Genomic DNA, 52573 nt, shown 5'->3' on the forward strand with positions numbered 1-52573 from the left:
TCGGCGGCCCACGCAGGGAGAACGAGGAACAACCGAAGATCACGCCCCTGTGGCGAGCTTCTGAGTGTGACGCCCCGTGCCTTTCTGTGTGCCGGGGCGTTTGTCGTCTCTCGGGTCATCCCGACCTCGGTCCTCTGCCTTGAACCCTGACCAAACTCAACTCGAGTGATGAGGAAGGAGGCGAAGTATGGCCAAGTCCGACAAGGTTTCTGCAGTTGCAGAGATCGCCGAGCAGTTCGAGGGCGCCACGGCTGCAGTCGTCACGGAGTACCGTGGCCTGTCCGTCAGCCAGATCACCGCACTGCGTCGTTCCCTCGGTGAGGGTGCAACCTACTCCGTCGCCAAGAACACCCTGGTGAAGCGTGCCGCCGAGAAGGCGGGCGTGGAAGGGCTCGACGAGCTGTTCACCGGTCCGACCGCGATCGCCTTCATCGAAGGCGAGCCGGTGGTGGCCGCGAAGGCGATCAAGACGTTCGCCAAGGACAACAAGGCTCTCGTCATCAAGGGCGGGTTCATGGACGGCCGTGCGCTGTCCGTGGCCGAGATCGAACAGATCGCCGACCTTGAGACCCGTGAGGTCCTGTTGGCCAAGCTCGCCGGTGCCATGAAGGGCAACTTGGCAAAGGCTGCCGGCCTGTTCAACCAGCCGGCATCGCAGGTGGCGCGCCTCGCCGCGGCCCTGCAGGAGAAGCAGCAGCAAGAAGCCGGCGAGTAATACCCCACTCGCCACTGCAAGAACCATTCCCGCTCCGCGGGAGACACACCCCATCCCGGTCGGGATGACTTACCCCCGAACCGGGGACAGACAGGAAGGACGCCACCATGGCGAAGCTCACCGCTGACGAGCTCATCGATCAGTTCAAGGAACTGACCCTGCTGGAGCTCAGCGATTTCGTGAAGAAGTTCGAAGAGGTCTTCGAGGTCACCGCGGCTGCTCCGGTCGCCGTTGCGGCTGCCGGTGCTCCGGCTGCCGGCGGTGCCGCCGAGGCTGCTGCCGAGCAGGACGAGTTCGACGTCGTCCTCGAGGCTGCCGGCGACAAGAAGATCCAGGTCATCAAGGTCGTGCGCGAGGTTGTCTCGGGCCTGGGCCTGAAGGAAGCCAAGGACCTCGTCGAGGGTGCTCCGAAGGCGATCCTGGAGAAGGTCGACAAGGACGCCGCCGAGGCTGCCAAGGCCAAGCTCGAAGAGGCCGGCGCCAAGGTCTCCGTCAAGTGATTCCCGGCGCTTCGGCGCCTGTGGGTCACCGCGCTTACGCGCGTGCCTGACACATACCCGCGAAACCCGGGACAGCGAGTCTGTCCCGGGTTTCGTGCTGTCTGAGGACGCCGTCGGCGTCGAACTGAGCGCCGTCGGTGAGTAGGCGGGCGCCGTCAACGACGAACAGGGCGCCGTCAACGACGGGGTGAGCGCCGTCGGTGAGTAGGCGGGCGCCGTCAACGACGAACAGGGCGCCGTCAACGACGACCAGGGCGCCGTCAACGACGAACAGGGCGCTGTCAACGACGGGGTGAGCGCTGTCAACGACGAACAGGGCGCTGTCAACGTCGTGGCGGGCGCTGTCAACGACAACGGCCTGACGCGGCCGAGGGAACCGGCGAACCGGCGTCGCACCCTCGCCGACTAGTATTTCCGCGCGTGACTGCAGTGCTGCCCCGTCGGGCGTTCACGGCCATCAACATCATCGGGGCCGTCGTCCTGTTCCTCGGGGTGTGCCGGGTGTTCGGACAGCCGTGGCTGGTGCATCTGGGACCCACCAAGTTCTGGGGACCGCCGGTCGATCTGCAGATCTATCGGTACGGCGGCCAGTTCCTCTTCCACGGGCAGCACCTGTACGACGGGCCGATGCCGCAGGCCAACGATTCCATCCTGCCGTTCACCTATCCGCCGTTCGCGGCGCTGGCCTTCGTGCCGATGAGTTGGCTGCCGGTGCGGGTGCTGTCGGTGATCTTCCTCGTCATCGGGTGCCTGTTGACGTTCTGGCTGATCCGGGTGCTGCTGCGCCGCGTCGGGTGCGGTGACCTCCCGATCGGCTGGACGCTGCTGCTGACGGGTATCGCCTACGAGCTCGAGCCGGTTCGGATCACGCTGGATCTGGGACAGATCAACCTGATCCTGGCCGGCCTCGTCATCGCCGACACCCTGTGGGATCGGCGACCCGCCTGGGCCGAGCCCTACCGCGGACTCCTCGTCGGCATCGCCGCGGCGATCAAGATGACCCCCGCGGTCGTCATCATCTACTTCATCGCGCGTCGGCAGTGGCGGGCCGCGATCAACGTCGGGGTGGGATTCGTCGTCGCGACCGGCATCGCGTGGGCGATCGTCCCGTCGGATTCGCTGAAGTACTGGACGTCGACGGTGTTCGACCCGGACCGCATCGGCGGGCTGGCCTTCGTCTACAACCAGGGCATCGCCGGCGTGCTGGCCCGGATGGGGATGTCGGACAGCCAACGTTCGCACTGGTGGCTGCCGCTGTGTGCGATCGCGGGGCTCTACTGTCTGGTGCTCGCGTGGCATCTGGCCAAGCGCCGCGAGTACGAACTGTGTTTCCTGGCCGCCTGGGCGGTGGCGTTGCTGGCCACCCCGGCCGCCTGGATTCACCACTGGGTGCTGACCAGCGTGTACATCCTGGTGTTCCTCGTCGTCGGCGTACGGGCCTTGCGAGCGCTGCGGGAGCCGCAGAACGACGAGCCGCTACCCGATGCCCCGCCGACCATTGCCGGGGTCTCGTCGAAAACCGTCGCGTGGGTGTTCATCACGCTCGGCGTGCTGGGTCTGGTGGCGCAACTGCCCGGCCCGTCGTTGTTCCTGCCGAGCGCACAGCTCAACGAACTGCGCTGGGGATGGTGGGAGAACATCTACGGCAACTCGTCGTTGATCTGGCTGCTCCTCGTTCTGGTGATCTCCTGGTGGCTGCCGTTCGCCCGGGTCCGGGAGATCTGGGAGGGATCGGGCACGAGAGAGGCGCGGCTCACGTCGCCGCCACAGATGGAACCGGGCCCACTTTCCGGATCCGATTCGATCCGCTAATGTCATCGCCCGAGGGATAAGTTACCGAGAGGTAGATTCCCTCACGTTCCGCGCTGGAGAGGGTTCGACAACAGTGTGGTGGGTCGTGAACTGTCAGTCCGTTAGAGTGACCCCAACCACAAATGTCGCCGGCGAGTGTCACTTCGCACGAAGTGTCACTGGGGGCAGTGATCGTCTGGAGGAATGCAGTGGGTGTTGAGGTCAGTGTCGAGGGACTCACTAAGTCGTTCGGTTCTCAGAACATTTGGCGTGATGTGACGTTGACCTTGCCGGAAGGCGAGGTCAGTGCGTTGCTGGGGCCGTCGGGTACCGGTAAGTCGGTGTTTCTGAAGACGTTGATCGGTCTGCTGCATCCCGAGCAGGGGTCGGTGATCATCGACGGCACCGACATCACCCAGTGTTCGGCCAAAGAGCTGTATGAGATCCGCAAGCTGTTCGGTGTGCTGTTCCAGGACGGTGCGCTGTTCGGTTCGATGAGCCTGTTCGACAACATCGCGTTCCCGCTTCGTGAGCACACGAAGAAGAAGGAGAACGAGGTCCGCGACATCGTGATGGAGAAGATCGACCTGGTCGGTCTGGCCGGTGCCGAGGACAAGCTGCCCGGTGAGATCTCTGGTGGTATGCGCAAGCGTGCCGGCCTGGCCCGCGCGCTGGTGCTGGACCCGCAGATCATCCTGTGCGACGAGCCGGACTCGGGTCTGGACCCGGTGCGTACCGCCTACATCTCGCAGTTGCTGATCGACATCAACTCCCAGATCGACGCGACGATCCTGATCGTGACGCACAACATCAACATCGCCCGCACCATCCCGGACAACATCGGCATGCTCTTCCGTAAGGAGCTGGTGATGTTCGGTCCGCGTGAGCAGTTGCTCACCTCGGACCAGCCGGTGGTCAAGCAGTTCCTTTCCGGTGACCGCTTCGGTCCGATCGGCATGTCCGAGGAGAAGGACGAGGCGGTCCAGAAGCAGGAAGAGGCCATGCAGGCGGCCGGTATCGGCGGCGGCGGTACCAAGGACGACTTCTCCGAGATCATCCCGCAGGTGCAGCCCAATCCCGGTATGCCCGAACGCAAGGCGGTGGCCCGTCATCGTGAGCGGGTGCTCGAACTGCTGCCGTCGCTGCCGGAGAACGCCCAACGCGCGATCCGCGAATCGATGGCCAAGGAGGACGATGTCCGCGCCGCCAACGACGCCCACGCCCGCGAACAGGGACAGGGACAGGGCGCCGCGCAGGGTTCCGGCGGCGAATGGACGCCCGCGGCCGGCGGTGTCGCCGTCGCCGACGCCCCGACCGACGTTTATCAGCGCGAGGAACAGAACTTCGCACAGCAATACCCCGGTGACGAGACCGACACCTACGACTTCGGCGGCAACGACGCTCCCACCCAGCAGTGGGACGTGCCGCCAGCGGAGCAGGCGACCCAACAGGTCGACACCACCAAGACGCCGAAACACGGCGGCGGGCGGAGTTAACAGAGAATGGCCAATGCCACCACGCGTGGCGCGGACAAGATCGCCGCAGCCGGAACGAGTGCTCTGGCCCAGACGGGCAACATCGTTCAGCTGTTCGTGGATGTCGCGCGCCAGACCTTCGTCCGGCCCTTCCAGTTCCGGGAATTCATCCAGCAGGCCTGGTTCATCGCCAGCGTGACGATCCTGCCGACGGCGCTCATCGCGATCCCGTTCGGCGCGATCGTGTCGCTGCAGACCGGGTCGTTGATCAAGCAGCTCGGCGCCGAGTCGTACACCGGCGCCGCCAGCGTGCTCGTGGTGATCCAGCAGGGATCGCCGCTGGTGACCTCACTGCTGGTGGCCGGTGCGGCCGGGTCGGCGGTTGCCGCCGACCTGGGCTCGCGAACCATCCGTGAGGAGATCGACGCGATGGAGGTGCTGGGCATCAACCCGATCCAGCGCCTGGTGGTGCCGCGGGTGCTGGCCATGGTGCTGGTGGCGATCCTGCTCAACGGTCTGGTCGCGGTCGTCGGCATCGGCGGTGGCTACTTCTTCAACGTCGTCGTCCAGGGTGGTACGCCCGGCGCCTACCTCGCTTCGTTCGGTGCGTTGGCGCAGCTCGCCGACCTGTGGATCTCGACGGTCAAGGCCGCGATCTTCGGTGTCATCGCCGGTGTCATCGCCGCCTACAAGGGACTCAACCCGAAGGGTGGTCCGAAGGGCGTCGGTGACGCGGTCAACCAGAGCGTCGTCATCACGTTCCTGCTGCTGTTCCTCGCCAACCTGATCATCACGGCGGTCTACCTGCAGATCGTCCCGCCGAAGGGGAGCTAGCAGTGGCCAACAGCGGCGTGACCATCGCCAAGAGCCGCCCGGAGTACTATCTCTACGAGGCCAAGAAGATCGCGGGTAAACCGCTGAAGATCCTCGACGGCGCCGGCGACCAGATGTCCTTCTACGGCCGCACCCTGGTGTGGATCCCGCGAACGCTGGTGCATTACACCCGTGAGGTGCTGCGGCTGCTGGCCGAGGTGGCCTTCGGCTCCGGTGGACTCGCCGTCATCGGCGGCACCGTCGGCGTGATGGTGCTGATGTCGGGGTTCACCGGCGTCGTCGTCGGCCTGCAGGGCTATGCGGCCCTCGACCAGATCGGGTCGCAGGCACTCACCGGATTCCTCTCGGCGTACGTCAACACCCGCGAGGTGGCGCCGCTGGTGGCGGCCCTGGCGTTGTCGGCGACGGTCGGCTGCGGTTTCACCGCGCAGCTCGGCGCCATGCGCATCTCCGAGGAGATCGACGCGCTGGAATCGATGGCGGTGCCGTCGATCCCGTTCCTGGTGTCGAGCCGGGTGATCGCCGGGTTCATCGCCGTCATCCCGCTCTATGTGCTGGGCCTGCTGTCGGCGTATCTGGCCTCCCGCGTCATCACGACGGTGTTCAACGGGCAGTCCGGTGGCTCCTATGACCACTACTTCAATCTGTTCCTACCGCCCGCGGACGTGCTGTGGTCCTTCGGTAAGGTCCTGATCTTCGCGTTCGTGATCATCCTGGTGCACTGCTACTACGGCTACTACGCCAGCGGTGGCCCCGCCGGTGTGGGTGTGGCCGTCGGACACGCCGTGCGTGCCGCACTGGTGTTGATCGCGGTGCTCGACTTCTTCCTCGGTCTGGCGATCTGGGGAACCACGACGACCGTCAGAGTGGGGGGTTAGCCGAGATGGCGACGCTGCGCCGCCGTCTTCTCGGCATCGCATTCCTGGTCGTGGTCGCACTGTTCTTCACGGTGACGATCATGAAGTTCAACAAGACGTTCACCGACTTCACCACGGTGACCCTCAAGACCGACGCGGTCGGCAACGCACTGCCGGCCAACGCCGACGTCAAGGCACGTGGCGTGGTCGTCGGCGAGGTGCGTTCGGTCGACCCCGCTGCCGACGGCAGCGTCAACGTGGAGCTGGGCCTGAACCCGGACATGGCCGATCAGATCCCGGCCACCACCACCGCGCGCATCCTGCCCAAGACGCTGTTCGGTGAGCGGTATGTGGACCTGCAGGTGCCGACGACGACCGGCGGTCCGACGCTGACCAACGGCGACACGATCGAGACCGACTCCTCCGGCAACGCCAAGGAACTGCAGGATCTGTTCGACAAACTGTTGCCGGTGCTCGACGCGATCCCGCCGCAGGACCTCAACGTCACCCTGACCTCGCTGTCGCAGGCGCTCGCGGGGCGTGGCGAGAAGCTCGGCGCCACCGTCGAAGACCTCAACACCGTGTTCGCCGGGATCAACCGGAATCTCCCGGCGCTGGAGGGCACGATCCAGGGACTCGCATCCTTCTCGCAGACCTACTCCGAGGCGTTACCCGACGTCATCGACGCGCTCGACAGTTTCCGGACCACGTCGAACACCATCGTCGAACGCCAGGGTGACCTGCGTACGTTGATCGCCACCCTCGGCGTCGCCGCCACCGACACCACCGGCTGGCTGCAGCGCAACGGCAACAACGTGGTGGACCTCTTCGTCGACTCGGAGCAGTTGCTGACCGGCCTGGCCAAGCAGTCACCGACGTTCGTCTGCACATTCCACAACTTCGCGACGCTGGTCCCGGAGTCCCGCAAGATCGTCGGTGCCGACACCGACAATCCGGGTGTGCGTGTGAACCTGCAGTTCGTGAATCCGCGTGGCCGATATCTGCCCAACCAGGACGAGCCGCGGTTCTTCGACACCGATCCGCCCGCGGTCTGCTACGAACCGGCGACCAATGGCCGTCCGTTCCCGCAGTACCCCGGCGGCGGACTGGCCGACGGCTCCTACCAGCCGCCGTCCCGGAATGCGGGTCCCCGTAACGTGCCGACGCTGCCGCAACCGCAGTTCACCACCACCCCGGTGGGCGTCATCCATCAGTCGGCCTTCGACGACCCGGATTTCCGTACCCAGCTCAAGCTCATCTACGGCAGCGCCACCGGCACCCGTCCGGCGGACGTGCCGACCTGGGTCGCTATGCTCGGTGGCTCGGCGCTGGCCGGTGCGGAGGTGCACATCCAGTGAAGTCTCTCGTGGGACCGCTGATCAAACTGATCACCTTCGCGGTCGTCACCGTCGTCGCCACCAGCCTGCTGGCGCTGACCATCGCCAATGCCGGCGGTGACGGCGACAGCAAGTACAACGCCGTCTTCACCGACGCCGCCCTGCTCAACAAGGGCGACGACGTGCGCATCGCCGGTGTGCGCGTCGGCCAGGTCACCGATGTGGCGGTGTACGACCAGAACAAGGCCATGGTCAAGTTCAACGTCAACCGCTCGTTGCCGGCCGGAACCCAGCTCTACATCCGGTACCGCAACCTCACCGGTCTGCGGTATCTGGCGCTCGAGCGCGGAGCCGGCGACGCCGATGACACGGTGTCGCCCGGATTCACCTTCGGTACCGACCCGCAGGTCCGCGACACGCATCCGGCGGTGAACCTCACCGAACTGTTCAACGGGTTCAAGCCGTTGTTCCGGCAGCTCTCGGCGGAGGACGTGAACACCCTGTCCGACGAGATCATCAAGATCTTCCAGGGCGAGAGCGGCAACATCTCCAGCCTCATCTCGTCCACCTCGTCGCTGACCAATTCGCTGGCCGACCGCGACAAGGTGATCGGTGATCTGATCGTCAACCTCACCAAGGTGCTCGACACGGTGAACAAGAACGACGAGAACTTCACCTCGCTGCTCGACAACACCGAGCAGCTGGTGACAGGCCTTGCGGCGCAACGTGGTTCGGTGGGATCGGCCATCGCGTCGGTGTCCAACCTGACGACGGTGACCGCGTCGATCCTGTCGCAGTCGCGACCGGCCATCCAGGGTGACATCGCCGGACTGAAATCGCTGGCCGATCAGATCAACGCCCGCAGCGACGACGTCAACCAGTTGCTCACCAACCTGCCGGTGAAGCTGCAGAAGATCGGGCGCGCGGCCACCTTCGGATCGTGGTTCCAGTTCTATCTGTGCGGCATCGACGTGGTGGCCGGCAACGGCAAGTCGACCCTGCTCACGCAGCCGGTGGTACCGCTGCCCGACATCAACCATGTGCTCTACACCAGCGCGGCGACCCGTTGCTGGAAAGACGGACAGCCCGGGGGGTGATGAGAGATGACCGAGCATGACAACACCGCGGCAGACGGCTCCCAGGGGGCCGAGTCCGCGCCGGCACCGAAGCAGAACACGCATCCGCATCGTCGATTCGGGGGTCATCGCAGCCCCGTGTCGATCGGCGGGATCGGTATCGCGATCCTGCTCATGGTGGCGATCTCGGCGTTCTATCTGACGTCGTTGCCGCTGGTCGGTCAGGCCGCCATCTACACGGCAAAGTTCACCGAGGCCGCCGGGCTCAAATCCGGCAACGAGGTGCGGGTGGCCGGCGTGAAGGTCGGCGAGGTCACCGACGTGGCCCTCGACGGCAACCGCGTCGACGTCCGCTTCCGCGTGTCCAACACCTGGATCGGCAACCAGACGCAGGCGTCCATCCAGATCAAGACGGTGCTCGGGCAGAAGTACCTCGCGCTCAACCCGCGCGGCAGCGAGCTCGCCGATCCGGGTGTGCCGTTGACCGACACGGTCAGCCCGTATGACGTCATCGAGGCGTTCTCCGATGCGACCACCCAGATCGAGGATCTCGACACCGATCAGTTGGCGACGTCGATGTCGACGCTGTCGGAGGCCTTCTCCGGCACCGCCGGCGACATGGGGCCGGCACTCGACGGCATCTCGCGGCTGTCCAACACCATCGCCAGCCGCGATCAGCAGGTGCAGAAGTTGCTCGCCGCGACCAAGGACACCTCCAAGATCCTCGCCGACCGCAACGAGACCTTCGTCAGGCTCATCGCCGGCGCCGGTCAGTTGCTCGACGAACTGAACAACCGGCAGAAGAACATCTCCGCGCTGCTGGCCAGTACGACGAGTCTGTCGACGGCACTGACCGGCATCGTGCGTGACAACGAGCAGCAGATCGGCCCGGCACTCGATGCGCTCAAGGGCGTCAACGAACTGCTGACCAAGCAGAACGCGAACCTGCGGGCGGCGATCACCAACATGGCGCCGTTCTACCGGCTCTACGCCAACGTGCTCGGCAACGGCCGCTGGTTCGAGTCGGTGGTCACCAACCTGCTGCCGCCGGCATTGCCGCAGCAGAACACGACGCGACTGCCCAACAAGCAGGTGCTGCAGAACAACGGTGGAACGGAGGCAACCGGATGATGTCGGCCGCTCCCGATCTCACCACCACGGCCGGACCCGGTCGCTGGTTCACCCCACGTCACATCGTCTACATCATCTTCGGCGTGATCATCGCGATGATCGTCGCCGGAGTGCTGTGGTGGCTGTTCTCGGCCATCGGCACCACCAAGGTCACCGCGACCTTCGCGCGGTCGGTCGGCATCTACGAGGGTTCCGATGTCCGGGTCCTCGGCGTGGCCGTCGGCAAGGTCGACTCCGTCGAACCGGACGGCGACAACGTGAAGGTGACGATGACTGTCGACCGCGGCGTCGACCTGCCCGCCGACGTGAAGGCCGTGCAGATCATCCCGTCGGTGGTCGCCGACCGGTATGTGCAGCTCACCCCCGCCTACTCGGGCGGCCCGAAGGCCGGCAACGACATCACGCTCTCGCGGGATCAGACGATGGTCCCCGTCGAGATCGACCAGGTGTATGCCAGCGTCCAGAAGCTGTCGGAGGCACTCGGCCCGGACGGCGCGAACTCCGACGGCGCGGTCACCGAGGTGATCCGCACCGGCGCGGCGAACCTCGACGGCAACGGCGACAAGCTCGGCTCTGCCATCGAGAACCTGTCCAAGGCGAGCACCACGCTGTCGGATTCCAGCGGCGACCTGTTCGACACGATCACGAATCTGAACACCTTCGTCGGGGCGTTGCGGGAGAACGACGCGCAGGTGCGTCAGTTCAACTCTCAGATGGCCGACTTCAACAGCTTCCTGGCCGGCGAACGTCAACAACTCGCGACCGCCCTGAACAAGCTGTCCTACGCCCTCGGTGACGTGGCGACGTTCGTGCAGGACAACCGGGAGCAGATCGGTCAGACGCTGAAGGATCTGCAGCCGACCACACAGGCCCTGCTCGATACGAAGACTTCGCTGAAGGAGGTGCTGACGGTGCTGCCGCTGACGATCAACAACCTGATCAACGCCTACGACGCCGAGTCCGGCACGCTCGCCATGCGATTGACGATCCCGGATCTGCAGAATCTGCTCGCCCCGCAGTGCAAGTTCCTCGACCTGGGGCAGCTGTTGCCGGGTAACCCGGCGGCGACGCAGTTCAGTGACACTCTTGCCCCGTTGATCAACCAGTGCGTCAACATCGCCGACCAGATCAACGACAACGTGCTCACCCCGATCCTGCCGGTGCTGCCGTTCGGGATCATGAGCAATGGCAAGCTGCAGCAGTACCCGGTGCCGGGCACGGTTCCCGGTACGCCCGATCGCAATCTCAATCCGGGGCCGGCCTCGACCTCGACAGCCCCGACGCCTGCGACCTCGACCGCTCCGAGCACCCGGAACGGGGGGAACTGAGATGGCGAGTGTGCAATCGATTCGGAAACCCCTGCGATTCAGGGGTATCCGTGCCCGGATGGTGTGGACGTTCACCGCGCTCACCATGGTGGTGCTGGTGGCCGGATGTGGCAGCAACGGGATCCAGTCGATCCCGCTGCCCGGCGGCGTCGACGTGGGTGACAATCCGCGCACCTACACGATTCAGTTCAGCGACATCCTGGATCTGGTGCCGCAGTCGGCGGTGAAACAGAACGGCATCGCCGTCGGCCGCGTCACGAGCATCGAGGTGCCCGACAATCAGTGGTATGCGCTGGTCACCGTCAAGGTGAAGAACGAGGTCGACCTGTCCGATGAGGCGCGGGCCGCGGTGCAGCAGACCTCGCTGCTCGGTGAGAAGTTCGTGTCGCTCGAGGATCCGGCGCAGGACACCTCGGCGCCGCGTCAGGGTTCGGATCAGCCGATCCCGCTGGACCGCACCCGCACCGCCACCGACATCGAGCAGGTGCTCGGCGCGCTGTCGATGCTGCTCAACGGTGGCGGCCTCAATCAGCTGCAACCGATCGTCACCGAACTGAACAAGGCGTTCGAGGGCCGGACCAATCAGTGGAGGGGTCTGCTGGACAACGCGTCGACGCTGATCGCCTCCCTGAACCGGCAACGCGACGACATCATCACCGCGATCGACGGACTCGACAAGTTGTCGTCACGGGCCGCGGCGCAGACCGACCAGATCGACCGGATCCTCAAGGAACTCCCGGCCGGTGTGGCGGTGCTCGAGGAGCAGCGTCCGCAGTTCGTGGATCTGCTCACCAAGCTCGACAAGCTCGGCGAGGTCGGCACCGATGTGCTCGGCCGCGCGCGTGAGGAGATCGTCACCGACCTCAAGGCGTTACGTCCGGTGCTGACCGAATTGTCCAAGGCCGCACCGGATCTGATCACCGCGGCACCGCTGATGCTGACGCATCCGTTCCCGGATTCGTTGCTGCCCGCGGTGCACGGCGATTCGACCAACCTGTTCATGACGCTGGATCTGCGCACGCTCAACCAACTCGAGGCGCTCGGCGTCGGCCAGGGCAACCCGGTCTACTCGCCGCCGAAGCGTCACCAGGTGCCGGTCAACAGCGCCAACCCGTACTACAACGGCAACGGTCCGCGGTATGGGTGGCCGACGATCACGTTGCTGCCCCCGTCGAGCAATTCCCGGCCCGGGCCGAACACACCGCCGTCGGGTGGCACCTATCCGGCCACCTACGCCCCGGTGCCGGCCCAGGGGCAGGGCATTCTCGACAAGACACTGGCGTCGATGGGGGTGAGTTCATGATCAGCAGACTTGTAAAGATTCAGTTGATCGCCTTCACCGTCGTCGGCATCCTCGCGATCGTCTATGTCGGTGCCAAGTACGCACGCCTGGACAAGCTCGTCGGCGTGGGCACCTACACGGTGACCGCCGAGATGAAGCAGTCCGGTGGCATCTTCACCAACGCCGAGGTCACCTACATGGGTATCCCGGCCGGTCGGGTCGGTGCGATGACACTGACGCAGACCGGCGTGAACGTCACCCTCGAGATGGATTCCGACGGCCCGGACATCCCGGCGTCGGCGGTTGCGGTGGTGGCCGAACGGTCGGCGATCGGTGAGCAGTTCATCGATCTGCAGCCGTCCGGTTCGGCGTCGGGTCCGTACCTGCAGGACGGGTCGACGATCGAGCCGGACAAGGTGTCGATCCCGGCGCCGCTGGAAGATGTGGTGGCCTCGGCGGTCAACTTCACCGACTCGATTCCGGTGGACGATCTGCACACCGTCATCGTCGAACTCGGCAAGGCGTTCAACGGGCAGAGCGACAACCTGACGCGGTTGGTCGACTCGTTGAACACCCTGGCCAAGGCGGGTGCGGACAATCTCAGTGACACCATCTCGCTGATCCAGAGTTCCGATGTGGTGCTGTCCACCCAGGCGGCGCAGTCCGACGAGATCCTGACGTGGTCACGCAACCTGAACCTGGTCACCGCGACGCTGGCGTCGGCGGATCCGGATGTCCGCCGGCTGCTCACCAATGGCATCGCGTCGGCGACGCAGCTCTCGGAGTTGATCCAGCGCAACGGCAACGATCTGGGCAAGGTTGTCGGGGATCTGGCCGGGGTGGCCCGCGAGATCCAGCCGGCCACCTTCATGACGTCGGGGACCTTCGCGATGCTCTCGGCATTGTCGGCGGGCAGCCACACCCCGGCACCGGGTGATGGTCAGATCCACTTCGGCGTCGTGCTGGAGACCAACAACCCGCCGGCGTGCACCAAGGGTTATGAGAGCACGAACGAGATGATCAAGAAGATCAAGGAGAAGGACCCCACCTTCGACATCCGCTACGACGACTTCCCGTTCAACACGAACGCGTCGTGTGACGTGCCGTTCGGCAATCCGACCGGTGTGCGCAGCGCGCAGCGCGTCGAGTACGCGAATCCGGACACCGTCCAGCCGTGGGACTCCACGCCGAAGAAGGATCCGGACAAGCTGAACCTCAATCCGCTGGCCACCCAGCTCGCCTATCTGTTGGGTGTGCGTCCGGTGAAGCCGGGTGGATTCGGCTACGGCGTGGGCGGGTGACGCGGCGGCAGGGGAGCGGTTGGCGTGATTGGCAACCTCTCAGGTCCGATCGTTACAGTGACGCGCGATGACGACGAAGGATGATGTTCTGATCCGCAAGGTCGCAGCCGTTGTCGCGGTGCTCGCGGTGATCGCAGCGCTGGGATGCGTTGCGTACTACGGGTACCGGGCATACCAGGTGTATGCGGTGGAGAACCCGGCGCAGCAGGCCCGCGACGACGCCACCGGCGCCGCCGAGCAGGCGATGCTCAATGTGACGACGATCGACCCGAAAAACATGAATGCGTTCAACCAGCGGCTGCAGGCCAGCTTCGCCGGCGACGCGCTCGAGCAGGTTCGCCAGCAGGTCGTCGCGACGCTGGACCCGCAATTGCAGTCCGCCGGTGACCAGGTCGGTTCGACGACGTCACGGGTGGTGCGCTCGGCTCCCACCGAGGTGAGCGCCGACGACGGCACCGCGCAGATCTTGGTGTACCTCGCCGTCACCGGCAAGATGCCCGGTCAGGCCACCGAGACGCCCAGCACGATGGGCTTCCTGGTCGGCATGCAAAAGTTCGGCGACACCTGGAAGGCCGTCAAGGTGAGCCCGCTCGACGGCATCTCCTACGCCGACGACGGTTCGACCAGCGCTGCTCCCACCGAGTCGGCGGCCACACCCGCCCCGACCCAGGCTCCGGCAGGTGGTAACTGATGGCCCGCAAACCGCAGCAACGACGCCCCGGCTACCGGCCCAAGGTCGCCGGCTCACAACGCCCCGTCGACACCGTCCCCGAGGTCACTGACGGCGCCCAGCCTGACGTTGACAGCGCTCAAGACACCGTTGACAGCGCTCCCGAGGTCGTTGACAGCGCTAAAGACACCGTTGACAGCGCTCAGGACTCCACTGACAGCGCTCCCGAGGTCGTTGACAGCGCTCACGACACTGTTGACAGCGCTCAGCCTGACGTTGACAGCGCTCAGCCTGACGTTGACAGCGCTAAAGACACCGTTGACAGCGCTCAGGACTCCACCGACAGCGCTCCCGTGTCCGCGACCGACAAGGCCACCGTCTCGCTCACCAAGCGTGACGATGACAACGCGGCCGACAAGGAGGGCGACGACGAGGCATCGACGTCCGACGCCCCGGCCACCGAACCCGATGCCACCGAACCCGATGCCACCGAACTCGACACCACCGAACCCGACACCACCGTCGACACCGCCAAACCCACCGCGAAGAAGCGGACGGTGGCGCGTGTGTCGACGATCAAACCGCAGCCCGAGTCGGCCGGCGGGAAAGCCGGTGGCAAGACGGGTCCGGGTCGAAAGGCCAAGTCCCAGAAGCGTTCCCGTGAGTTCTCCTGGTACTCGACGCGGCTGATCGCGATCGTCGGCGCGGTGGCGGTGGTGCTGGGGATCGTTGCCCTGGTACTCGGACTGCATCCGGGCGCGACCATCGGTCCCAACCGAGCGTTCATCGACCAGGCCGCGACCACCGACCTCACCGGTCAGGCGCAGACCAAGATCTGCACCATCAATTCGGCCCGGAGCAAGGACTTCGACAAGTGGGTCGGCGAGGTCCGGCCGATGATGACCGGTGAGGCGTTGAGTCAGTTCAACACCGCGGTGCCGGCGATCAAGGAGCAGTTCGGTCAGCAAGAGGTGACCAACGACTGCAAGGTCGACGCGATCGGGGTGTCGGACATGTCCGGCGACGACGACGGCTCGACGGCCACCCTGTTGGTGAACTTCGTCGTGTCGGGCACCGCCAACGGCGCGCCGACGCAGAGCCTGATCTCGCGGTATCAGGTGTCGATGGTGAAGCAGGGTGACCAGTGGCTCGTCGAGAAGTTCACCGACCTGTAGACAGGCGTGAAAGTCGCGGTGTCATTCGAATTTTTCTTCCACAAATCTGCGCGTAGCGCTTGACGTGGGGCCCCCGGCGGGCCAATCTGTCACCAGCGAATATCGCGTCGGCAGCCATCGCGCGACTCGCTCTCACGACACCGGTCGGCGGTTGCGTTTACGCCTGCTTGACACAGGGTGTCGCTTTCCTGCTATAGTTGGACGTTGCGCTGGCTGCCTCCTGTCCATCTAACGATTCTCCTTCCAGTCACCTTGTGTGAGCTGCGGTGATCGCCGATCCAGGTTTGTCACCAGCGAACGGCCCTATCAGCCACACCACGCTAGGCAGTGAACACATCGTGTTGGAAGGACGCACCTTGGCAGTCGACCGCCAGTCCACCTCAACCACCATCCCCGGCGCACCACACCGCGCCTCGTTCGCAAAAATCAGCGAACCCCTGGAGGTACCGGGCCTCTTGGATCTCCAACTCGACTCGTTCGAATGGCTCGTCGGATCGCCGGAATGGCGCGCCAAGGCGATCAGCCGCGGCGACGAGCGCCCCACCGGCGGACTCGAAGACATCCTGCACGAGCTGTCCCCGATCGAGGACTTCTCGGGATCGATGTCGCTGTCCTTCTCCGACCCGCACTTCGACGAGGTCAAGGCCTCCGTCGAGGAGTGCAAGGACAAGGACATGACATACGCGGCGCCGCTGTTCGTCACCGCGGAGTTCATCAACAACAACACCGGTGAGATCAAGTCGCAGACCGTGTTCATGGGCGACTTCCCGATCATGACCGACAAGGGCAGCTTCATCATCAACGGCACCGAGCGTGTCGTGGTGAGTCAGCTCGTGCGCAGCCCGGGCGTGTACTTCGATGCCAACATCGACAAGACCACCGAGAAGACGCTGCACACCGTCAAGGTGATCCCGAGCCGCGGTGCCTGGCTCGAGTTCGACGTCGACAAGCGCGACACCGTCGGTGTCCGTATCGACCGCAAACGCCGCCAGCCGGTCACCGTGCTGCTCAAGGCCCTCGGCTGGACCAACGAGGAGATCTCCGAGCGCTTCGGATTCTCCGAGATCATGATGTCCACCCTGGAGAAGGACAACACCGCCAACCAGGACGAGGCGCTGCTCGAGGTCTACCGCAAGCTGCGTCCGGGCGAGCCGCCGACCAAGGAGTCCGCGGAGAACCTGCTGGAGAACCTGTTCTTCAAGGAGAAGCGCTACGACCTGGCCCGCGTCGGCCGTTACAAGGTCAACAAGAAGCTCGGTCTCACCGACAACCCGATGACCGGCGAGGCGACCCTCACCCGTGAGGACATCGCCGCGACCGTCGAGTACCTGGTGCGCCTGCACGACGCCGACCCGCACACCGTGTCGTTTGCCAAGGTGGCAGGGCCGGAATCGCTCGACGTGCCGATCGAGGTCGACGACATCGACCACTTCGGCAACCGTCGTCTGCGTACCGTCGGCGAGCTGATCCAGAACCAGATCCGCGTGGGCCTCTCGCGTATGGAGCGTGTCGTGCGTGAGCGCATGACCACCCAGGACGTCGAGGCGATCACCCCGCAGACCCTGATCAACATCCGTCCCGTCGTGGCGGCGATCAAGGAGTTCTTCGGCACCAGCCAGCTGTCGCAGTTCATGGACCAGAACAACCCGCTGTCGGGTCTGACGCACAAGCGTCGTCTGTCGGCGCTGGGCCCGGGTGGTCTGAGCCGTGAGCGCGCCGGCCTCGAGGTGCGCGACGTGCACCCCAGCCACTACGGCCGCATGTGCCCGATTGAGACCCCGGAAGGCCCGAACATCGGCCTGATCGGTTCGCTGTCGGTGTACGCGCGGGTCAACCCGTTCGGCTTCATCGAGACCCCGTACCGCAAGGTGATCGACGGTGTCGTCTCCGACACCATCGAGTACATGACCGCCGACGAGGAGGATCGTTACCTCATCGGGCAGGCCAACACCGCCTACGACCTCGACGGCAACATCACCGACGATCGCGTGCTGGTGCGTAAGAAGGGCTCGGAGGTGGAGTTCGTCTCCGCCGCGCAGGTCGAATACCTCGACGTGTCGCCGCGCCAGATGGTCTCCGTCGCGACCGCGATGATCCCGTTCCTCGAGCACGACGACGCCAACCGCGCACTGATGGGTGCGAACATGCAGCGTCAGGCCGTGCCGCTGGTGCGCAACGAGTCGCCGCTGGTCGGTACCGGCATGGAGCTGCGTGCCGCCGTCGACGCCGGTGACGTCATCGTCTCCGGCAAGACCGGTGTGGTCGAGGAGGTCTCCGCCGACTACGTCACCGTGATGGCCGACGACGGCACCCGCGACACCTACCGGATGCGCAAGTTCGCCCGCTCCAACCACGGCACCTGCGCCAACCAGCGTCCGATCGTGGACGAGGGGCAGCGCGTCGAGTCCGGCCAGGTCCTCGCCGACGGCCCCTGCACCGAGAACGGTGAGATGGCCCTCGGAAAGAACCTCCTCGTGGCGATCATGCCGTGGGAGGGTCACAACTACGAGGACGCGATCATCCTGAGCCAGCGTCTCGTCGAGGAGGACACCCTCACCTCGATCCACATCGAGGAGCACGAGATCGATGCCCGCGACACCAAGCTCGGTGCCGAGGAGATCACTCGGGACATCCCGAACGTCTCCGACGAGGTGCTCGCCGATCTCGACGAGCGCGGCATCGTCCGCATCGGTGCCGAGGTCCGCGACGGCGACGTCCTGGTCGGCAAGGTCACCCCGAAGGGCGAGACCGAACTGACCCCGGAGGAGCGTCTGCTGCGTGCCATCTTCGGTGAGAAGGCCCGCGAGGTGCGCGACACCTCGCTGAAGGTGCCGCACGGCGAGACCGGCAAGGTCATCGGTGTGCGCGTGTTCAGTCGCGACGACGACGACGATCTGCCCCCGGGCGTCAACGAACTCGTCCGCGTCTACGTCGCGCAGAAGCGCAAGATCCAGGACGGCGACAAGCTGGCCGGCCGGCACGGCAACAAGGGCGTCATCGGCAAGATCCTCCCGCAGGAGGACATGCCGTTCCTGCCCGACGGCACCCCGGTCGACATCATCCTGAACACCCACGGTGTGCCGCGTCGTATGAACATCGGCCAGATCCTGGAGACCCACCTCGGGTGGATCGCCAAGGCCGGCTGGAACATCGACGTCGCAAGCGGTGTGCCCGACTGGGCGTCGAAGCTGCCCGAGGACATGTACTCGTCGGCTCCCGACACCAACACCGCCACCCCGGTGTTCGACGGTGCGCGTGAGGAGGAGCTGACCGGACTGCTGTCCTCGACGCTGCCCAACCGCGACGGCGAGGTGATGGTCAACGGTGACGGCAAGGCGACGCTGTTCGACGGTCGTTCCGGCGAGCCGTTCCCGTACCCGGTGTCGGTCGGCTACATGTACATCATCAAGCTGCACCACCTGGTCGACGACAAGATCCACGCCCGCTCGACCGGTCCGTACTCGATGATCACCCAGCAGCCGCTCGGCGGTAAGGCCCAGTTCGGTGGCCAGCGCTTCGGTGAAATGGAGTGCTGGGCCATGCAGGCCTACGGCGCCGCCTACACCCTGCAGGAGCTGCTGACGATCAAGTCGGACGACGTGGTCGGCCGCGTGAAGGTGTACGAGGCCATCGTCAAGGGCGAGAACATCCCCGAGCCCGGCATCCCCGAGTCGTTCAAGGTGCTCCTCAAGGAGCTCCAGTCGCTCTGCCTGAACGTCGAGGTGCTGTCGAGTGACGGCGCCGCGATCGAGATGGCCGACACCGACGACGAGGATCTCGAGCGCGCCGCGGCCAACCTCGGCATCAACCTGTCGCGCAACGAGTCGGCCACGGTCGACGACCTCGCGAACTGACCAGCGCACGTGGGGGCTGCACAAGCCCCCACGTGTCACCCCCATTCAGTCGAATTCAAGAGCTACGCACGGGGGCTCCGCCCTCGTGGACCCCCGAAGTCGAAAAATAGAGCTTGCTCAGGGAAGGCATAGAGTGCTCGACGTCAACTACTTCGACGAACTGAAGATCGGTCTTGCGACGGCCGATGACATCCACAACTGGTCGTACGGCGAGGTCAAGAAGCCCGAGACCATCAACTACCGCACGCTCAAGCCGGAGAAGGACGGCCTGTTCTGCGAGAAGATCTTCGGACCGACTCGCGACTGGGAGTGCTATTGCGGCAAGTACAAGCGTGTGCGCTTCAAGGGCATCATCTGCGAGCGCTGCGGCGTCGAGGTCACCAAGGCCAAGGTCCGCCGCGAGCGGATGGGTCACATCGAGCTCGCCGCGCCGGTCACCCACATCTGGTACTTCAAGGGTGTGCCGAGCCGGCTGGGCTACCTGCTCGACCTCGCGCCGAAGGATCTCGAGAAGATCATCTACTTCGCCGCGTACGTGATCACCTCCGTCGACGACGAGCTGCGTCACAACGAGCTGTCCACGCTCGAGGCCGAGATGGAGGTCGAGAAGAAGGCTGTCGCCGATCAGCGCGACGTCGATCTCAACGAGCGGTCGGCCAAGCTCGAGGCCGATGTCGCCGAACTCGAGGCCGAGGGCGCCAAGGCCGACGTGCGCCGCAAGGTCAAGGACGGTGCCGAGCGTGAGATGAAGCGCATGCGCGACGCCGCGCAGCGTGAACTCGACGGTCTCGAGGAACTGTGGGACAAGTTCGTCAAGCTCGCCCCCGGTGACCTGATCATCGACGAGAAGCTCTACCACCAGCTGCAGGACCGCTACGGCGAGTACTTCACCGGTGCGATGGGCGCCGAGGCGATCAAGAAGCTCCTGGAGACCTTCGACATCGACGCCGAGGCCGAGTCGCTGCGCGAGACCATCCGCAGCGGCAAGGGTCAGAAGAAGCTGCGTGCGCTCAAGCGACTGAAGGTCGTGGCCGCGTTCCAGCAGTCCGGCAATTCGCCGCTGGGCATGGTGCTCGACGCCGTGCCGGTGATCCCGCCGGAGCTGCGTCCGATGGTGCAGCTCGACGGTGGCCGCTTCGCGACCTCCGACCTGAACGACCTGTACCGCCGCGTCATCAACCGCAACAACCGCCTCAAGCGACTGATCGACCTCGGTGCCCCCGAGATCATCGTCAACAACGAGAAGCGGATGCTGCAGGAGTCGGTGGACGCCCTGTTCGACAACGGCCGCCGCGGCCGTCCGGTCACCGGACCGGGCAACCGTCCGCTGAAGTCGTTGAGCGATCTGCTCAAGGGCAAGCAGGGTCGTTTCCGTCAGAACCTGCTCGGTAAGCGCGTCGACTACTCGGGCCGTTCGGTCATCGTCGTCGGCCCGCAGCTCAAGCTGCACCAGTGTGGTCTGCCCAAGCTGATGGCGCTCGAGCTGTTCAAGCCGTTCGTGATGAAGCGTCTGGTCGATCTCAACCAGGCCCAGAACATCAAGTCGGCCAAGCGCATGGTGGAGCGGCAGCGTCCCGCCGTGTGGGACGTCCTCGAAGAGGTCATCGCCGAGCATCCGGTTCTGCTGAACCGTGCGCCGACGCTGCACCGCCTCGGTATCCAGGCCTTCGAGCCGCAGCTGGTGGAGGGCAAGGCCATCCAGCTGCACCCGCTGGTGTGTGAGGCGTTCAACGCCGACTTCGACGGTGACCAGATGGCCGTGCACCTGCCGCTGAGCGCGGAGGCACAGTCCGAGGCCCGCATCCTGATGCTGTCCTCGAACAACATCCTCTCGCCGGCCTCGGGTCGCCCGCTGGCCATGCCGCGTCTGGACATGGTGACCGGCCTGTTCTACCTGACCACCCTGAAGGAGGGTGCGGCAGGCGAGTACCGGGCGGCCACCGCGGACACCCCGGAAGAGGGCGTCTACTCCAGCCCGTCGGAGGCCATCATGGCCGTCGACCGTGGGGTGCTGACCGTGCAGTCGCGCATCAAGGTGCGGCTGACCGACCAACGTCCGCCGGCCGACGTCGAGGCGCAGGAGTATCCGGACGGTTGGCGTTACGGGCAGCCGTGGACCACCATCACGACCCTGGGTCGGGTGCTGTTCAACGAGCTGCTGCCGATCGAGTACCCGTTCGTCGACGAGCAGATGCCGAAGAAGCGTCAGGCCGCGATCATCAACGATCTCGCCGAGCGTTATCCGATGATCGTCGTCGCGCAGACCGTCGACAAGCTCAAGGACGTCGGCTTCTACTGGGCCACCCGTTCGGGTGTCACCGTGTCGATGGCCGACGTGCTCGTGCCGCCGGCCAAGACCGAGATCCTCGAACGTTACGAGGAGCGTGCCGACGGTCTGGAGCGCAAGTTCCAGCGCGGTGCCCTGACCCCGGATGAGCGGCGCGACGCGCTGGTCGAGATCTGGAAGCAGGCCACCGAAGAGGTCGGCAAGGTCATGGAGGAGTACTACCCCGAGGACAACCCGATCATCATGATCCCGAAGTCGGGTGCCACCGGTAACCTGACGCAGGTTCGTAACCTGTCGGGCATGAAGGGTCTGGTGACCAACCCGAAGGGTGAGTTCATCCCGCGTCCGATCAAGTCCTCCTTCCGTGAGGGCCTGACCGTGCTGGAGTACTTCATCAACACCCACGGTGCCCGAAAGGGTCTGGCCGACACCGCACTTCGCACCGCCGACTCGGGTTACCTGACCCGTCGTCTGGTGGACGTCAGCCAGGACGTGATCGTTCGCGAGACCGACTGCAACACCGAACGCGGCATCGTGGTGTCGCTTGGTGAGAAGCAGCCGGACGGGTCGATCATCCGTGACGCGCACGTGGAGACCAGCGCCTACGCCCGCACCCTCGCCGCCGACGCCCTCGACGAGAACGGCAACGTCATCGTCGAGCGTGGACACGACCTGGGCGACCCGGCCATCGAGGCACTGCTGGCCGCCGGCATCACCTCGGTGAAGGTCCGTTCGGTCCTGACGTGTGCGACCGGCACCGGCGTGTGCGCGATGTGCTACGGCCGTTCGATGGCCACCGGCAAGCTCGTCGACATCGGCGAGGCCGTCGGTATCATCGCCGCCCAGTCGATCGGTGAGCCCGGAACCCAGCTGACCATGCGTACCTTCCACCAGGGTGGCGTCGGTGACGACATCACCGGTGGTCTGCCGCGTGTGCAGGAGCTCTTCGAGGCGCGCGTGCCCAAGGGTGTCGCGCCGATCGCGGAGGTCTCCGGCCGGGTGCGTCTGGAGGACGACGACCGCTTCTACAAGATCACGATCATCCCCGATGACGGATCGGAAGAGGTTGTCTACGACAAGATCTCGAAGCGTCAGCGACTGCGTGTGTTCAAGCACGACGACGGCTCCGAGCGTCTGCTCGCCGACGGTGACCACGTCGACGTGGGTCAGCAGCTGATGGAGGGTTCGGCGAACCCGCATGAGGTGCTGCGCGTCATGGGTCCGCGTCAGGTGCAGGTGCACCTGGTCAACGAGGTCCAGGAGGTCTACCGCAGCCAGGGTGTGTCGATCCACGACAAGCACATCGAGACCATCGTGCGTCAGATGCTGCGTCGCGTGACGATCATCGATCACGGTGCCACGGAGTTCCTGCCCGGTTCGCTCGTCGAGCGCGCCGAGTTCGAGTCCGCGAACCGTCAGGTGGTCAGTGAGGGTGGCGAGCCCGCCGCCGGACGTCCGGTGCTGATGGGTATCACCAAGGCCTCGTTGGCAACCGAGTCGTGGCTGTCGGCGGCGTCGTTCCAGGAGACCACGCGTGTCCTGACCGATGCGGCCATCAACAGCCGCAGCGACAAGCTGATCGGTCTGAAGGAGAACGTGATCATCGGTAAGTTGATCCCGGCCGGTACCGGCATCAACCGGTACCGCAACATCCAGGTTCAGCCGACCGAGGAGGCGCGCGCCGCGGCGTACGCGATGCCCGCCTACGACGACACCTACTACAGCCCGGACGGCACCTTCGGTGCCCCGTCGGGCGCTGCGGTGCCGCTCGACGACTACGGCTTCTCCGGAGGCGACTACCGCTAGTCACTCTGCGCAGCGACACAACGCAGGGTCACAGACCAACGGCCCCCACACCTTTCGGTGTGGGGGCCGTTGTCGTCGGTGTGTCGATGTCGCGACCGGGGGTCAACTGCGCGAGCTCTCCGCCGACGCGACGTCCTCACCCCCGGCCGGCCTGCAATCGCAGCCCCGCGAGGATGAGTTCGAGGCCGGAACGGAACTGGTCGGCGTCGTCGTGGCCCTCGAACTCGTCGACGATGTAGTGCATGTATGGGTACTTCGTCGCGTCGAGTGCCCGCCATTGATCGACCACGCGGCCCAGGTAGGCCTCGCGTGAGGTGGTGCCGTCCACCACCTCCTGGGGCGGTTCCTGACCCAGGTCGGCGGCCACGCCGATGACGTAGCCGAGTACCGCCGAGACCGCGTGGAAGGCCTTCCGCGGGGAGAGATCCAGCCGCATCGCCTGTTCACCGATGCGTTCGTACAGATCCAGCGCGTTGGACTGGACGGTGGTGTTGCGCATGAAATACGAAGCAAGCCAAGGTCTTTGGACTATTGCAGCGAAGACGGTCTCGGCGATCGCGCGAATGTTGTCGATCGGATCCTCGGCGTCGCGCATGTTCTCCAGGTCGGCGAGGATGCCCGCCACCACGTGGTCGGTGGCACGGTCGAGGAGTTCGTCCTTATTGGACACGTACCAGTAGATACTGCCGACGCCGCCGCCGAGCCGGGCGGCGAGCGCGCGGAAGGTCAGGGCCGATTCGCCGGACTCGTCGAGCAGGGCCACGGCCGCCTCGATGACGGTCTCCATCGAATGTGACGCGCGCCGACGGGTTGTGCGTGCTCCGGGTGCCATGACACCCATCTCATCACACCGCCACGCAGCGGCCTTGCGACATATCGAACGACGTTCTATTATCGAACCACGTTCGACAAACGAACAACGTTCGATACTGAAGGAGGTGGTTCCGATGACCTCGGCAACCGAATCGCTCCCGACCCGCACCTACGGGTCGCTGCGGGCAGCCTGGATCCCGCTCGCTGCCCTGTGTATGGCCTTTTTCGTGGAGATGGTCGACAACACCCTGCTCACCATCGCCCTGCCGACGATCGGCCGTGACCTGGGCAGCGGCACCACTGCCCTGCAGTGGGTGACCGGCGCGTACTCGCTGACCTTCGGTGGCCTGCTGCTCACCGCGGGGTCGGCCGCCGACCGACTCGGCCGCCGTCGGGTGCTGCTCTACGGACTCGCGGCCTTCGGGCTGATCAGCCTTGCGGTGATCTTCGTGAACTCCGCCGGTGAGCTGATCGTGCTGCGCGCCGCCCTCGGCATCGCGGCCGCCGCAATGGCCCCGATCACCAACTCGCTGGTGTTCCGGCTCTTCGAGTCCGACACGCTGCGAATGCGGGCGATGACGATCATGATCATCGTCGGCATGAGTGGTTTCATCCTCGGGCCGCTGCTCGGCGGCACCGTGCTGACCCATCTCCGGTGGGAGTGGCTGCTGGTGATCAACGCCCCGATCGCGCTCATCGCCTGGATCGGGGTGCGGGCCGGAGTGCCCGCCGACCGCCCGCAGGATCTGACCGGCGACCGGCTCGATCTTCCCGGCGCGGTCTTGAGCATCGCCGCCATCGGAGCGGCCTGCTACATGCTGACCAGCGGCGTCGAGTATGGCTGGGTCTCGGTCCCGACCATTGGATGCGCGGTGGGCGCGATCGTCGCCGTGGTCGCCTTCATCTGGCATGAGCGCCGCACCGCACAGCCGATGCTGGACCTGACCATCTTCCGGTTCGGCGCCGTCCGCGGCGCCGCGGTCGCCCAGATCGGTACCTCGATCGCGATGGCCGGGGTGATGTTCGGGCTGATTCTGCACTTCCAGTACGCCTACGGCTGGAGCCCGATGAAGGCCGGTCTGGCCAACCTCCCGATGATCGTCACGATGATCGCGGCCACCCCGATCTCGGAGGGGCTGGCCAAGAGGTACGGGCATCGGATCGCGTGCATCGTCGGTGCGATCCTGCTCGCCGGTTCGCTGGCCGGTCTGGCCTGGGGCGTCGATCACGGATACCTCGCGATCGCGGTGTGCATGGTCGTCATGACCATCGGCCTGCGTACGGTCATGACCATCTGCGCCGTCGCCCTCGTCGACGCGATGCCGGAGAACCGGACCTCGATGGGCACCTCGCTCAACGACACCGCACAGGAGGTCGGCACCAGCATCGGGACCGCCGTCGTCGGCACGTCTATCGCCGCCTTGGTCACGGTCAGCCTGCCGAGCGGGGTGTGGAGTCCGGAACTCGTGGCCTCGTTCTTCCACGGCGAGCGGATCACCTACGCGGTACTGGCCGTCATCGTCGGTGTCGTCGCCGGATGGGGTGCGATGATGCTGACCAACTCGCATTCGGTGGAGGAGGCGCACTGAGCCGCATCGACGAGTTCGTCACCGCCCCTGGGCAATCGCCCGGGGGCGGCCGCGTCACCAGACCAGCGGCGCGATGAACTTCCGGGCGTAGGCGCGGACCGCGTCGGCGTCGGCGGTGTCGAGGGCGGGGGTGGGGGTCAGCGCGAACGAGGTGATCAACCGGAACACGAGTTCGGCGACCTGCCACAGGTCGGTGTCGGGCATCGACGCACCCGCCGTGCGCAGGGTTCCGGCGATGCCCCGGCTGAACGACTCCACCATCTCCTCGACCTGGGGGGCCTCGAACCCGACGAACATCTCCAGCGCATCGGGCTGATCGGCCAGGATCTTCTGGATGAGGTCATCGGAGCGGAAGCCGGTCACCCCGATGACGAAGGTCTCGATCACCGTGGTGCGTGGGTCCCGGCCGCCGACCGCGACGTCGATCTCGCGCGCGTAGTCGCGGCGAAGTCGCTGGATGACCTCGGCCAGCAAATTCTCTTTGGTGGGGAATCGCCGGTAGAGGGTGCTGCGGCTGATGCCGGCCTCGGCGGCGATGCGGTCGATGCTGGCGCGGCGGACCCCGGACCGTCGGAACTCGACGATGGCCGCGGCCGTGATCGAGTCGGCCTGCCCGTTCTCGATGGAGCTGCGTCGGTCCGCCCGCGTTCGTGGAGGAGTGAGACCGGTCACGGGGTGAATCTACCGCACAATGGCGTCTCAGTCGGTCCGAGTGGCCGGGACGTCGTCGATCAGGAACCGCATGTGCAATGCCGGTGTCGATCAGGACATTCCGGACCCCAGGCCTAGGTCATGTGACACGAGACACATCCATGTGTGATACTCGCCGGGACAGATTCTGAAACCAGAACGCATCATGTGTTCCAAAACCAAGCAAATGCTTGATTGCCTGTGGGTGTGAGTGAGGGGAGGTGCGGACAGTGCCACTTGCCGCCGGTGCCCAGAGCTTCGGCCGGACCGTACGGCTCGGCGCGCGGACCCCGCTCATCGCCGCCATCGACATCATCGGCGGCCGATTCCCGATCCGCGAGGCGGTCATCCAGGCCTGGTTCCTGCTCAGCATCACCGTGTTGCCGGCGCTGCTGATGGCGGTGCCGTTCGGCGTGATCATCGCGGTCCAGATCGGCGGCCTCACCAGCAATCTCGGCGCCACATCGATGGCCGGCGCGGTCGGCGGCATGGGCGTCATCCAGCAGGGCGCACCGATGGCCGCGGCCCTGCTCCTCGGTGGGGCGGGGGCCTCGGCGATCACCGCCGACCTCGGTGCGCGGACGGTCCGCGAGGAGATCGACGCGATGCGGGTCCTCGGCATCGACCCGACCCGACGACTCGTGGCACCCCGCATGGTCGCCATGGTGCTGGTGGCGCCCGTGCTCTCGATCCTGATCATCGTCATCGCCGTGGCCGCCAGTTTTATCGTGGCCATCACCGGCCAGGGCGTGGTGGCCGGATCGTATTGGCAGTCCTTCGGCAGTTACGCCTCGACCACCGACCTGTGGATCTGCCTCGGCAAGTCCGTCATCTTCGGCTTCGTCGTCGTGGTGATCGCGGCGCGCCGCGGACTCGAAGCCGCCGGTGGTGCCCGCGGCGTGGCCGACGCCGTCAACGCGGCCGTCGTCCTCGGCATCGTCGCGTCGATGGTGATCAACGTGATCATCACTCAGGTGACGGCCCTGTTCATCCCGGTGCAGGTCATCTGACGTGGCACCGCAGACGACGGGCTTCGTCCCCAGCACCCGTTTCCCCGGCCTGTCGCGCGCCGGCCGGTCGGCGGGACGTCCCTTCGAGCACATCGGCCGCCAGACGAGTTTCGTCCTCGACGTCCTCGCCGGACTGCCGCACACTGTGCGGGCCTACCGAACCCAGACGATGGCGGCCTTCGCCGAGACCACCTGGGGCAACGGCTCGATCATGGTCGGCGGCGGGATCGCGAGTGTGCTGGCGATCCTCGGTCTCTCGGTGGGCGGGATGATCGGCATCCTCGGTGTCACCAGCCTGTCGTCGCTGAATCTGTCCCCGATGGCCGGACTCATCACCGGCTACGCCGCGACCCGCGAGATGGCCCCGATCATCGCCGCCGTCGGATTCGCCGCCCAGGCCGGCTGCCGGATGACCGCCGAGATCGGATCGATGCGGATCTCCGAGGAGATCGATGCCCTCGAGGCACAGGCCATTCGGCCGATCCCGTTCGTGGTGGGCACCCGCGTGGTGGCCGGCGTGCTCGCCATCGTCCCGTTCTACCTGGTGTCGCTGTGCCTGGCGTACCTGTCCTCGCGGATCGTGGTCAGCGTCTTCTATGGGCAGTCCGCCGGCGCCTACGACCGCTACGTCGAGGCCTTCGTCAGTCCGGTCGACGTGATCTACTCGACGGTGAAAGTCGTTGTCTTCGCGGTGATCGTGATCATCGCGCACACCTACTACGGGTTCTTCGCCCACGGCGGCCCGGAAGGTGTCGGCATCGCCTCCGGACGGGCCATCCGGGCCAGCCTCGTGCTCATCGTCACCGCCGACATGGCGATGTCGCTGATGTTCTGGGGCCTCAACTCGGGATTGAACTTCGCATGACACGAGGACGGGAGCGTTCCGCGCGTACCCTGCGCATCCGAGGACTGCTGACGGTGGCGGCCATCGTCGCGATCGTGGCACTGCTTGTCGTTCAACCCTTTTCCGGTGACGGCAGAATGGTCGAGTTCGACATCGTCGCACCGAGCGTGCCCGACGGCATCCAGAACGGGGTGCCGGTGGACGTCCGCGGGGAGACGATCGGCACCGTCTGCGACCTCGACATCTCCCGGCCCGACTCCACCCGACTGACGATCTGCGCCCAAGGTGACCACCTCGGCGAGCTGACCGACGACTCACAGGTCGGTTTCGTCTCCCGCAACCTGTTCGGCTCCGATGCCGTGCGACTGAGTCCAGCGACGACGGGGAGGGCGGTCGGACCGGGCAGCGTCATCACACTGGCGGCGCCGCCGGCCGACAACACCATGACCGCCGTCATGCGCAGCGCCGGCGGCGTCACCCTGCCGGTACTCACCCCCGAACTCAGCGATCTGCTGAAAGATCTGAGCGACACCACCATTCGTCTGGCACCATTCATGACCGCCACCACCGTCGCGCTGCAGACCCTGCAACGCGGACAGACCGCCCGGATACGCACCCTGCTGCCGGGCGCCACCGACGCCTTCGACGGTGTGGCGGTGGCGGGTGCGTCGGCGATCACCGGTCTGGAGACCACGCTGACCAATCCGCTGCTGGCCGACCACGCCTACACCGCCAGCGTGACCAGCATGATCGGCGACATCGGTGACCTGTTCTCCGGGCTCGGTGCGCTCTTCAACGGGATGAGCCCGTTCGGGGCGACCCTCGACCTGGTCAACGCGTTCACGACCCCGTTGGGCACCGCGCTGCGCGGGGTTACCCCCGACGAGCTCGCCGGGCTGATCGACCGCTTCGGCGGTGCCTTCCACACCGACCCGCGAACCGGCAGGACCACCCTGTCGACCGAGGTGAATCTCGACCTGGTGCCTGGCTTTTCGGCTCCGATGAGCCAGCTGCTCGCACGATCGGGGGCCGGATCGTGAGAAGTGCGCGTTCGGCCGTCATGCGTCTGCTTCTCGTCGCGGCCGTGGTGATCCTGGCGCTGTATGCCATTGTCGCCGCGATCAACCGGCCCGTCGGCGGCGACACCGACACCTACCGCGCCGAGTTCACCGACGTGTTCGGTCTGCACCTCAACGCCGACGTCCGGATTCGCGGTGTCGCGGTCGGAAAGGTCAACGACATCGAGCTGCAACCCGATGGTCTTGCGCTGGTGACGTTCTCGGTGCGCACGAGCAACCGGCTGACCGGGCACGACCAACTCGCCATCCGATTTCAGAATCTGGTCGGTCAGCGGTATCTCGCGATCACCGACGCCGCCACCATCTCCTCCGCCGGCAACTCCTTCGCCGGTACGTCCGACGCCCCGATCGACCCGGCCGCGGTGATCCCGGCGTCGAAGACCGTCGGGTCCTTCGATATCACCAAGCTGTTCAACGGTCTTCGGCCGATCCTCGTCGGCGCCGACCCGGCCGTGTTCAACACCTTCGCCACCAACCTGCTGCACCTGATCCAGGGTGAGGACGGCGTCGGGATCGGTGCGGTGCTCGGTGACATCGATCGACTGACCCAGTTCGCCACCGACAAACGCGCCATGATCACGGTCATCCTCAACAACCTCGGTGTGGTGTCCGACCAGTTGCAGGGCAAGTCGTCGATGATCACCACCCTGATGTCGAGCATGCGCATGCTGTTCGACACGCTCGAGAATCGTCTCGACCTGCTCAAGAAGGCCTTCGGAACGGGTTCGGAGGTGTTCCCGCCCATCGTCGAGTTGATGAAGAGCACTTTCGATCTCGGCCTCGGCGGGCACGATCACATCTCTGCCCGGCTGATGGAACTCATCCCCGACACCACGCGCCTCACCGAGGTGCTGTCGGTGGTGCCGACAATGCTCGCCACCATCAACGCGACGATGGGGCAGTCCGGGATCGACGCGAACTGTTCGCACGGCCGGATGGCGTTGCCCGCCATGGGGACCGTGCTGCTCGGCGGCGGGAAGGTGACGCTGTGTCGCGCGTGACCGGCGGCGCGTCCCTGCGCACCCGCATCGAGGACTTCGCGGTCCGTGACGAGATCGGACGCCGCGGTGAATTCGCCTGGGCCATCGGCCTGGTGGTCGTGGTGGTGATCCTGGTGGCCGTGACGTCGATGTTCTATCTTCGGCCACCCGGACGCGCGCAGTATCACGCGGTGATGGAGGAGAGCGGCGGAATCACCGGCGGCACCGAGGTGCGGGTCGCCGGGATACCGGTGGGTGACGTGACCGCGGTGACCCTGGGGGAGGGGGAAGGGGAGGGGGAGGGGGAGGTGGAGGTCACCCTCGACGTCGACTCGTCGGTATTCCTCGGCGACCAGACCTCGATGCAGGTCCGGATGCTCACCGTGGTCGGTGGCGCCTACGTCGCGCTGTTGCCGGCCGGCACGGCACCGTTGGGCGACAACGCCATTCCCAAGGATCGGATAGCCATCCCGTATTCGACCGGTGAGGTCCTCGACGCCGCCGCCTCCACCGCGAGCCGGATCGACGCGCTGACGATGCGCGACACCGCAGTCGCGGCCACCGACAGTCTCGATGCCGCACCCGGCTCGGTCCGCGGCATCCTGTCGAATGCCGCCGACATCACCGCACTTCTCGACGACCAACAACACCAACTCGAATCCATCGCCGATCTGAGTGGGGAGTACACCACAACGATTGCCGCACAGAGGGATACGATCGTCGAGATGATCAGCCGCATCCGCTCGGTGCTGCCGCTGATCATCGGCTACAAGGATCGCGGTATCCAGACCTACGACGCACTCGCCGAGATGGTCCTCTACGTCGGTGACATCTTCGGCGAGCCCTACGAGACCCGGATCGGTCCACCCCTGCATCAACTCGCTTCGACGGCAGGTCAGGTCAACGAGATGTCGACGAAGATGGGTGAGGCCATCCGGCAACTCCGCGAGATCGCCGACAGACTCTCCACCATCGTCACGCCCAACGGCGTGTCGTTGGACTTCGGAGACCAGGTGATAGACGACTCCGTCGTCTGCATCCCGATCGCCGGACGGACCTGCTGATGAGCGTCCGGGTGGTGCGTCCCCGTGGCCGCGTCGCGGCGCTGATCGCGGCGTTGCTGGTGGTCACGCTCATGGTCGGTGCGGTGGTCGTCTGGCTCCGGTTGTCCGACAACGACAAACGAGCACTGTGCGCACAACTGCCGGACTCGGCGGGCCTCTACGTCGGCAACGCGGTCAACATCCGGGGGGTGCGCGTCGGCACCGTGACCGGGATCGCGCCGCACAACGGGCAGGTCACCGTCGACATGTCCATCGACGACGACCGGCCGATCGCTGCCACGGCACGGATTGTCGCGGTGAACAATTCGGTGCTCGCCGACCGCCGGCTCGAACTCGTCGACGCGCAAGCCCGCGGCGGACCGACGATGAACAGCGGCGACTGCATACCGCGCAGCCGGTCCTACACACCGATCTCGGTGAGCGCGGCGTTCTCGTCCTTCACCACGATGTTCGACGAGATCGGCGGCAGTGGAACGAATTCCGCGGCCCCGGTGGGCGGACTGCTCACCGCGGTGGACCGCCAGTTCGACGGCACCGGCCCCGACATCAACGCCACGATCACCAATCTGTCCCGGCTGATGGCCGACCCGAAGGACTTCCTCGCCCAGATGCGCACCGTCTTCGACAACCTGGCCGTCCTCACCGACGTCGCCGACCAGAACTGGGATCCCATCCGTGAGATCGGGGTCAACGCAGCATCGTTGACCTTCTTCATGGCCCGGCTGTTCGAGGATTTCGTCTACATCTTCGACGGTTTGGGAGAGGCCGGACCCGGCCTCGACGACCTCCTCGGCAATGTCTTGCCCCCGGTGCTCGACACCGCCGACGTCGCCATGCCCTTCGTCACCGTGGCGATCGCCCACACCGATGACCTGACGGCCATCCTGGAGAAGACACCCGGTATCGCGACCAATCTCGCGACGACGATCAACCGGAAAGCCGCCGCGTTCCAGGTGTCCTACCGCGCACCGCGGGTCGCCGCGCGGACCCCCGACAGTGCCGCGTTGTGCGCCTTGGTCAATCGCGCCGATCCCGGCGGTTGCGACCCGTCGTCCGGGTCGGTCGCCGAGGTGAACCTCACCGAGGTCGTCGCCCGGTTGGTGCAGGGGGGTGCTCGATGATCGCGCGCCGTGGCCTCCAGATGCACGGTGCCCGGATACGCAGTGCCCTGACGATGGCGATGTGCGTGCTCGCCGTGGTCGCCGCGCTGGTGACGGCGATCATCGGTGCCGGCACCAACCCGGTCACGCTGCTGCCGCGGCTCACCGCGTCGTCGGGTGGTTCGACGCTCTACGTCGACTTCGCCTCCGTCGTCAACCTGCCGCTCGGCGCGCGGGTGCTGGCCCGCGGAACCCAGATCGGCACAGTGCAATCCATCGGTCTGGTGCCCGACGCCGCCCGCCTGAGCATAGATCTCGCTCAGCAGGCCAGGGTACCGGCCGGTTCCACCGCCGAACTGCGGCAGTCGACGCTGCTCGGCGACATCTATGTGGCGCTGATCCCGCCCGAGGGGACTTCTCCGTCGTCGTCGATGCTGCCCGACGGCGCGGTGATCGGCGTCGCTGACACCGACCCCGGACCGCAGGTCGAGGACATCATCGTCAACCTCGCCGACTTTATGTCCGGCGGATCGATTCTGCGCGTGCAGGATTCGATCCGGCAGATCAACGAGTCGGTGGACACCGGCGGCGACCTGGCCGGCGCATCCCGGGTCGGCGCGCAGGACATCACCGACCTGGCTGCGGGCACGCGCGATCTCGACGCGATGATCACCAGCCTGCAGAAGGCCTCGACCGAGATGGCGGCCAACCCCGATGCGCTGGGCTATTCCTTCGGCGACAAGGGCCAATTCGGGTTGCGCGCGGTGTTCAACTCGGTCAACGAAGGATTCAAACTCGTCGCCGGATCCAGTGCGCTGGCCGCCGGGCTGAGCTGGCTGGCCCCGCGACTGGCCCAACTCAATCCCTTCCTGGACAAGCTCGTTCCGCTGCTGCGGAGCCACTCGGCCCACTCGACGCAGTTCAACGGCAACATCGGCGCGCTGATCGACGTGACGCGCACCGACGTCATACCGTTCGTGAAGGACGGCGCGATCTCCGTGGACCAGGTCACCCTCGACGACGCCGACGTGACGCGCTCGGTGGCGTCGGTGCTGCGGATGATGGGGGCGTTGCGATGACCGGCACCGCGATGCTCGCCCGCAACATCGCCGCCATCGTGGGAACCGTAGCGGTGCTGGTGGCGTCGGCGGCGTACCTGTCGCTCGGTGTCCTCGACGTACGACCTCTCGACGACACGACGACGGTCACCATGACCGTCCCGACATCCAATGGCTTACACGCCGGTTCGGCGGTGCTGTTGCGCGGCGTCGACATCGGGGAGGTCACCTCGGTGAGCTATCAGGGATCGGCGGTGCAGGTCTCCGTGGCCTACGACGCCCGCTACGACATCCCGGTCGACAGCCGGTTCGACCTGTCCGCGCAGTCGATGCTCGGCGAATCGGGCATCGTCGTGACACCCCAGAGTGCCGGCAGTACAGCGGTTCTCGCCGACGGCGACCACGTCGAGGCCACCGCCGTCGAAGTGCCCGCATCGGTGCCCGAGCTTCTCGGGTCGGCGGAGAAGTTGCTCGATCAGGTCGATCCCGGTCTGGTCAATCGCCTCGTCGACACCCTCTCGGCCGCACTCGCCGGAACCGACGAGGCGGTGGACCGCCTCGCCCCGGCTGCCCAGTTGCTCGCGGCGACGATGATCTACTCGCAGCCGGCGCTGGTGACGGTCATCGGCAATGCGACGTCGATCCTGCAACGCGCCGACTGGGTGGGGCCGGCGCTGCGGGCGACGAGCCCCGAATTGCTGTACGCGGGCGAGAGCCTGCGGCGCGTAATCACCAGCGTCAAACCCTTCGCCGACTTCACCCGCGGCGGCGAACTCATCGGTGAGCGGTGGAAGCCGACGCTCAACCGGGCGGCGCCGCTGGTGGCCACGATCGCGCCTCCCATCGGCTCGCTGGCGCAGACCCTGCTGCCCGCGGCGCAGCGGTCGGGCAGCCCGCTGGCCAATCTCGACATCGCCGCCGTGCTCGACCGGGTCATGCAGATGCTGCCCGGCGACAGCGTGCGCCTGAACGTGACCATCCCGAACTGAGACGAGGAGCAGCCCATGTCCACCGACATCAGCGAGACCACTGAGACCACCGAGGCCCCTGACGCCATCGAGGCCCCTGACACCATCGAGGCGTCCCACACCATCGAGGCCACCGACACCACCGAGGCCACCGGGGAGGTGTCGACCGATTCCGGGTCCGCCACATCCGTTGCCGCACCGGCCAAGAAGAAGAAAAAGAAGAAGGCCAAGTCCGCCACCAAGGCCGCATCTGCGCCGCCGGCCGCGCCGCCGGCACCGTCGCTGCGCGCGCAACTCACCGAGAACCTGCATCCTCGACGGCATCCGGTGATCGTCGGACTCGTCGCGTTGAGTGTGGCCGCGTTGGTGGCGACGACCGTGCTCGGAATCCTGTTGAGTCAGCGATCCGATCAGCTCAGCGCAGCCGAGCAACTCGCCGCCGACAAGGCGGCAGCCGAACGCGTCGCCGGTGACTATGCCGTGGGTGCGGCGACGTTCGACTTCCGGGATCTCACTCCCTGGTCGACGGCGTTGAAGAAGGGCACCGCCCCCGAACTCACCTCGCGCTTCGACGTGGCGGTCAAGACTCTCACCCCGTTGATCCAGGAGGTGCAGTGGAATCAGACCGCCAGGCTCATCGCCGCGACGACGGTCGACGTCCGCGCGGATCGGCAGTTCGTGGTGCAGGTCTTCGTCTCGACGCACATGACGAGTACCCAGAATCCCGCCGGACTCAATACCGTCACCCCCTACACGGTGACCCTTGACCGTGACGACAACTGGCTGATCACCGATGTGGCCGGGATCGCCGACGCGGCGCAGGATGGTTCGACCGGAACCGGTACCCCCGACCTCGCGCCCGCCGATTCCGCCGCGCCCTCCCAGGCGCCGGCCACTCCCGGCGCCACCTCGATGACACCGGCTCCGCCGACGCCGTGAGCCGCGGCGAGGGCCGGTGGTCGGGTGTGCTGTTGCTGACCTCGGGGGTCGCGGCGATCGCAGTGTTGATGCCGTGGGCGCGGGCCCGGGGCGTGACGATTCCCGACACCTCCGACGTCGCCGGTGACGCGGTCAGCCATCCCGGCGCATTCGAGAGTGTCCGCGTGCTCGGGGCCACCACGGCGCCGGGAGCGACGATATTGGCCGCGATCTGCCTGGTGACGGTGGTGGCGCTGTGGCGGACCGCTCCGTCCTACCGGCCGAGCCGGGCGGGCCACCTCTGCATCGCCGCGTCGGCACTCGCAATGGCCGCTGCCCTGTGGTTCGTCCTCGACGCGGATCTGCGGACCGCGGCGCTCGGGAAGTCCATCGACCTGCAGTCAGACACGGTGACGCTCACTGCGTGGCCGTGGATTACGTTGGGATGCGCCGCGATCGGCTGCATCGCCGGTGTCCTGCTGGTACCGCGCCACACGCGCGTGGCATGAGGGGTCGCCACACGGGCGTCGTTTCGACGGAGCTCAACGCGGCGGCCGGCGCTCCGCCCGGCTCGACCGACGGATGGGGCGCTCGGCCAACGAACCCATGGGTGCTCGATCAGCGGCTTGGAAGCCGCCCCAACGGGATGGCCCCCGCACTCGTGAAGAGTGCAGGGGCCATGTGCCGGCGTGAGTCGGAGGCTCAGGCGTCGATGCCGCCGTCGTCGTCGCCGGACTCCTCGAGATCGACGACATTGCCGTCCTCGTCGACGGCGGTGTCGTAGTACCCGTCGCCGTCGGTGTCGAGGATGGAGGTCTCGAACTCGCCGTCGCCGTCGGTGTCGAGGGCTGCGGTGTCGGTGTAGCCGTCGCCGTCGGTGTCGACCTCGATCAGGTCGCCTACCCCGTCGCCGTCGGTGTCGGTAATGACGGTTTCGGTGTAGCCGTCACCGTCGAGGTCGGCCTCCACGGTGTCGATGACGCCGTCGCCGTCAGTGTCGGATGCGTAGCCGTCGGTGACGCCGTCGTCGTCGAGGTCCACGGGCTGTTCGGTCATGTCATGTCTCCTGGGGTGGTGGGTGGGTTGAAGGTGGATCGGTCAGGTCAGGCGTCGAAGCCGCCGTCGTCGGCCGCATCCTCGTCGAGCGGGACCGCGGTCTCCTCGTCGAACTCGCCGTCACCGTCGATGTCGACGATCGCGAGGTCGGTGATCCCGTCGTCGTCGGTGTCGATCTCGGCGTAGTCGTAGCTGCCGTCGGCGTCGGTGTCGTAGACGGCGGTATCGGTGGCGCCGTCGAAATCGGTGTCGGACTCGCCGTACTCAAAGACGCCGTCGCCGTCGGCGTCGACCGCGAGGGTGTCGTCGACGCCGTCGCCGTTGGTGTCGCCGACCTGAACGGTCTCGTTGATGCCGTCGCCGTCGATGTCGGTGTAGGAGGTGGTGGTCATGGTGGGGTTCCTTTCGGGAGGTCGTGTTGTGCTTCTGTCTGGTTGGAGCACGCACAGCCCCGAAATGTTCCAGCGGATGCCGATGTCATTCGTTCGATGGAGGACCACTGCACGTGGGAACCTTCAGGCATCACCTCAGATCTGCGAGGAGTTCGGACAGGATCGTTCTCGCGCGGGAGATCCGGCTTCGGACGGTCTGCAGCCCGATGCCCTGGGCCTCGGCGATTTCGGCGTAGGACAGGTCGCCGTAGACGCGTAGGACGAAGGTGGCGCGGTAGGCGTCGGGCAGTTGCGCGAGTGCCTCGGCGATGCGGTCGGCGACGACGATCTGCCCGGCGATATCGGTCGACGATTCCAGCTCGACGTCATCGATGTCTGAAGTGTTTGCGCGCCTGCGTATCTGAGCGAGCGCGGCGTTGGAGGCGATGCGGAACAGCCACGTCGAGAGGCGGGCGTCACCACGAAACCGGGGCAGCGCGCGCCATGCGGCGACGAGGGATTCCTGGAGGGCGTCCTCGGCATCGGTGGCATTGCCGGTGATTCGCAGGCAGATCGCCCACATGCGATCACGTTGCGCCGAGACGAGTTCGGCGAATGCCTGCTGATCGCCGCCCTGAGCTCGCGCGAGGAGGTCGGCCGTGTCGGTGTCGACGGCCGGGGACGAGGCGGACGTGGCCGTAGGGCCGCCGTGCGGGGGCACCCGCTCATCGTAGGGGATGGAACGAGGCTGGGGAATGGGATGAAAGTTGTTTGGCGAGCGAACTATTGCCGTCTCACGACTCAGAAGTCGGCGTCGCCGGAGTCGGAGTCGTCCTGATCCCAGGACGGGTCGTCGTCCGTGGGATCGGCAGGGGAGAGGTCGTCGTCCATCCAGCCGTCGTCCGGATCGGCGTCATCTGAATCGGCGTCATCTGAATCGGCGTCGTCCAAATCAGTGCCGTCCGGATCAGTGCCGGCCGCGTCGAGCTCATCCAGATCGACCCCGTCAGTGTCGACCCCGTCAGCGTCCACCCCGTCAGCGTCCACCCCGTCAGCGTCCACCCCGTCAGCGTCGACCCCGTCGGCGTCGTCCGCCGGGTCGTCACCGGCCGGCGCGGTCAGGTCGTCGTCGGCCTCGGCGTCGGGATCGAATGCGGTCGCCAGTGCGGACTCCCAGACGTCGTCGGGTGCGGTCAGGTCAGACGCGGGATCGTTGGCCGCCAGCCACGTCTCGATGTCGTCGGTCATCGCCGCACTCCGTCTCCGTCGGTCGTTTGATACGCGCACCCCTGCGATGCCCGTTTACCCTCTTTGAGTAGTACACGGGCCAGAATGTTCCCGTGGCCGACCAGATTCGACGGACCGACCTGACATCCGACGGGAGGCACCACGCGGTGGCAACGCGGACGACCCTACGCGACCGGCTCGGGCAACTACTCGACGATGTCGCCCGGATCGGTGAGCGTGAGGTGGCGCAGCGGTTACGCGCCGACCTCGACGCCCCGCTCACCGTCGCGGTGACGGGTCGGGTCAGTTCGGGGAAGTCGACGCTGCTCAATGCGCTCGTCGGTGATCGCGTGGCACCGACCGACCGGGCCGAATGCACCCGCGTGGCCACCCTGTACCGGGCTGGTGCGCCGCAGCGCGTCGAGGTGATCGGGATGGACGGGACCGTCACCGAGGTGCCCGGACCGGTGCGCGGCGACCTCGGGCGGCCGGCCCGCGACATCGACCATGCCGTCGCGTACACGCCGTCGCGGCTGTTGCGGGATTTCTTCCAGATCATCGACACCCCCGGCCTGTCGGGTTTCACCGACACCGCCGAGACCGCGACGCGGCGGGTGTTCAGCGGACGGTCGGGGTTGCCGCGCCCGGACGTCATCCTCTTCCTCCTCGACGACGCCGGCGGCCCCAAGACCGACGAGGTCGAGTTCCTCCGCAACTGTGGGGCGTCGGCACAGAACACCATCCTGGTGATCTCGCAGGCCGATCTGATCGCCGACGAGCGCCCGATGCTCAAGGCGCTCGAAATCGCCCGCCGCATCCAGCGCCGGTTCGCGGCCACCGCGGGTGCTGTGGTGCCGGTGTCGGGTCTGATGGCCGAGGCCGGTGTCTGCGGTGTCACCGAACGGGAGACGGCCGCGATCGCGGCGCGCGGGAACCTGGAGACGTGGGAACTGCTGTCGATCATCGATGGTGGTGCACCGGCGCCGCCGGGCATCGACGTCGAGTTGCTCGGCCGGCTCGAGGAACTCGTCGGGACCTATGCCATGGACGACGGCGCCGATATCGCCGCCGACGGCGCGCAGGCCTATTGCGAATGGCTGCAACGGGTTTCCGGGGTGGGGGATCTCCGGCAGGCGATCGGACGACGATTCGTCGCCGTCGGTGACGTGCTCAAGGCCCGAACCATGCTCGGCGAACTGCGAGACCTCGCCACCCGCAGTCCGCATCGCGCCGCCATCCTGGTGGCCATCGAGGACGCCGAGTCCGCGCCGGAATTGCACCGGCTCCGCGAGGTCGCCGCGCTGGAGGCCCTCGCGAGGTGGCACCCCGACAGCGAGGTGGTCGCCGACCTCGGGCACGCGGTGGCGGTGCGTGACGTGCGGGTGTTGCTCGGACTGCCACCCGGTGCGGCACCCACCGACATCGACGCGGCCGCCCGGTCCCGCGCGGTGGACTACCGCGGCCGGCGATCACTGGCCGGCTCCTCGGCCGAACGGGAGGCATTGTTGGTGCTGGAACAGACATTTCAGCTCGTCCGCCGCGGCCTGTGGACGGCATGATGAGTCAAGAAGCCGCGCCGCGCAAAACGCCACCGAGTGCCGCGACGGTACTACGGGTGGCCGTCGATGCCTTGCGCAAACACGGTGAGGATGCGATCGCCGACCGTGCGCTACGGGTGGCCGCGGCCGCGCCGCCGGAGGCGTCGGTGGTGATCGTCGGCGAGATCAGCCGGGGCAAGAGCTCATTGGTCAACACGCTGGTCGGCGCACCGGCCAACGCGCCGGTCGCGCCCGTGGACACGGAGATGGCGACGAGCATTTACGTGCGGTACGTGCCCGCCACCGACGACCTGCCCGTCGGGGCCGCCGACATCGAATTCCCCGGTGTGACACACCGAATCGATGTCGCCGCACTCGCCGATTGGGTCACCGTCGGCGGTGCCGATGAGGGCCGCACGGTGACGACGCAGGCGTCCTCTGGCGCCGACGGTGACATCGTGGCGGTCGGCGTACCCGCGGTGTCGGCGCGTGTCGGCATCGCCTCGACGGTGCTTCCCGACACCGTCATCGTCGACACCCCGGGCGTGGGATCGCTGATACCCGAACACGTCGAGGCGGTGATGAGTGCGAGCCGCGGCGCGGGTGTGCTGGTGATGGTCTGCGATGCGACGGCGCCGATGAGTGCCCCCGAACTCGAGTTCCTCGGCGCGGTGGGCGCGGAGATCTCGTCGGTGGTGATCGTGGTGACCAAAATCGATCTGGTGATGCGGCAGTGGCGCACCGTGCTCGCCGAGAATCGCACGCTGATCGCCAGGCACGCACCACGTTTCGCGCACGCGCCGATCATCGGGGTGTCTAATCGGGTGGCCGCGCAGGCCGCGTCGATCGCCGACCCCGAGACGGCCACGCGGGCGCGGGCCGCCTCCGGGGTCTCCGACCTCGTCGGCGCGCTCACCCCGTTGGTGCGTGCCACCTCGGATGCGCCGGAACGTAACGCGCTGCAGGTGGCTTTCGGCGGACTCGACACGGTACGCACCCGGCTGCTGCTGGAGATCGAGACGGTGAAGGCCGCTCCGGCGGTGCGTGTCGAGATCGAGGCCGAGCGGGAACGACTCGCCGGCCTCAAGGATCACAAACGGGAATGGCAGGCCCGCCTCCAGCAGGATATGGCGGCGTTGTCGGTGACCTCCGACGACATGTTGCGTGAGGAGTTCGACGGACTCTTCGATCAGTGGTCGCGTCGCATCGACAAGCTCAAGTTCTACGAGATACCGCGCGCCTCCAAGGAATTGGTGTCGCAGATGACCGTCGACCTGGAGGCGGTGGCCCATCGGGTCTCTGCTGCCTACGTCGTCGGCGTGGAACGGATCGCCGACGAGTTGTTCTCCGACAGTGAGATCCGCGTCTCGGTGCTCGACCGCCTCACCGAGGGGCAGGAGGATCTGCACCTGCGTGGTGAGAAGAAGGTGTCGCCGTGGAAGAACTTCCTCGATCCCATCCTGATCACCACCATGGCCTCCGGTGGACCGCTCGCGCTGATCCCCGGCGTGGGCTTCATCGCGCTGCCGGTGTGGGCCGGCATCGTGCTGGGATTCCGGGCCACCCGCACCGGCAAGGAGAATCACCGCAAATGGTTGACCAAGGCGGTCAACGACATGAAGGGTGACGTGCGGTCGCAGTTGAAGGCGTTCAACGCGCAGGCGATGGGCGATCTGCGGGTGGCCTATGATCTCCAACTCGAAAGTGCGCTCGCGGAATCGGCGAAGATCCTCAACGACGCGGCGGCCGAATCCAAGCGCTCGGCCGAGGATCGCAAGCAGGCCGTGACAGAGCTGCGGACCAAGGTCACCGCAATCGACACCATCCGCAAGAACATCGTGGCCGTGTTGAAACGTCCGGTCGGGCAACAGAAACCGGCCGGAGCGCCGGCGTCCGACGACGGGAGCTGACGGTGGCGGGCGCGGCATCGCAGGGTAGGCGACGATTGTGCATCGATTTCGGTACCAGTAACACCGCCGCCGCGTTCCGGGTCGACACCGCCGACCCCGTCGTCGTGCCGCTGTCGGCGGATGTGGTGACGATGCCGTCGGCGGTCGGCGCCGACGGCGACAACATCGTGGTGGGTTCCGCCGCCCGCGCGATACGACTGCACCGTCCCGACGCCTACGAGGAATCCCCGAAATCCCGCCTGGTGGAAGGCGAGATCGAACTCGGTGACCGTTTCTGGCCGGTCGAGGAGATCATCGGCGTCGTCCTCGATCACGTACACCGGACCGCGCTGCGGTATTCGGGTTTCGGCTCCTTCGACACCGTCATCCTGACCCACCCGGACAATTGGAGTGAACGTCGTCAGGCGATCCTGCGCAGCGCCGCGCAACGGGGCGGAATCCGGCCGGAGCAGATCCGTACGGTATCCGAATCATTGGCCGCTGCATGGTATTACGTCCATCAGGGACATGACGTGGCGGCCAACGAGCGGATGTGTGTCTTCGACTTCGGGGCGGGGACCTGTGACGTCGCCGTGCTCGCGCACGACAGTGGCGGGTTCACCGTCATCGGGTCCGGCGGCGACAACACCCTCGGCGGGAATGACCTCGACGCCCGGCTGCGTCGCTGGGTGCTCGAGGAGGCCGGTCGCCTCGACCCGGAGCTGCCTGCGCTGCTGCAGGAACAGGCCGCGGCACTTGCCCTCGGTGATCACGTGCGGATCGCGAAGGAGAACCTGTCGGAGGATTCGCGGACCTCGATCGAACTACCCGGCGGACGACGACCGATCCTGTTGACCCGCAGGGAATTCGAGGAGATGATCGCGCCCTACGTGCAACGTGCGGTGGATTTGACCCGGCAGGCGATCGATGGCGCCGACGCGGTGTCGGGCCGGGCCAGCCTGCCGGTGGTGTACCTGACCGGGGGCACCAGCAACATCCCCAGCGTGGCGGCCGCATTGTCCGGGGTCGGTCGGATCGGCCGAATCGGTGATCCGAAAACCGTTGTTGCCCAAGGTGGGCTGCTGCGCTCGACGAACATCGACGTTCCGGTCGGCACCGCCGCAGTTCCCGCCGAGGTGAATCCGTTCGCCGCGACCGGGGTGCGGATCATGATGCCGGCGCTGGTGCCCGGAACCGTCGTGGCCGGCGTGCTCGCTCGAGAAGGTCAACGGGTGCGGACCGGCGAGCCGATCGCCCGGGTGCAGGCCGCGGCAACGTCGCTGCTGATCACCGCCCCCGCCGACGGCGTGCTGTCCGGTGTCGAGCTGGTGGTGGGTGCGACGGTGACGCCCGGCGCCGTGTTCGGTGCGATCGGCCCGACGGTCGTCGCCCGCGACCGGTGGGCCGGGCTGCACCGGGTGCCCGCCGGCGTCGTCGCCGAGAACCCCGCGGCCAGGGCCCAGCCGCCACCACCGCCACCGGCCCAGCCGCCACCACCGCCGCCACGACCCGGGCCGGCCCCGAAGTCCACGCTCCCGTTTGGTGAACCGCGGACCTCTCTCGACCGATCGGGCAACCAGATCACGGAGTGGGCCGACGGTCTGACCGTCGTACGGATGCCCGACGGCCGGGTGAAGGTGGGTCGCCACGGAGCGCAATTACGTGGCGGCCCACAGGGTGTCGAGGTGGCGCAATCCGTGGACCACATCGTCGTGGCGTTCGACGATCCGGAGAGGTAGCTACACGCGCAACTCCCACATGCACGGAATGCATCGCGTGCATGTGGGAGCCGAGCAGGTGAAATGGGTGCGGGGAGGTGCTCACCGGGTCGGTGGACTCACTTCCCATACCGATACGGCAGGTACTGCACGTTCCAGTGATTGCCGTCCGGGTCGTCGAAGTAGACGAAGTGCCCCCACGACTGCACATCGACCTCGGAGACGTCGACGCCGCTGTCGAGCAAGGACTGCCGGGCCGCCTCGATGTCGGACACGCACAGCATGAGGGTTCCGGCATTGGGCGGCTGACCCTCGATCAGTCCGGTGCCGAACGCGATCGAACATCCCGACCCGGGCGGGGTCATCTGCACGAAGCGGATGTCCTCGGACGGCGACTGATCGTGGTCGGGGTGAAAGCCGATGCGTGTGTAGAAGTCCTTCGCGCGGTCGACGTCGGTGACGGGCAGAAACGCGACTTCCAGGGTCCAGTCCATGAGCACGTGCCTTTCGGATCGAGGGATCGGATGCGTTGTGCAACGATGGAGTCAGCATCGCCCGGATTACGGACGATTGCAGTCCGCAATCCCCATCGCAGACCAGACGGAGTCCGACGGACTCCGGACCTCACCCACCCGCCGAGAACCGCACCGCCGAGCGTGCCTGGGCGGCGAGGGCAGCGCCGGCACCCAACGGCCAGCGGTGCATGACGTAGTCGGCGGCCTGGTCGACGCCGAGGTGGCGCGACGAGTTGCCGGTGCGGACCCAGAACTCCGGTGGGGCGTTCTTGCCGGGGCGTAGATACACCGGCCGCGGCGACGGGTGGCTCACCACCCGGCAGACCGGTTGTGTCCCAGAGGAATCGGGGACCGCCACGTCCTCGATCGACACGTCGACGGCGGCGGCCGCATTCTGTCCGAGCGCGGTGGTCAGTAGATCACGCAGCCACAACTCGAAGCGGTCGGCGTCGGGCACCCTCAGGGTGGCGTAGTCGGCGTCGAGACCCAGCGGCGTGCCCTCGTCGTCGACGCCGATCAGCAACGTCCCGCCGTCGGCGTTGAGGAACGCCGACACGGTCTTGACGATCACCTGCTCCATCCGAGGATCCTTCTCACCGGTGCGCGTGTTGATCCGGGCCGTCGACTTGAACTCCACCTGCGCGGATTCGCCCGCGGCGATCAGCTCGGCCACGCCCGCTCGTCGGGGGCGTTGCAGATGCGCGGCGACCGCCCCGTAGGCGGCGATCACCGCGATCGAACCGAGCAGGGCGGACCCGATCGCGATCGGCTGCCACAGGTGCGTGTCCGGCGTGATCGCGCCGGCGATGAACAGTCCCACCGCCGAGCCCAGAATCGCCAGCACGACCGCGGTTGTGCCATTCAACGTGGCACGGCGCCGCAGCACCCAGCGCGCGATCGCACCGAACACCCAGGCCACGATCAGCACGGCCACCAGCGAAATCGCCGTCACCCACAGCGGTGCCACCGACTCATACACACGTCCCATGCGTCCTAGACAACCATGAGGAAGAACATGATCGACATGCCGGTCGCCATGAACACCTGACACAGATCGCCGGCGAAGGACAACACGTCGTCGGGCGCACCGGCACGTCGGCGACGATCGAAGTACAGGTACAGCCAGAGCGCCGCGGCGACCGCGAACCCGAGCGCCAGAACCCAGTTCACCGGCGCCACATATCCCGGCTGCGGTGCCATGTGAGTCATGTCCATCCCGCCCATGTCGCCACCGCCGTGACTGTGCGCGAGCACCACCGGGTGGCCGGAACCCACACCACCCGGGCCCAACGCCAACGCCATCGGTTGCGCTGCAGGGGTTCCCGGCAGCAGGCTGCCGTTCATCACCGCATACATCCAGGCCATCGCCCCCATCATGGCCGCGTGGTACACCGCCGCCATCCGCCCGGTGGTGGTGGATGTCGATGGGACGCAACCACAGTCGACGGCCGGGCGTGACGAGTTCGGCACCGCCAGGCTGGCCAGGAACCACACCGCCGCGGCGACGAAGAACCACAGCGGGCCGACCGTCGGCCAGTCCGCGGAGAACGGCCAGGCCATCAACAACATCGCGACCGACATGATCAGATGCAGCGCATGCCCCACATAGGCCTGCCAGGGCATCGATTTCACAACCATCAGGTACAGGCACTGCGCCGCGGCCAGTCCGAACAGGATTGTGACGACCCACCGCAGCAACTCGTCGGCGATCATCGCGCGCTCACCCGGGACTCACCCGACTGCGCGGACTCCCGCCGCTTCGACACGATTCCCCACACCGCGTCGACGATGACGAACAGCGCCAACGGGATTCCGAACCAGGGGAGGAACCAGCCGAGGACGGCGACGACGACGATCAGGGCCAGCGCCTCGGCCGGCAGCAGGGAACTCAACGAACCCCGCCCGGGCGCCTTGGGGAGCCCGCCCTTCGTCGGGCGGCGACGCCACCACATCAGGTAGCCGCGGCAGATGACGGTGATCAGCCCGACGCCGAGCAGGATCAGCACGACCTGGTTGATCAGGCCGAACAGGCCCATGTGGGCACTGATCGCCCACGTCGTCATCTTCGCCATGAACGGCCAGTCCGCGAAGTCGACCCGGTCGGTCACCGCATAGGTGTGCGGATCGACGGCGATCGAGTCGTAGTGACTCGGAAATCCGCGCGCATTCTCCGACACCGACCACGCCGCACCCGCGGCCGCCGGCACCGAGATGACCATCGGGCCGACCAGACCGGCCTGCTGTGCGGTCTCGTAGACCTGGGTGAACGCCGCCGGATCGACCTCGGCCGGTGCCGTTTCGGCACCCGCGCCGTGATGCGCGGACGTATCGTCGGACGGTTCGGTGGATGCTTCGGTGGATGCTTCGGTGGATACGCCGGGCGTCGTCCACGACAACTCGGTGCGCAGTTCGCCGATGTTCTCACCGGCATAACGTGACCAGCTCAAGCCCGACGCCGACAGCCCGATCAGGCCGATGATGATCCAGACACCCACCGCGCCGTGCCAACTCAGGGTGCGTTGACGTCTGGGTGTGTGACGATCGGGCACCAGCAGTCGCTTGAGTTTGTGTGTGCGGCGCCGGTATCCGATCCACAGCACCAGACCGCCGAGCGCCACGACCCACAACCAGCTCGCACCGATCTCGCTGTAATTGCGGCCCACCTCACCCAGGTGCAGAGTGCGGTGCAGGTCATCGAACCAGGCGCGCACCGGCAACCACTCGCCGAAGCTGGTCAGCTCACCGCGCACCTCGCCGGTGTGGGGATCGACGAAGACGGTGCGGTTGTGATCGGCCGGGACGTCGTCGACGGCCAGCACCACGCGGGTGGTCTCGCCGGCCGCTGGTGCCGGAGTCACCGAGACGATCGAACCCTCCGGGTGGGCCGCGCGGGCCGCGGCCACCTGCTCACCGAGGGGGATCGGCGTGCCACCGGGATCGTCGACGGTCAGCTCGTGGCTGTAGATCGCACGATCGAGCTGCGGGATGAGCGCGTACAACGTGCCGGTGATGGTGGCGACCAGCAGGAACGGGCCGATCAGGATGCCGGCGTAGAAGTGCCAGCGCAGCAGCAGCGGACGCCAACGGTCGGCGGCGCCGCGCGCACGACGCGGCCGGGATGAGGGCTCCGGGCACGGCGATGACGCAGAGGAGCGCGACGACGCGAACGCCGGCGCGGCCCCCTCATCCAGGGGTGGGGTGGTGACCAACTCGAATCCTGCCTTCACACGAGGGGCTGATGAGTCCCGTGGCTGACGAGTCTCGCGTCAGAGGTCGGCGGTACGCGCCGGAAAGTTCCCGGCATCGCCATGACGCGCGTCACTTCCCCTCCTCTGGCGGCCGGAGGACCTACCCTACGAGGGATGCAGCCGACCACCGAAGTGCCGACCACCGAGCCCCCGATCACCATCTTCGGTCCGGACTTCCCGTTTCCCTATGACGACTGGGTCGGCCACCCGGCCGGGATCGGCACGGTGCCGCCGGAGGCGCTCGGCAGTGAGGTTGCGGTGATCGGCGCGGGGATGGCGGGCATGGTCGCCGCCTACGAGCTGATGAAGATCGGTCTGAAGCCGGTGGTGTACGAACCCGACCGGATCGGCGGCCGACTGCGCTCCGAGCCGTTCGTCCCCGGCGAACCGGAGGTCGCCGAACTCGGTGGCATGCGGTTCCCGATCTCCTCGAGAGCCTTCTTCCACTACGTCGACACCTTCGGACTGCGCATCCGCCCGTTCCCCAATCCCCTGACCGAGGCGGCGGGCAGCACCGTCATCGACATCGGCGGGGAGACGCTGTACGCCCGCACCCTCGACGATCTGCCGCCGATCTACCAGGAGATCTCCGACGCCTGGGACGCCGCACTGGAACGCATCGCCGGCTTCTCCGGCCTGCAACGCGCCATTGCCGAACGGGACACCGCCGAGCTGAAACGACGCTGGAATGCCCTCGTCGCCGAATGGGACGACCGCAGCTTCTACGACTTCCTCGCCACCTCGACGGAGTTCGGATTGCTGAGCTTTCGGCATCGCGAACTCTTTGGTCAGGTCGGATTCGGTACCGGCGGTTGGGATTCGGACTTCGCCAACTCGATGCTCGAGATCCTGCGGGTGGTGCTCACCAACTGCGACACCGACCAGTACCTCATCGTCGGTGGGGTCGAACAGGTTCCGCGTCGACTGTGGTCACATGCACCGCACCGGATCGCGCACTGGCCGGTCGGCACGTCGCTGTCGTCGCTGCACCGCGGGGTGCCCAAACCCGGGGTGCGCGCACTGCGGCGCCTCGGCCCCGACCGCATCGAGGTCACCGACCGGTGGGGCGAGCGACGCGAGTTCTCCGCGGTGGTCGCCACCTGCCAGGCGTGGCTGCTGTCCACCGAGATCGATTGCGACGAGTCGTTGTTCAGTCAGGATCTGTGGATGGCGCTGGATCGCACCCGGTACATGCAGTCATCGAAGACCTTCGTCCTCGTCGACCGTCCCTTCTGGTCAGACCGCGACCCCGACACCGGCCGCGACGTGCTGTCGATGACGTTGACCGACCGCCTGACCCGCGGCACCTATCTGTTCGACAACGGACCCGACCGGCCCGGGGTGATCTGCCTGTCGTACTCGTGGATGAGTGATTCGCTCAAGATGCTGCCGCATTCGGTGGAACGCCGTGTCTCCCTGGCGCTCTCGGCGCTACGGAAGATCTACCCGGACGTCGACATCGCCGAGCACATCGTCGGACGGCCGATCACCGTGTCGTGGGAGGACGACCCGAACTTCCTCGGCGCCTTCAAGGGTGCGCTGCCGGGCCACTATCGGTACAACACCCGCATGTACGGGCATTTCCACGATCAGCATCTGCTACCCGACGCCGAGCGCGGCATCTTCATCGCCGGCGACGACGTCTCCTTCACCCCGGCGTGGGTGGAGGGTGCGGTGCAGACCGGACTCAACGCGGTGTGGGGTGTGCTGACGCACTTCGGTGGTCGCTGCGCACCCGAGAATCCCGGTCCCGGCGACGTGTACGCCGACCTCGGACCGATCGACATCGGTGAGTGACGCGACGATGAACGGGACGACACCGGCGGATGTTCTGCGCGTCGCACTCTGGCAGGCCACGCCGCTACCCCCGGACACCCCGGATATCGTGGAACGCAATCTGGAGCGTTTGAGACGGGCGGCCGCGACGTGCGCCGGGCGAGCCGACCTGCTGATCACACCCGAGATGTTCGTGTGCGGGTACAACATCGGCGCGCGGGCCGCGGGGGAGCGGGCCGACGCTCCCGACGGGCCGATCGCGGCGGCGGTGTCGCAGATCTGCGCGGCCAGCGGGCTCGCCGTGCTCTACGGGTGCGCCGAGCTGTTGGCCGGCGAGGTGTACAACGCGATCCGGCTCGTCGATTCCGACGGTCGGCTGCTGGCCACCCACCACAAGACCCACCTGTTCGGTGACCTCGACACCGAGATGTTCGCGCCCGGAACGGTTCCCGCCCCGGTGGCCGGGCTCGGCCGCTGGCGACTGGGCCTGGGGATCTGTTATGAGGTGGAGTTCCCCGAGGTGGTGCGTTCGCTGGCGCTGCGCGGCGCCGACATCGTCTGCGTCCCGACCGCCAACATGCCGGAGTACGACGATGTGCAACGCATCCTGTTGCCGGCCCGCGCCTTGGAGAACCAGGTGTATGTGGGTTACGCCAATCTCATTGGCAGTGAAGGAGATCTGGCCTACGGGGGTCTCAGCGAATGGATCGGTCCCAGCGGGGCGGTCGAGGCCCTCGGCGAACCCGGCGAACACCTGGTGTTCGGTACCGCCGACCGCGACGAACTCACCCGGTCGCGGGCGGGCTGGACCTACCTCGCCGACCGTCGGCCCGAACTCTACTGACCGCTTTGCTGTTCTGAACGGTGCACTGCCACTACACCATTCGGGATACGTCCGTTGCCAAAAGGCGTGTGCGCCCCGTCTGGACATAACGGGCGCTGTGGTCTAACTTACATCCGGGAACGTGCACGTCGGGGCGCAGAAGAAATGCACGCAGGGTGGGACGTGGACGGGATGACCGACGTGGATTTCGAGGCGGATCTGCAGGGTTTCGAGGATGCGCAGTCGCGTGCGCGACTCGGATTCCTCGGCGCGGCCGCGATCCTCGAGGCGCTCGACATCGAGTCGCTACTGTTCCTGCCCTCGCTGCGAATGATGTTGTCGCCCAATGCCATCTGGGGTGACGGTGCCGGATCTGATGCGGCGCTGGCTCACCAGATCCGCTCCTCCATCAATCGGCACACCCGCGCCGCGGACGTGCTCGGTGTGATGCTGCGGGACGCCATGCTCACCCGACGCGACGCCGAGTCGGCCCTGCGCACGGCGTCCGGTGCACTGCCGGTCCGCGCGCAGCGGACACTGGTCGACGACGCCGTCGCCCTGTCCGATCCCCGCCGGGCCGATCTGCTCCGGCTGGCCTTCCTGCTGGTGGCCACCCATGCACTCAGCGATCCCACCGACTGTGCGACGGCGTCGCGGTCACTGAACCTGGTCCCGCCACCCCTGCATCGAGATCGTTCGATGATGAATTCTGTTCTTTCTCAGATCGTTCCGATGTTGTCGGCATCCGACGTCGAGGGATTGGGGTGGGCCGTCGGTCATGCCGCGTCGATCTTCGCGGTGCCCGATGAACACCGGCTGCCGACCGCCGGTGCCGTCGAATTGGTGCACGGCACTTCGGATCTCACGCTCGTCCGACTCAACCCGCATTCGCTGCACCTGGCCTGCAAGCTGTCCGGACTGCCGACGCCGGAACCGGCCTGAGCGGCCGCGGGTACTGAGCTGCCCGGGTAGGCTGGCTCGGGTGAGCGCGTCGACCCCGCGCCGCCACCGGTGGCTGCTGCACATCGACCTCGACCAGTTCCAGGTCGCCGTCGAGCGACTCCGCAGTCCCGAGCTGGTGGGCGCGGCGGTGATCGTCGGCGGCAATGGTGACCCCACCGAGGCGCGCAAGGTGGTGACCTGCGCGTCCTACGAGGCCCGTGCGGCAGGGGTGCGAGCGGGGATGCCCCTGCGCAGTGCACACCGCAAGATGCCCGACGCGGTGTACCTGCCGCTGGACATGTCCGCTTACGACGCCGCCTCCGCACAGGTGATGACGACGTTGCGGCAGATGGGTCATCCGCTGGAGGTGTGGGGATGGGACGAGGCGTACGCCGGAATCGGCGACGTATCCGGCGGTGACAGTGACCTCGGCCGTGACGAACTCGGTGACGACGAGATCCTCGCCCTGGCCTCGGGCATCCGTGAACGGGTGGCCGCCGAGTGCGGGCTGGCCTGCCGAATCGGTATCAGCGACAACAAACAACGCGCGAAGATGGCCACCGGCTTCGCCAAACGGGGAATCCGCGACGCCGGGCTCGATCGGGCGATGCCGCCGGGGGTGTTTCTGCTCGACAAACGGAACTGGTTGCCGCTCATGGGTTCTGCGCCGACCGGAGACCTGTGGAGTGTGGGACCGCGCACCGCGGACAAACTGGCCGCGATGGGCGTGGCCACCGTCGAGCAACTCATCGCCACCGACAAGGACGACCTCATCGCCAGATTCGGCCCACACCAGGGCAACTGGCTCTACGTCCTGTGCCGCGGCGGTGGGGATGCGACGATCACCGTCGAACCCTTCGAGGCCAAGTCGCACTCCAAGTCACACACCTTTGCCACCGACCTGACCGAACCGGCCGAGATCGCCGCGGCCGCCACCGACCTCACCGACGAACTGCTCGGCGAGATCGTCGCCGAAGGCCGCACACCCTTCCGGGTGGCGGTCACCGTGCGGACCGCCACCTTCTACACCCGCACCAAATCCCGGAAGCTGGCCGCACCGACCACCGACCGCGACACGATCGTCGCCGCCGTGCTCGAGGTGCTCGCGAAATTCGAGCAGGGCCGGCCGGTGCGTCTACTCGGGGTGCGGCTGGACCTCGTCGAGGTCGACACCGACACCGACACCGACACCGACGAAGACGACGAGCGCGACGAATGAGTCCGAACGGACGACATCGCGTCGATGGTTGCCATTGCTAATTTGGCACGATGGCCACACCTCCGTCACCAACCCATGGGCGCAACCAAGCGGCCGATGTCGTCAATCGGATACCGCTGCTGCCCACCGTCGCCGCAGTACTCGTGGTGTTCGGCCTGCTGTTCGGCGCTCTCGGCAGTTGCGGCGGTGCCACCTCGGCGTTCAACAGCTACTCCACCACGAACAGCGAACTGTGCTCGGCGTATCGGGTCGCGGTCAACGCCTTCGAGGACGACTCGGAATACGACGTCACCGACGAACTCGATGCCCTGATCAGTGCGGCCAAGGACTACGACGACAGCGGCGTCCGCGCCGACGCCGACGACCTCGACTCCAACACCGGCTACCTGGTGAGTGAGTCCAGTTTCCGTAGCGATACCCGCAACATCGCGGCCGAGTGCTGAGCAGGCAGGTAGAACGATGACCACACCTCCGTACGGCGGCGGACCGAACCCGCAGCAGCCCAACCCGTATCAGTCCTCACCCGGCTGGGGTCAACCCCCGACCGGGCAGTCGCCCAGCGTGCCACCCACCGGGCCGTATCCTTCCCAGCCGCCGGCCACCGGGCCGTATCCGGCACAACAGCCGCCGGCCACCGGGCCGTATCCGGCACAACAGCCGCCGGCCACCGGGCCGTATCCGGCACAACAGCCGCCGGCCACCGGGCCGTATCCGGCACA

Annotated in this window: 45 protein-coding genes and 1 pseudogene; 36 read left to right on the forward strand and 10 right to left on the reverse strand. The window is 66.5% G+C overall.

Annotation, left to right across the window (positions count from 1 at the left end):
* The first annotated feature begins 187 nt into the window (after positions 1 to 187).
* From rplJ to ACWETB_RS08985, 16 genes are all read left to right on the forward strand, one after another.
* Positions 188 to 715: a 50S ribosomal protein L10 gene (gene rplJ, locus ACWETB_RS08910; RefSeq protein ID WP_449741424.1), complete on the forward strand. Its 528-nt coding sequence runs from the start codon at positions 188 to 190 to the stop codon at positions 713 to 715.
* Between the two features lie 107 nt (positions 716 to 822).
* Positions 823 to 1215: a 50S ribosomal protein L7/L12 gene (gene rplL, locus ACWETB_RS08915; RefSeq protein WP_348804931.1), complete on the forward strand. Its 393-nt coding sequence runs from the start codon at positions 823 to 825 to the stop codon at positions 1213 to 1215.
* 420 nt (positions 1216 to 1635) lie between these two features.
* On the forward strand, positions 1636 to 3027 hold the full coding sequence (locus ACWETB_RS08920) for a glycosyltransferase 87 family protein (protein ID WP_449741423.1): 1392 nt from the start codon (positions 1636 to 1638) through the stop codon (positions 3025 to 3027).
* 188 nt (positions 3028 to 3215) lie between these two features.
* On the forward strand, positions 3216 to 4502 hold the full coding sequence (locus tag ACWETB_RS08925; protein ID WP_449741422.1) for an ABC transporter ATP-binding protein: 1287 nt from the start codon (positions 3216 to 3218) through the stop codon (positions 4500 to 4502).
* 6 nt (positions 4503 to 4508) lie between these two features.
* On the forward strand, positions 4509 to 5315 hold the full coding sequence (locus tag ACWETB_RS08930) for an MlaE family ABC transporter permease (protein WP_348804928.1): 807 nt from the start codon (positions 4509 to 4511) through the stop codon (positions 5313 to 5315).
* 2 nt (positions 5316 to 5317) lie between these two features.
* Positions 5318 to 6193, forward strand: coding sequence for an MlaE family ABC transporter permease (locus ACWETB_RS08935; protein WP_348804927.1), 876 nt, complete (start codon positions 5318 to 5320; stop codon positions 6191 to 6193).
* Positions 6194 to 6198: 5 nt separating this feature from the next.
* On the forward strand, positions 6199 to 7530 hold the full coding sequence (locus ACWETB_RS08940) for an MCE family protein (RefSeq protein WP_452210657.1): 1332 nt from the start codon (positions 6199 to 6201) through the stop codon (positions 7528 to 7530).
* A complete protein-coding gene (locus ACWETB_RS08945) occupies positions 7527 to 8606 on the forward strand; it encodes an MCE family protein (protein ID WP_449741419.1) in 1080 nt (359 codons plus the stop codon). The genes ACWETB_RS08940 and ACWETB_RS08945 overlap by 4 nt, the downstream gene beginning before the upstream one ends.
* Before the next feature lie 6 nt (positions 8607 to 8612).
* Positions 8613 to 9716, forward strand: a complete 1104-nt coding sequence (locus ACWETB_RS08950; protein ID WP_452210659.1) for an MCE family protein — start codon at positions 8613 to 8615, stop codon at positions 9714 to 9716.
* Positions 9716 to 11044, forward strand: a complete 1329-nt coding sequence (locus ACWETB_RS08955) for an MCE family protein (RefSeq protein WP_452210821.1) — start codon at positions 9716 to 9718, stop codon at positions 11042 to 11044. Before ACWETB_RS08950 ends, ACWETB_RS08955 begins: the two co-directional genes overlap by 1 nt.
* Before the next feature lie 58 nt (positions 11045 to 11102).
* Positions 11103 to 12347, forward strand: a complete 1245-nt coding sequence (locus ACWETB_RS08960) for an MCE family protein (RefSeq protein WP_452210823.1) — start codon at positions 11103 to 11105, stop codon at positions 12345 to 12347.
* Positions 12344 to 13627, forward strand: coding sequence for an MCE family protein (locus tag ACWETB_RS08965; RefSeq protein WP_452210661.1), 1284 nt, complete (start codon positions 12344 to 12346; stop codon positions 13625 to 13627). The genes ACWETB_RS08960 and ACWETB_RS08965 overlap by 4 nt, the downstream gene beginning before the upstream one ends.
* 67 nt (positions 13628 to 13694) lie before the next feature.
* Positions 13695 to 14318, forward strand: coding sequence for a hypothetical protein (locus ACWETB_RS08970; protein WP_452210663.1), 624 nt, complete (start codon positions 13695 to 13697; stop codon positions 14316 to 14318).
* Entirely contained in the window at positions 14318 to 15472 is a 1155-nt protein-coding gene (locus ACWETB_RS08975) for a hypothetical protein (RefSeq protein ID WP_452210665.1), read from the forward strand. Before ACWETB_RS08970 ends, ACWETB_RS08975 begins: the two co-directional genes overlap by 1 nt.
* Before the next feature lie 356 nt (positions 15473 to 15828).
* Positions 15829 to 19326 carry a DNA-directed RNA polymerase subunit beta gene (gene rpoB, locus ACWETB_RS08980; protein WP_452210667.1) on the forward strand — a complete coding sequence of 1166 codons (3498 nt, stop codon included), beginning with the start codon at positions 15829 to 15831 and terminating at the stop codon, positions 19324 to 19326.
* A gap of 133 nt (positions 19327 to 19459) precedes the next feature.
* On the forward strand, positions 19460 to 23419 hold the full coding sequence (locus ACWETB_RS08985; protein WP_449741413.1) for a DNA-directed RNA polymerase subunit beta': 3960 nt from the start codon (positions 19460 to 19462) through the stop codon (positions 23417 to 23419).
* A 136-nt stretch (positions 23420 to 23555) separates the two neighbouring features.
* Here ACWETB_RS08985 and ACWETB_RS08990 read toward each other — a convergent pair whose 3' ends face one another.
* Entirely contained in the window at positions 23556 to 24251 is a 696-nt protein-coding gene (locus ACWETB_RS08990) for a TetR/AcrR family transcriptional regulator (protein WP_449741412.1), read from the reverse strand.
* A gap of 115 nt (positions 24252 to 24366) precedes the next feature.
* Here ACWETB_RS08990 and ACWETB_RS08995 point away from each other — a divergent pair, with 115 nt between their 5' ends.
* A complete protein-coding gene (locus tag ACWETB_RS08995; RefSeq protein ID WP_449741411.1) occupies positions 24367 to 25821 on the forward strand; it encodes an MFS transporter in 1455 nt (484 codons plus the stop codon).
* A 54-nt stretch (positions 25822 to 25875) separates the two neighbouring features.
* On the opposite strand, the gene ACWETB_RS09000 is transcribed toward ACWETB_RS08995, so the two are convergent.
* The gene (locus ACWETB_RS09000; protein WP_449741410.1) at positions 25876 to 26493 is read right to left on the reverse strand and encodes a TetR/AcrR family transcriptional regulator; all 618 of its coding nucleotides are present in this window, start codon (positions 26491 to 26493) and stop codon (positions 25876 to 25878) included.
* 248 nt (positions 26494 to 26741) lie between these two features.
* Between ACWETB_RS09000 and ACWETB_RS09005 the strand changes: the two genes are divergently transcribed.
* From ACWETB_RS09005 to ACWETB_RS09050, 10 genes are read left to right on the forward strand one after another with little or no spacing between them, the layout of a single operon-like run.
* Positions 26742 to 27521 (forward strand): ABC transporter permease, encoded by a 780-nt coding sequence (locus ACWETB_RS09005; RefSeq protein WP_449741409.1) that lies wholly within the window; start codon positions 26742 to 26744, stop codon positions 27519 to 27521.
* Between the two features lies 1 nt (position 27522).
* On the forward strand, positions 27523 to 28386 hold the full coding sequence (locus tag ACWETB_RS09010) for an MlaE family ABC transporter permease (protein ID WP_449741408.1): 864 nt from the start codon (positions 27523 to 27525) through the stop codon (positions 28384 to 28386).
* Positions 28383 to 29405, forward strand: a complete 1023-nt coding sequence (locus tag ACWETB_RS09015; protein ID WP_452210671.1) for an MlaD family protein — start codon at positions 28383 to 28385, stop codon at positions 29403 to 29405. The genes ACWETB_RS09010 and ACWETB_RS09015 overlap by 4 nt, the downstream gene beginning before the upstream one ends.
* A gap of 20 nt (positions 29406 to 29425) precedes the next feature.
* The gene (locus ACWETB_RS09020) at positions 29426 to 30445 is read left to right on the forward strand and encodes an MlaD family protein (protein ID WP_452210673.1); all 1020 of its coding nucleotides are present in this window, start codon (positions 29426 to 29428) and stop codon (positions 30443 to 30445) included.
* A complete protein-coding gene (locus ACWETB_RS09025; protein ID WP_452210675.1) occupies positions 30433 to 31488 on the forward strand; it encodes an MlaD family protein in 1056 nt (351 codons plus the stop codon). Before ACWETB_RS09020 ends, ACWETB_RS09025 begins: the two co-directional genes overlap by 13 nt.
* Positions 31488 to 32609 (forward strand): MlaD family protein, encoded by a 1122-nt coding sequence (locus ACWETB_RS09030; protein ID WP_452210677.1) that lies wholly within the window; start codon positions 31488 to 31490, stop codon positions 32607 to 32609. The genes ACWETB_RS09025 and ACWETB_RS09030 overlap by 1 nt, the downstream gene beginning before the upstream one ends.
* Complete coding sequence (locus tag ACWETB_RS09035) at positions 32606 to 33667, forward strand: MlaD family protein (RefSeq protein ID WP_449741403.1); 1062 nt, start codon at positions 32606 to 32608, stop codon at positions 33665 to 33667. The genes ACWETB_RS09030 and ACWETB_RS09035 overlap by 4 nt, the downstream gene beginning before the upstream one ends.
* Complete coding sequence (locus tag ACWETB_RS09040) at positions 33664 to 34635, forward strand: MlaD family protein (protein ID WP_452210679.1); 972 nt, start codon at positions 33664 to 33666, stop codon at positions 34633 to 34635. Before ACWETB_RS09035 ends, ACWETB_RS09040 begins: the two co-directional genes overlap by 4 nt.
* 15 nt (positions 34636 to 34650) lie before the next feature.
* Positions 34651 to 35553, forward strand: a complete 903-nt coding sequence (locus ACWETB_RS09045) for a serine/threonine protein kinase (RefSeq protein ID WP_452210681.1) — start codon at positions 34651 to 34653, stop codon at positions 35551 to 35553.
* Positions 35550 to 36041 carry a hypothetical protein gene (locus tag ACWETB_RS09050; protein WP_449741400.1) on the forward strand — a complete coding sequence of 164 codons (492 nt, stop codon included), beginning with the start codon at positions 35550 to 35552 and terminating at the stop codon, positions 36039 to 36041. Before ACWETB_RS09045 ends, ACWETB_RS09050 begins: the two co-directional genes overlap by 4 nt.
* 193 nt (positions 36042 to 36234) lie before the next feature.
* Here the strand turns inward: ACWETB_RS09050 and ACWETB_RS09055 are convergent, their stop codons facing one another.
* The 4 genes from ACWETB_RS09055 to ACWETB_RS09070 form a co-directional block, all read right to left on the reverse strand.
* Positions 36235 to 36588 carry a hypothetical protein gene (locus ACWETB_RS09055; RefSeq protein WP_449741399.1) on the reverse strand — a complete coding sequence of 118 codons (354 nt, stop codon included), beginning with the start codon at positions 36586 to 36588 and terminating at the stop codon, positions 36235 to 36237.
* Positions 36589 to 36635: 47 nt separating this feature from the next.
* Positions 36636 to 36980, reverse strand: a complete 345-nt coding sequence (locus tag ACWETB_RS09060) for a hypothetical protein (protein WP_449741398.1) — start codon at positions 36978 to 36980, stop codon at positions 36636 to 36638.
* Between the two features lie 130 nt (positions 36981 to 37110).
* Positions 37111 to 37680 (reverse strand): RNA polymerase sigma factor, encoded by a 570-nt coding sequence (locus ACWETB_RS09065; RefSeq protein WP_449741397.1) that lies wholly within the window; start codon positions 37678 to 37680, stop codon positions 37111 to 37113.
* 80 nt (positions 37681 to 37760) lie between these two features.
* Entirely contained in the window at positions 37761 to 38207 is a 447-nt protein-coding gene (locus ACWETB_RS09070; protein WP_452210684.1) for a hypothetical protein, read from the reverse strand.
* A gap of 146 nt (positions 38208 to 38353) precedes the next feature.
* Between ACWETB_RS09070 and ACWETB_RS09075 the strand changes: the two genes are divergently transcribed.
* From ACWETB_RS09075 to ACWETB_RS09085, 3 genes are read left to right on the forward strand one after another with little or no spacing between them, the layout of a single operon-like run.
* Entirely contained in the window at positions 38354 to 39745 is a 1392-nt protein-coding gene (locus ACWETB_RS09075) for a dynamin family protein (protein WP_449741395.1), read from the forward strand.
* Positions 39742 to 41634: a dynamin family protein gene (locus tag ACWETB_RS09080; RefSeq protein ID WP_449741394.1), complete on the forward strand. Its 1893-nt coding sequence runs from the start codon at positions 39742 to 39744 to the stop codon at positions 41632 to 41634. Before ACWETB_RS09075 ends, ACWETB_RS09080 begins: the two co-directional genes overlap by 4 nt.
* 2 nt (positions 41635 to 41636) lie before the next feature.
* The gene (locus tag ACWETB_RS09085; protein WP_452210686.1) at positions 41637 to 43352 is read left to right on the forward strand and encodes an Hsp70 family protein; all 1716 of its coding nucleotides are present in this window, start codon (positions 41637 to 41639) and stop codon (positions 43350 to 43352) included.
* 98 nt (positions 43353 to 43450) lie between these two features.
* On the opposite strand, the gene ACWETB_RS09090 is transcribed toward ACWETB_RS09085, so the two are convergent.
* From ACWETB_RS09090 to ACWETB_RS09105, 4 genes are all read right to left on the reverse strand, one after another.
* The gene (locus ACWETB_RS09090; RefSeq protein ID WP_449741392.1) at positions 43451 to 43825 is read right to left on the reverse strand and encodes a VOC family protein; all 375 of its coding nucleotides are present in this window, start codon (positions 43823 to 43825) and stop codon (positions 43451 to 43453) included.
* A gap of 130 nt (positions 43826 to 43955) precedes the next feature.
* Positions 43956 to 44834, reverse strand: coding sequence for an RNA-binding domain-containing protein (locus ACWETB_RS09095; RefSeq protein ID WP_452210689.1), 879 nt, complete (start codon positions 44832 to 44834; stop codon positions 43956 to 43958).
* Between the two features lie 5 nt (positions 44835 to 44839).
* On the reverse strand, positions 44840 to 45559 hold the full coding sequence (locus ACWETB_RS09100) for a DUF5134 domain-containing protein (protein ID WP_452210691.1): 720 nt from the start codon (positions 45557 to 45559) through the stop codon (positions 44840 to 44842).
* The gene (locus ACWETB_RS09105; protein WP_452210825.1) at positions 45556 to 47055 is read right to left on the reverse strand and encodes a PepSY-associated TM helix domain-containing protein; all 1500 of its coding nucleotides are present in this window, start codon (positions 47053 to 47055) and stop codon (positions 45556 to 45558) included. Before ACWETB_RS09105 ends, ACWETB_RS09100 begins: the two co-directional genes overlap by 4 nt.
* 153 nt (positions 47056 to 47208) lie before the next feature.
* Between ACWETB_RS09105 and ACWETB_RS09110 the strand changes: the two genes are divergently transcribed.
* From ACWETB_RS09110 to ACWETB_RS09135, 6 genes and pseudogenes are all read left to right on the forward strand, one after another.
* On the forward strand, positions 47209 to 48891 hold the full coding sequence (locus ACWETB_RS09110; RefSeq protein ID WP_449741389.1) for a flavin monoamine oxidase family protein: 1683 nt from the start codon (positions 47209 to 47211) through the stop codon (positions 48889 to 48891).
* The gene (locus ACWETB_RS09115) at positions 48884 to 49714 is read left to right on the forward strand and encodes a carbon-nitrogen hydrolase family protein (RefSeq protein ID WP_452210693.1); all 831 of its coding nucleotides are present in this window, start codon (positions 48884 to 48886) and stop codon (positions 49712 to 49714) included. Before ACWETB_RS09110 ends, ACWETB_RS09115 begins: the two co-directional genes overlap by 8 nt.
* A 171-nt stretch (positions 49715 to 49885) precedes the next feature.
* Positions 49886 to 50635, forward strand: coding sequence for a hypothetical protein (locus ACWETB_RS09120; protein WP_452210695.1), 750 nt, complete (start codon positions 49886 to 49888; stop codon positions 50633 to 50635).
* A 40-nt stretch (positions 50636 to 50675) separates the two neighbouring features.
* Positions 50676 to 51854, forward strand: a complete 1179-nt coding sequence (locus ACWETB_RS09125; protein ID WP_449741386.1) for a DNA polymerase IV — start codon at positions 50676 to 50678, stop codon at positions 51852 to 51854.
* 50 nt (positions 51855 to 51904) lie between these two features.
* Positions 51905 to 52297 carry a hypothetical protein gene (locus ACWETB_RS09130; protein ID WP_348806745.1) on the forward strand — a complete coding sequence of 131 codons (393 nt, stop codon included), beginning with the start codon at positions 51905 to 51907 and terminating at the stop codon, positions 52295 to 52297.
* Positions 52298 to 52313: 16 nt separating this feature from the next.
* Positions 52314 to 52573, forward strand: a pseudogene (locus tag ACWETB_RS09135) (hypothetical protein); the annotation flags it as partial.

The sequence above is a fragment of the Gordonia sp. NPDC003950 genome (genome assembly GCF_053605205.1).

Excerpts from the sequence above, each read along its gene's own strand:
- ACWETB_RS09095 (WP_452210689.1), bottom strand. The coding sequence starts at position 44,834 with ATGGGACGTGTGTATGAGTCGGTGGCACCGCTGTGGGTGACGGCGATT.
- ACWETB_RS09015 (WP_452210671.1), top strand. The coding sequence starts at position 28,383 with ATGACACGAGGACGGGAGCGTTCCGCGCGTACCCTGCGCATCCGAGGA.
- ACWETB_RS09035 (WP_449741403.1), top strand. The coding sequence starts at position 32,606 with ATGATCGCGCGCCGTGGCCTCCAGATGCACGGTGCCCGGATACGCAGT.
- ACWETB_RS08960 (WP_452210823.1), top strand. The coding sequence starts at position 11,103 with ATGGTGTGGACGTTCACCGCGCTCACCATGGTGGTGCTGGTGGCCGGA.
- ACWETB_RS08975 (WP_452210665.1), top strand. The coding sequence starts at position 14,318 with ATGGCCCGCAAACCGCAGCAACGACGCCCCGGCTACCGGCCCAAGGTC.
- ACWETB_RS09060 (WP_449741398.1), bottom strand. The coding sequence starts at position 36,980 with ATGACCACCACCTCCTACACCGACATCGACGGCGACGGCATCAACGAG.
- ACWETB_RS09090 (WP_449741392.1), bottom strand. The coding sequence starts at position 43,825 with ATGGACTGGACCCTGGAAGTCGCGTTTCTGCCCGTCACCGACGTCGAC.
- ACWETB_RS08940 (WP_452210657.1), top strand. The coding sequence starts at position 6,199 with ATGGCGACGCTGCGCCGCCGTCTTCTCGGCATCGCATTCCTGGTCGTG.
- ACWETB_RS09030 (WP_452210677.1), top strand. The coding sequence starts at position 31,488 with ATGAGCGTCCGGGTGGTGCGTCCCCGTGGCCGCGTCGCGGCGCTGATC.
- ACWETB_RS08995 (WP_449741411.1), top strand. The coding sequence starts at position 24,367 with ATGACCTCGGCAACCGAATCGCTCCCGACCCGCACCTACGGGTCGCTG.
- ACWETB_RS09130 (WP_348806745.1), top strand. The coding sequence starts at position 51,905 with ATGGCCACACCTCCGTCACCAACCCATGGGCGCAACCAAGCGGCCGAT.
- ACWETB_RS09020 (WP_452210673.1), top strand. The coding sequence starts at position 29,426 with ATGCGTCTGCTTCTCGTCGCGGCCGTGGTGATCCTGGCGCTGTATGCC.
- ACWETB_RS08950 (WP_452210659.1), top strand. The coding sequence starts at position 8,613 with ATGACCGAGCATGACAACACCGCGGCAGACGGCTCCCAGGGGGCCGAG.
- ACWETB_RS08965 (WP_452210661.1), top strand. The coding sequence starts at position 12,344 with ATGATCAGCAGACTTGTAAAGATTCAGTTGATCGCCTTCACCGTCGTC.
- ACWETB_RS08930 (WP_348804928.1), top strand. The coding sequence starts at position 4,509 with ATGGCCAATGCCACCACGCGTGGCGCGGACAAGATCGCCGCAGCCGGA.
- ACWETB_RS09080 (WP_449741394.1), top strand. The coding sequence starts at position 39,742 with ATGATGAGTCAAGAAGCCGCGCCGCGCAAAACGCCACCGAGTGCCGCG.
- ACWETB_RS09040 (WP_452210679.1), top strand. The coding sequence starts at position 33,664 with ATGACCGGCACCGCGATGCTCGCCCGCAACATCGCCGCCATCGTGGGA.
- ACWETB_RS09055 (WP_449741399.1), bottom strand. The coding sequence starts at position 36,588 with ATGACCGAACAGCCCGTGGACCTCGACGACGACGGCGTCACCGACGGC.
- ACWETB_RS08990 (WP_449741412.1), bottom strand. The coding sequence starts at position 24,251 with ATGGCACCCGGAGCACGCACAACCCGTCGGCGCGCGTCACATTCGATG.
- ACWETB_RS09070 (WP_452210684.1), bottom strand. The coding sequence starts at position 38,207 with ATGACCGACGACATCGAGACGTGGCTGGCGGCCAACGATCCCGCGTCT.
- ACWETB_RS08970 (WP_452210663.1), top strand. The coding sequence starts at position 13,695 with ATGACGACGAAGGATGATGTTCTGATCCGCAAGGTCGCAGCCGTTGTC.
- rplJ (WP_449741424.1), top strand. The coding sequence starts at position 188 with ATGGCCAAGTCCGACAAGGTTTCTGCAGTTGCAGAGATCGCCGAGCAG.
- ACWETB_RS09120 (WP_452210695.1), top strand. The coding sequence starts at position 49,886 with ATGACCGACGTGGATTTCGAGGCGGATCTGCAGGGTTTCGAGGATGCG.
- ACWETB_RS09045 (WP_452210681.1), top strand. The coding sequence starts at position 34,651 with ATGTCCACCGACATCAGCGAGACCACTGAGACCACCGAGGCCCCTGAC.
- ACWETB_RS09100 (WP_452210691.1), bottom strand. The coding sequence starts at position 45,559 with ATGATCGCCGACGAGTTGCTGCGGTGGGTCGTCACAATCCTGTTCGGA.
- rplL (WP_348804931.1), top strand. The coding sequence starts at position 823 with ATGGCGAAGCTCACCGCTGACGAGCTCATCGATCAGTTCAAGGAACTG.
- ACWETB_RS09110 (WP_449741389.1), top strand. The coding sequence starts at position 47,209 with ATGCAGCCGACCACCGAAGTGCCGACCACCGAGCCCCCGATCACCATC.
- ACWETB_RS08955 (WP_452210821.1), top strand. The coding sequence starts at position 9,716 with ATGTCGGCCGCTCCCGATCTCACCACCACGGCCGGACCCGGTCGCTGG.